The 57,041-nt window shown below is 68.3% G+C and carries 49 protein-coding genes (1 of these 49 running past the window's edge); 25 read left to right on the top strand and 24 right to left on the bottom strand.

Translation table 11 applies throughout. The features are described from left to right. The 8 genes from fdhF to ATO6_RS21255 all read right to left on the bottom strand — a co-directional run. Nucleotides 1-2,077, bottom strand: partial view of a formate dehydrogenase subunit alpha gene (fdhF, locus tag ATO6_RS21290; RefSeq protein WP_088626074.1) — the 5' portion only. The gene continues 821 nt to the left of window position 1, outside the view; only the first 2,077 of its 2,898 coding nucleotides appear in the window; its start codon is at nt 2,075-2,077; its stop codon lies off the left edge, out of view. Between the two features lie 14 nt (nt 2,078-2,091). Continuing rightward, complete coding sequence (locus ATO6_RS21285; RefSeq protein WP_088626073.1) at nt 2,092-2,310, bottom strand: DUF4287 domain-containing protein; 219 nt, start codon at nt 2,308-2,310, stop codon at nt 2,092-2,094. Nucleotides 2,311-2,467: 157 nt separating this feature from the next. Continuing rightward, complete coding sequence (locus tag ATO6_RS21280) at nt 2,468-3,997, bottom strand: NADH-quinone oxidoreductase subunit NuoF (protein WP_088626072.1); 1,530 nt, start codon at nt 3,995-3,997, stop codon at nt 2,468-2,470. Further along, nucleotides 3,994-4,461, bottom strand: a complete 468-nt coding sequence (locus tag ATO6_RS21275) for a formate dehydrogenase subunit gamma (protein ID WP_088626071.1) — start codon at nt 4,459-4,461, stop codon at nt 3,994-3,996. Before ATO6_RS21275 ends, ATO6_RS21280 begins: the two co-directional genes overlap by 4 nt. Nucleotides 4,462-4,555: 94 nt before the next feature. Next, a complete protein-coding gene (locus tag ATO6_RS21270; protein WP_088626070.1) occupies nt 4,556-5,437 on the bottom strand; it encodes a LysR family transcriptional regulator in 882 nt (293 codons plus the stop codon). A gap of 460 nt (nt 5,438-5,897) precedes the next feature. Next, on the bottom strand, nt 5,898-7,385 hold the full coding sequence (gene der / locus ATO6_RS21265; protein ID WP_088626069.1) for a ribosome biogenesis GTPase Der: 1,488 nt from the start codon (nt 7,383-7,385) through the stop codon (nt 5,898-5,900). Nucleotides 7,386-7,505: 120 nt separating this feature from the next. Next, complete coding sequence (locus ATO6_RS21260) at nt 7,506-8,870, bottom strand: PQQ-like beta-propeller repeat protein (RefSeq protein WP_254919233.1); 1,365 nt, start codon at nt 8,868-8,870, stop codon at nt 7,506-7,508. Nucleotides 8,871-8,912: 42 nt separating this feature from the next. After that, nucleotides 8,913-9,593, bottom strand: coding sequence for a tetratricopeptide repeat protein (locus ATO6_RS21255; RefSeq protein WP_088626067.1), 681 nt, complete (start codon nt 9,591-9,593; stop codon nt 8,913-8,915). 243 nt (nt 9,594-9,836) lie between these two features. On the opposite strand from ATO6_RS21255, the gene ATO6_RS21250 reads away from it, so the two are divergent. After that, nucleotides 9,837-11,105 (top strand): efflux RND transporter periplasmic adaptor subunit, encoded by a 1,269-nt coding sequence (locus ATO6_RS21250; protein ID WP_088626066.1) that lies wholly within the window; start codon nt 9,837-9,839, stop codon nt 11,103-11,105. Next, on the top strand, nt 11,102-14,674 hold the full coding sequence (locus tag ATO6_RS21245; protein WP_088626065.1) for an efflux RND transporter permease subunit: 3,573 nt from the start codon (nt 11,102-11,104) through the stop codon (nt 14,672-14,674). The genes ATO6_RS21250 and ATO6_RS21245 overlap by 4 nt, the downstream gene beginning before the upstream one ends. A 188-nt stretch (nt 14,675-14,862) precedes the next feature. Here ATO6_RS21245 and ATO6_RS21240 read toward each other — a convergent pair whose 3' ends face one another. Beyond that, nucleotides 14,863-16,677: an ABC transporter ATP-binding protein/permease gene (locus tag ATO6_RS21240; RefSeq protein ID WP_088626064.1), complete on the bottom strand. Its 1,815-nt coding sequence runs from the start codon at nt 16,675-16,677 to the stop codon at nt 14,863-14,865. 88 nt (nt 16,678-16,765) lie between these two features. On the opposite strand from ATO6_RS21240, the gene ATO6_RS21235 reads away from it, so the two are divergent. Beyond that, nucleotides 16,766-17,140, top strand: a complete 375-nt coding sequence (locus ATO6_RS21235; RefSeq protein WP_088626063.1) for a helix-turn-helix transcriptional regulator — start codon at nt 16,766-16,768, stop codon at nt 17,138-17,140. On the opposite strand, the gene ATO6_RS25515 is transcribed toward ATO6_RS21235, so the two are convergent. Then, nucleotides 17,104-18,957 carry a LysM peptidoglycan-binding domain-containing protein gene (locus tag ATO6_RS25515; protein WP_254919232.1) on the bottom strand — a complete coding sequence of 618 codons (1,854 nt, stop codon included), beginning with the start codon at nt 18,955-18,957 and terminating at the stop codon, nt 17,104-17,106. The two genes, ATO6_RS21235 and ATO6_RS25515, sit on opposite strands and share 37 nt — an antisense overlap. Nucleotides 18,958-19,076: 119 nt before the next feature. Between ATO6_RS25515 and ATO6_RS21225 the strand changes: the two genes are divergently transcribed. Beyond that, nucleotides 19,077-19,631 (top strand): TIGR00730 family Rossman fold protein, encoded by a 555-nt coding sequence (locus tag ATO6_RS21225; protein ID WP_088626062.1) that lies wholly within the window; start codon nt 19,077-19,079, stop codon nt 19,629-19,631. A gap of 4 nt (nt 19,632-19,635) precedes the next feature. On the opposite strand, the gene ATO6_RS21220 is transcribed toward ATO6_RS21225, so the two are convergent. After that, nucleotides 19,636-20,091, bottom strand: a complete 456-nt coding sequence (locus ATO6_RS21220) for a host attachment family protein (RefSeq protein WP_088626061.1) — start codon at nt 20,089-20,091, stop codon at nt 19,636-19,638. A gap of 1 nt (nt 20,092) precedes the next feature. Further along, entirely contained in the window at nt 20,093-20,329 is a 237-nt protein-coding gene (locus ATO6_RS21215; RefSeq protein ID WP_088626060.1) for a hypothetical protein, read from the bottom strand. A gap of 136 nt (nt 20,330-20,465) precedes the next feature. On the opposite strand from ATO6_RS21215, the gene ATO6_RS21210 reads away from it, so the two are divergent. Beyond that, nucleotides 20,466-21,644, top strand: a complete 1,179-nt coding sequence (locus ATO6_RS21210; RefSeq protein ID WP_088626059.1) for an NAD(P)/FAD-dependent oxidoreductase — start codon at nt 20,466-20,468, stop codon at nt 21,642-21,644. Nucleotides 21,645-21,848: 204 nt separating this feature from the next. On the opposite strand, the gene ATO6_RS21205 is transcribed toward ATO6_RS21210, so the two are convergent. From ATO6_RS21205 to ATO6_RS21170, 8 genes are all read right to left on the bottom strand, one after another. Beyond that, on the bottom strand, nt 21,849-22,448 hold the full coding sequence (locus ATO6_RS21205) for a superoxide dismutase (protein ID WP_088626058.1): 600 nt from the start codon (nt 22,446-22,448) through the stop codon (nt 21,849-21,851). 108 nt (nt 22,449-22,556) lie between these two features. Beyond that, nucleotides 22,557-23,768: an iron-containing alcohol dehydrogenase gene (locus ATO6_RS21200; RefSeq protein ID WP_176441048.1), complete on the bottom strand. Its 1,212-nt coding sequence runs from the start codon at nt 23,766-23,768 to the stop codon at nt 22,557-22,559. Nucleotides 23,769-24,013: 245 nt separating this feature from the next. After that, the gene (locus ATO6_RS21195; protein WP_254919231.1) at nt 24,014-24,766 is read right to left on the bottom strand and encodes an ABC transporter ATP-binding protein; all 753 of its coding nucleotides are present in this window, start codon (nt 24,764-24,766) and stop codon (nt 24,014-24,016) included. Beyond that, nucleotides 24,763-25,620, bottom strand: coding sequence for an ABC transporter ATP-binding protein (locus ATO6_RS21190; protein WP_088626056.1), 858 nt, complete (start codon nt 25,618-25,620; stop codon nt 24,763-24,765). Before ATO6_RS21190 ends, ATO6_RS21195 begins: the two co-directional genes overlap by 4 nt. A gap of 103 nt (nt 25,621-25,723) precedes the next feature. Next, the gene (locus ATO6_RS21185; protein ID WP_088626055.1) at nt 25,724-26,641 is read right to left on the bottom strand and encodes an ABC transporter permease; all 918 of its coding nucleotides are present in this window, start codon (nt 26,639-26,641) and stop codon (nt 25,724-25,726) included. Further along, on the bottom strand, nt 26,638-27,570 hold the full coding sequence (locus ATO6_RS21180) for an ABC transporter permease (RefSeq protein WP_088626104.1): 933 nt from the start codon (nt 27,568-27,570) through the stop codon (nt 26,638-26,640). Before ATO6_RS21180 ends, ATO6_RS21185 begins: the two co-directional genes overlap by 4 nt. A gap of 126 nt (nt 27,571-27,696) precedes the next feature. Next, the gene (locus ATO6_RS21175) at nt 27,697-29,295 is read right to left on the bottom strand and encodes an ABC transporter substrate-binding protein (RefSeq protein ID WP_088626054.1); all 1,599 of its coding nucleotides are present in this window, start codon (nt 29,293-29,295) and stop codon (nt 27,697-27,699) included. 46 nt (nt 29,296-29,341) lie between these two features. After that, nucleotides 29,342-30,391 carry a dipeptidase gene (locus ATO6_RS21170; RefSeq protein ID WP_088626103.1) on the bottom strand — a complete coding sequence of 350 codons (1,050 nt, stop codon included), beginning with the start codon at nt 30,389-30,391 and terminating at the stop codon, nt 29,342-29,344. A gap of 242 nt (nt 30,392-30,633) precedes the next feature. On the opposite strand from ATO6_RS21170, the gene ATO6_RS21165 reads away from it, so the two are divergent. The 4 genes from ATO6_RS21165 to ATO6_RS21150 all read left to right on the top strand — a co-directional run bounded on the left by ATO6_RS21165 (nt 30,634) and on the right by ATO6_RS21150 (nt 34,692). Continuing rightward, nucleotides 30,634-30,837 carry a heavy-metal-associated domain-containing protein gene (locus ATO6_RS21165; protein WP_088626053.1) on the top strand — a complete coding sequence of 68 codons (204 nt, stop codon included), beginning with the start codon at nt 30,634-30,636 and terminating at the stop codon, nt 30,835-30,837. Nucleotides 30,838-30,852: 15 nt separating this feature from the next. Next, nucleotides 30,853-33,339, top strand: a complete 2,487-nt coding sequence (locus ATO6_RS21160) for a heavy metal translocating P-type ATPase (protein ID WP_088626052.1) — start codon at nt 30,853-30,855, stop codon at nt 33,337-33,339. A gap of 10 nt (nt 33,340-33,349) precedes the next feature. Further along, nucleotides 33,350-33,745 (top strand): Cu(I)-responsive transcriptional regulator, encoded by a 396-nt coding sequence (gene cueR, locus ATO6_RS21155; RefSeq protein ID WP_088626051.1) that lies wholly within the window; start codon nt 33,350-33,352, stop codon nt 33,743-33,745. Between the two features lie 71 nt (nt 33,746-33,816). Next, a complete protein-coding gene (locus tag ATO6_RS21150; protein ID WP_088626050.1) occupies nt 33,817-34,692 on the top strand; it encodes an NAD(P)-dependent oxidoreductase in 876 nt (291 codons plus the stop codon). Nucleotides 34,693-34,695: 3 nt separating this feature from the next. Here the strand turns inward: ATO6_RS21150 and ATO6_RS21145 are convergent, their stop codons facing one another. Next, on the bottom strand, nt 34,696-35,202 hold the full coding sequence (locus ATO6_RS21145; protein WP_088626049.1) for a MarR family winged helix-turn-helix transcriptional regulator: 507 nt from the start codon (nt 35,200-35,202) through the stop codon (nt 34,696-34,698). A 204-nt stretch (nt 35,203-35,406) separates the two neighbouring features. Here ATO6_RS21145 and ectA point away from each other — a divergent pair, with 204 nt between their 5' ends. The 4 genes from ectA to ATO6_RS21125 are packed head-to-tail and all read left to right on the top strand — an operon-like array spanning nt 35,407 to nt 39,115. Further along, the gene (gene ectA, locus ATO6_RS21140; protein WP_088626048.1) at nt 35,407-35,940 is read left to right on the top strand and encodes a diaminobutyrate acetyltransferase; all 534 of its coding nucleotides are present in this window, start codon (nt 35,407-35,409) and stop codon (nt 35,938-35,940) included. A gap of 59 nt (nt 35,941-35,999) precedes the next feature. Next, nucleotides 36,000-37,286: a diaminobutyrate--2-oxoglutarate transaminase gene (ectB, locus tag ATO6_RS21135; RefSeq protein ID WP_088626047.1), complete on the top strand. Its 1,287-nt coding sequence runs from the start codon at nt 36,000-36,002 to the stop codon at nt 37,284-37,286. 5 nt (nt 37,287-37,291) lie between these two features. Next, nucleotides 37,292-37,684, top strand: coding sequence for an ectoine synthase (locus tag ATO6_RS21130; RefSeq protein ID WP_088626046.1), 393 nt, complete (start codon nt 37,292-37,294; stop codon nt 37,682-37,684). Nucleotides 37,685-37,687: 3 nt separating this feature from the next. Next, nucleotides 37,688-39,115, top strand: a complete 1,428-nt coding sequence (locus tag ATO6_RS21125; RefSeq protein WP_088626045.1) for an aspartate kinase — start codon at nt 37,688-37,690, stop codon at nt 39,113-39,115. A 4-nt stretch (nt 39,116-39,119) separates the two neighbouring features. Here ATO6_RS21125 and ATO6_RS21120 read toward each other — a convergent pair whose 3' ends face one another. Further along, nucleotides 39,120-39,962 (bottom strand): NAD(P)-dependent oxidoreductase, encoded by an 843-nt coding sequence (locus ATO6_RS21120; RefSeq protein WP_088626044.1) that lies wholly within the window; start codon nt 39,960-39,962, stop codon nt 39,120-39,122. Between the two features lie 184 nt (nt 39,963-40,146). Here ATO6_RS21120 and ATO6_RS21115 point away from each other — a divergent pair, with 184 nt between their 5' ends. Further along, nucleotides 40,147-40,665: a hypothetical protein gene (locus tag ATO6_RS21115; RefSeq protein WP_088626043.1), complete on the top strand. Its 519-nt coding sequence runs from the start codon at nt 40,147-40,149 to the stop codon at nt 40,663-40,665. A 43-nt stretch (nt 40,666-40,708) separates the two neighbouring features. On the opposite strand, the gene ATO6_RS21110 is transcribed toward ATO6_RS21115, so the two are convergent. Further along, entirely contained in the window at nt 40,709-42,550 is a 1,842-nt protein-coding gene (locus ATO6_RS21110) for an ABC transporter ATP-binding protein (RefSeq protein WP_088626042.1), read from the bottom strand. Nucleotides 42,551-42,873: 323 nt separating this feature from the next. On the opposite strand from ATO6_RS21110, the gene ATO6_RS21105 reads away from it, so the two are divergent. The 8 genes from ATO6_RS21105 (at nt 42,874) to ATO6_RS21070 (ending at nt 53,203) form a co-directional block, all read left to right on the top strand. Continuing rightward, a complete protein-coding gene (locus ATO6_RS21105) occupies nt 42,874-43,845 on the top strand; it encodes an efflux RND transporter periplasmic adaptor subunit (protein WP_088626041.1) in 972 nt (323 codons plus the stop codon). Further along, entirely contained in the window at nt 43,838-47,056 is a 3,219-nt protein-coding gene (locus ATO6_RS21100; RefSeq protein WP_088626040.1) for an efflux RND transporter permease subunit, read from the top strand. Before ATO6_RS21105 ends, ATO6_RS21100 begins: the two co-directional genes overlap by 8 nt. Before the next feature lie 85 nt (nt 47,057-47,141). After that, nucleotides 47,142-47,846 carry an ABC transporter ATP-binding protein gene (locus tag ATO6_RS21095; RefSeq protein WP_088626039.1) on the top strand — a complete coding sequence of 235 codons (705 nt, stop codon included), beginning with the start codon at nt 47,142-47,144 and terminating at the stop codon, nt 47,844-47,846. Then, nucleotides 47,843-50,206, top strand: coding sequence for an ABC transporter permease (locus ATO6_RS21090; protein WP_254919230.1), 2,364 nt, complete (start codon nt 47,843-47,845; stop codon nt 50,204-50,206). The genes ATO6_RS21095 and ATO6_RS21090 overlap by 4 nt, the downstream gene beginning before the upstream one ends. Before the next feature lie 3 nt (nt 50,207-50,209). Beyond that, nucleotides 50,210-51,442, top strand: a complete 1,233-nt coding sequence (locus tag ATO6_RS21085; RefSeq protein WP_088626037.1) for an efflux RND transporter periplasmic adaptor subunit — start codon at nt 50,210-50,212, stop codon at nt 51,440-51,442. A 78-nt stretch (nt 51,443-51,520) separates the two neighbouring features. Next, entirely contained in the window at nt 51,521-52,150 is a 630-nt protein-coding gene (gene nthA, locus ATO6_RS21080; protein ID WP_088626036.1) for a nitrile hydratase subunit alpha, read from the top strand. Then, entirely contained in the window at nt 52,147-52,824 is a 678-nt protein-coding gene (gene nthB / locus ATO6_RS21075) for a nitrile hydratase subunit beta (protein WP_088626035.1), read from the top strand. The genes nthA and nthB overlap by 4 nt, the downstream gene beginning before the upstream one ends. After that, nucleotides 52,811-53,203: a nitrile hydratase accessory protein gene (locus tag ATO6_RS21070; protein WP_088626034.1), complete on the top strand. Its 393-nt coding sequence runs from the start codon at nt 52,811-52,813 to the stop codon at nt 53,201-53,203. Before nthB ends, ATO6_RS21070 begins: the two co-directional genes overlap by 14 nt. On the opposite strand, the gene ATO6_RS21065 is transcribed toward ATO6_RS21070, so the two are convergent. Next, nucleotides 53,173-53,994: an alpha/beta fold hydrolase gene (locus tag ATO6_RS21065; protein WP_088626033.1), complete on the bottom strand. Its 822-nt coding sequence runs from the start codon at nt 53,992-53,994 to the stop codon at nt 53,173-53,175. The genes ATO6_RS21070 and ATO6_RS21065 overlap by 31 nt on opposite strands. A gap of 274 nt (nt 53,995-54,268) precedes the next feature. Here ATO6_RS21065 and ATO6_RS21060 point away from each other — a divergent pair, with 274 nt between their 5' ends. Genes ATO6_RS21060 through ATO6_RS21050 form a run of 3 tightly spaced genes read left to right on the top strand, consistent with a single transcriptional unit; the run spans nt 54,269 to nt 57,030 of the window. Continuing rightward, on the top strand, nt 54,269-55,312 hold the full coding sequence (locus ATO6_RS21060) for an amidohydrolase (RefSeq protein ID WP_088626032.1): 1,044 nt from the start codon (nt 54,269-54,271) through the stop codon (nt 55,310-55,312). A 9-nt stretch (nt 55,313-55,321) separates the two neighbouring features. Further along, a complete protein-coding gene (locus ATO6_RS21055; protein WP_088626031.1) occupies nt 55,322-56,260 on the top strand; it encodes an SDR family NAD(P)-dependent oxidoreductase in 939 nt (312 codons plus the stop codon). Beyond that, entirely contained in the window at nt 56,245-57,030 is a 786-nt protein-coding gene (locus ATO6_RS21050) for an SDR family NAD(P)-dependent oxidoreductase (RefSeq protein ID WP_088626030.1), read from the top strand. The genes ATO6_RS21055 and ATO6_RS21050 overlap by 16 nt, the downstream gene beginning before the upstream one ends. Nucleotides 57,031-57,041 lie beyond the last annotated feature (11 nt).

Genomic DNA, 57,041 nt, shown 5'->3' with positions numbered 1-57,041 from the left:
CGTTCAGGAACAGGTCGTGCACGATCACGCAGTCCATCGCCGCCAGGCCCGCCGCGACGTGCTTTGTGTCCGGATCGGACTGCAGGATGTCCTCGCCCTGACAGTAGAGCCCGCGGAACGTGCCCTCGACGGCGGCGTCCAGCATGTTGGGGATGCGCAGGCCCGGTTCCGGGTCGATCTCGACGCCCCAGAGGCTTTCGAAGATCTCGCGCACGTCAGCGTTCTTCACGTGCCGGTAGCCCGGCAACTCGTGCGGGAAGGATCCCATGTCGCAGGAGCCCTGCACGTTGTTCTGGCCGCGCAGCGGGTTCACCCCCACGCCGGGCCGACCGATGTTGCCGGTCAGCATGGCGAGGTTGGCGATCCCCATGACGGTGGTCGAGCCCTGGGAGTGTTCCGTCACGCCGAGGCCGTAGTAGATCGCCCCGTTGCCGCCGGTGGCGAAGGTCCGCGCGGCGGCGCGCAGCTCGGCCGACGGCACGCCGGTCAGCATCTCGTTCGCCTCGGGCGAATGACGCGGGTCCTTGACGAACTCCGCATAGGCGAGGAATTCCTCCCAGTCGCAGCGCTCGCGGATGAAGGCCTCGTCGAAGAGCCCCTCGGTCACGATCACATGCGCCAGCGCGGTGACGACCGCCACGTTCGTGCCGGGCCGCAGCGGCAGGTGATGCGCCGCCTCGACATGCGCCGAGCGCACGAGGTCGATCCGGCGCGGGTCGATGACGATCAGTTTCGCGCCCTGCCGCAGCCGTTTCTTGAGGCGGCTGGCAAAGACCGGGTGGCCGTCGGTTGGGTTGGCGCCGATGACGATGACCACGTCGGTCTGCTCGACGCTGTCGAAATCCTGCGTGCCCGCCGAGGTGCCGAAGGTCTGGCCGAGGCCGTAGCCCGTGGGCGAGTGGCAGACGCGGGCGCAGGTGTCGGTGTTGTTGTTGCCGAAGACGGCGCGGGCGAGTTTCTGGACGAGGAAGGTCTCCTCGTTCGTGCAGCGCGACGACGTGATGACGCCGATGGACTTCTTGCCGTGTGCCTCCTGAATGCCGCGCATGCGGGTGGCGGCGAAGCTCAGCGCCTCCTCCCACGACACCTCGCGCCAGGGCTGATCGATGGTGTCGCGGATCATCGGGTTCAGGATCCGGTCCTTGTGGGTGGCGTAGCCATAGGCGAAACGGCCCTTGACGCAGGAATGGCCCCGGTTCGCCTTGCCGTGCTTGTAGGGTGTCATGCGGACCAGCTCGTCACCGTTCAGTTCGGCCTTGAACGAGCAGCCGACGCCGCAATAGGCGCAGGTGGTGACGACCGAGCGGTCGGGCGTGCCCAGTTCAATGACCGACTTTTCCTGCAGCGTGGCGGTCGGGCAGGCCTGCACGCAGGCGCCGCAGGACACGCAGTCCGAGGCCAGCGCGTCGTCAGTTTTCGCGCCGAAGGAGACGCGGCTTTCGAAGCCCCGGCCCTCGATCGTCAGCGCGAAGGTGCCCTGCACCTCTTCGCAGGCGCGGACGCAGCGCGAGCAGACGATGCATTTCGCCGGGTCGTAGGTGAAATACGGGTTGCTGTCGTCCTTGGGGATATAGCGGAAGTTCTCATCGCGCCCTTGCGCGCGCGCCTCGAAATGGTTGGCGAGCGGCGCTTCGGCAGGGGCGGTGTAACGGACGTCGCGCAGGCCGACCATGCCCGCCATGTCCTGCAACTCGCAATCGCCGTTGGCCGCGCAGGTCAGGCAGTCGAGCGGGTGGTCGGAGATGTAGAGCTCCATCACGCCCTTGCGGATCTTCTTGACCTTGGCGGACTGGGTGTGGACGACCATCCCCTCGGCCACCGGCGTGGTGCAGGAGGCGGGGGTGCCGCGGCGGCCCTCGATCTCGACCACGCAGAGCCGGCAGGAGCCCCAGGCCTCGACGCTGTCGGTGGCGCAGAGCTTCGGGATCCGCAGGCCCGCCTCGGCGGCGGCGCGCATGACCGAGGTGCCGTCCGGGACCGTTACGGCGAACCCGTCGATGGTCAGGCTGACCGGCGCGCCGGTCTTGAGCGGCGTGCCCATGTCCCAGTCCTTGGGGGGGATGATGAAATCCTTCATGGCGGGCTCCGGGGTCAGGTTGATTTGCCGGCGGCGGCCTTTTCATGGGCCACCAGCGCGTTGGCATGGCCATGGCCGAGGCCATGGGTGTCTTTCAGGAAGGCGACGATTTCCATGTGGGCCATGGAGCCGAGCCGTTCGCGGACCATGGCGAGCCAGTGCTCGACGGGCTGGCCGTACTTCTTCTCGATCGAGGGGAAGTAGGAGGCGGGGCCTTTGACCTTGTCCGTCATGTTCGGGTCTCCTTGATCGCGATGAGCGTCGCGGGGGGCTCTGCCCCCGCCGCGGCTGCGCCGCGACTCCCCCGAAGTATTTGGAACCAGAAGAAGCAGGGGACTGGCGCGGGATGGCGGGTGGGGCGACGGGCCCGCAGGGCGCGAGCGGCGCGTGTCATTCCGCGGCCTCCCTGGCGGGCGTGAAATCTTGGGGGGCGAGGCGTAGGGCCGAGAGAACCGGGTAGGGCGTGAAGCCGCCGAGGGCGCAGAGGCTGCCGTCCTTCATCGTCTCGCAGAGGTCCTCGAGCAGCGGGATCGCCGCGGCGTCGCCCTGGCGGATGCGGTCGATGGTTTCCACGCCGCGCACCGCGCCGATGCGACAGGGGGTGCACTTGCCGCAGCTTTCGACCGCGCAGAACTCCATCGCGAAGCGGGCCATCGCGCCGAGGTCGGCCGTGTCGTCGAAGACGACGAGGCCCGCATGGCCGATCAGGCCGCCCTGCCCGTCGAACTCCTCGTAGCCGAAGGGCGTATCGAACTGGTTGGGGCCGAAGTAGGCGCCGAGCGGGCCGCCGACCTGCACCGCCTTGACCGGGCGGCCCGAGCGGGTGCCGCCGCCGATGTCATCCACGATCTCGCCGAGGGGCAGGCCGAAGGCCGTCTCGAACAGCCCGCCGTGACGGACGTTGCCGGCGATCTGCAGCGGGATCGTCCCGCGCGACCGGCCGAGGCCGAAGTCGCGGTAGTAGTCCGCGCCCTTCTCGAAGATCACCGGCACCGTCGCCAGCGAGATCACGTTGTTGACCACCGTCGGCCTGCCGAACGCGCCCTCCAGCGCCGGCAGTGGCGGCTTCGCGCGCACCGTCCCGCGCTTGCCTTCCAGCGAGTTCAGCAGCGAGGTTTCCTCGCCGCATACGTAGGCCCCCGCGCCCACGCGGATTTCCATGTCGAAGGCGCGGCCCGAGCCGAGCACGTCCGTGCCGAGCAGCCCCGCGCGTCGGGCGATGTCCACCGCCGCGGTCATCACGCGGATCGCATCCGGGTATTCCGACCGCAGGTAGACGAAGCCCTTCTCGGCGCCGGTGCCGAGGCCCGCGATCGCCATGCCCTCGATCAGGCAGAAGGGATCGCCCTCCATCAGCATCCGGTCGGCGAAGGTCCCGCTGTCGCCCTCGTCGGCATTGCAGACGATGTACTTCCGGTCCGCCTCGGCCTTGCGCACCGTGTCCCACTTGATGCCGGTCGGAAAGCCCGCGCCGCCGCGGCCGCGCAGACCGCTCTGGGTTACCTCGGTCACGATCTCGGCCTGTGACATGCCGAGCGCGCGGCGGAGTCCCGCGAGGCCGCCATGCGCCTCGTAGTCGGCCAGCGACAGCGGGTCGGTCAGGCCGCAGCGGGCGAAGGTCAGACGGGTCTGGCGGGCGAAATAGGGGATCGCCTCGACCGGGCCGAGGGCCAGCGCGTCGTCGCCGAAGTTGCTGGCGAAGAGGCCGGGCACGTCCGAGGCCGCGACCGGGCCGAAGGCGGTGCGGCCGGCGTCCGTTTCCACCTCGACCAGCGGTTCCAGCCAGATCATGCCGCGGGTGCCGTTGCGGACCAGCGTGACCTCGAGTCCGCGCGCCTCCGCCTCGGCGGTGATCGCATCGGCCACGGCATCGGCGCCGAGGGCGCGGGCGGCGGCATCTGCGGGGACGTAGATCCTCATGCGCCCGCCTCCTTCAGCAGCGTCTCCAGCCGGTCGGCATCGACCCGCCCGTGAAGCTGTCCGTCAAGCTCCACCGCTGGCCCGCAGGCGCAGAGACCGAGGCAATAGACCGGCTCCAGCGTCACGCCGCAGGTGCCCGTTCCGTGCCAGCCGGTGGCCAGCCGCCGCTGCGCCGCCGCCTCGAGTGCCGCGCCGCCCTGGGCCTGGCAGGCCTCGGCCCGGCAGATGCGCAGGGTGTGCGTCCCGGCGGGCGTCTCGCGGAAGTCGTGGTAGAAGCTGACGACGCCATGCACCTCGGCCCGGCCGAGGTTCAGGGCATGGGCGATGCGGGCGATCGCGGCCTCGGGGATATGGCCGAAAGCGTGCTGGATCGCGTGCAGGATCGGCAGCATCGGCCCCTCGAGCGTGCGGTGGCCGTCGATGATGCGGTCGATCTCGGTCAGGTCGGCTGAGGCGTCGGACATGGGCGTCACCCTGGCTTTGGCGGTCGGGGCGGTTCTGCGCGGCATTGCGCGGTAAATCAATATCGCATTTCCGTCGATTGATAGGCAATGCCTATCAAGCCGCGAGCCCCCGCGCCGCCTCGATCAGCGCCTCCAGCACCGGTGTATGAGGTTCGCGCCACGGTGCGACGAGGCCGACGGCGTGGCGTGCGCCGCCCTGACGGATCGGGATGCTGCGCACCGCCCGGCCCGCGGAGAGGAAGCCCGCGATCTCGCGCGGCAGGATCGTCGACCAGCCGCCCTGCTCCACATGGCTCATCAGGATGACGGTGGAGTTCGATTCCACCCGTATCTGCGGGGTGACCCCGGCCTCGAAGAGCATCTGGTTCACGATCCGGCGGTTCTGCATGTCCGGCGTCAGCAGGCAGAGCGGCAGGTCGGCGAGGTCCGCCCAGGCCACCGTGTCGCGGGCCGCCAGAGGGGCGTCGGCGGGGCAGACGAGGTGGTAGGCCTCGCGGTAGAGCGGAACGGTGACGACGCGGCCCAGCGGTTCGTTGTCGAGATAGGTGATCCCCGCGTCGGCCTCCAGATCCTCGATCATCTTGAGGATCTCGACAGAGGAGCGGGACAGGACCGTGACCGAGACGCCGGGATTCGCGGTGCAGAAATCCGAGGTCAGCCGGGCGGCCACGGTCAGCGCGGTCGGGATCACGGCGATGCGCAGTGCGCCGGAAAGGCCCCGGTGCACCGCCCGCATCTCCTCGCGCAGGGTGCGGGCGTCGCCGACGATGCGGCGGGCCCAGTCGAGGGCGCGCTGGCCCTCGGGGGTCAGTCCGCCGTAGCGAGAACCGCGCCAGACCAGCTGGACGCCAAGCTGGGCTTCGAGCTGCTTGATCCCGGCGGAGAGCGAGGGCTGGGTGATGCCGAGGCTTTCGGCGGCGCGGCCGAAGTGTTCCTCGCGCGCGAGGGCGATGAGCATTTCGAGGCGGTCGATCATGGGGACACCACGGGACAGCGAAGAGCGCCACCTGCCCCGGCCCGAGCGCTCCTCCGCCCGGAGTCAAGCCGAAGGCGCCGGGCGAGCGCCGGCCCGTCCCCGCGGGCTGACGCTCTGGCGACGCCTGCGCATCGTTTCGAGGTCGGAGGCATGTGGCGAGATGAAAGCGCCCATGACGGTCGTCGGCTGCGCCATCCCACGGGCCGGCGCTCGCCCGGCCCCGGTTCCGATTGCGGGATGACCACGGTCCATGAGCCGCCCATGAAAGGCCCCGATGCCTTACGGCCCGTAAAGGCGATATCGAGGCCCCATCGGCCTGACACGCTGTTCAAGACGGCGCGCGCCCGATGAGCACGTGGCATCTCGCCCCGTGATCCCGCCCGGACCGGCCTGAACCCGCACCATCCCACGGACCGGACCGAGCCCGGCACCGATACGGATGGGACAGCGCCCGCCACCGTTACCCCTTCTTGCCGGGAATCGGTTTGCCCAGGTGCTTGCGCAGCCGCGACGGCGTGGACTTCTTCCGCCCCTTGTAGGGGTTCTTGTCCCCCTGCCCGCGCATGTGCAGCCGGATCGGCGTGCCCGGCATGTCGAAGCTTTCGCGCAGCCCGTTCACCAGATAACGCACGTAGCTGTCCGGCATCTTGTCGGGATGCGAGCACATCACCACGAACCCCGGCGGGCGGGTCTTGGCCTGCGTCATGTAGCGCAGCTTGATCCGGCGGCCCTGCGGCGCGGGCGGCGGGTGCTGCTCCAGCATGCCGGTCAGCCAGCGGTTCAGCTGGCCGGTCGAGACCCGGCGGTTCCAGATCTCGTGCGCCTTGACGATGGCGGCATGCAGCCGGTCGAGGCCACGCCCCGTCCGCGCCGAGACTGTCACCAGCGGCGCGCCGCGCAGCTGCGGCAGCAGACGCTCGAAGGCCTCCTTCAGCTCCGCCAGCTTGCCCTGCCGGTCTTCTTCCAGATCCCACTTGTTCACCGCGACGACCACCGCGCGCCCCTCGCGCTCGGCCAGGTCCGCGATCCGCAGGTCCTGCTGTTCGAACGGAATCGCCGCGTCCAGCAGGACGACGACCACCTCCGCGAACTTCACCGCGCGCAGGCCGTCCGAAACCGAAAGCTTCTCGACCTTGTCCTGCACCTTGGCACGCTTGCGCATACCCGCGGTGTCGAACAGGCGCATCGGCACATCGTCCCACACGATCGGCAGCGAGATGGAATCGCGCGTGATTCCCGCCTCCGGCCCGGTCAGCAGGCGGTCCTCGCCGATGATCCGGTTGATGAGAGTCGATTTCCCGGCATTCGGACGCCCGACGACAGCCACCTGCAACGGACGCCTGTCCGAAGGCCGCCAGTCCTCGCCGGCCTCGCCCTCCTCGGCTTCCGCCTCGGACAGCGTGACATCCGTCACCGGCGCCTCTTCCTCCGCAGCCGCCGCCTTCTTCTCGAAGGCATCGGCGATCGGCATCAACGCGGCATAGAGATCGGCCATCCCCTCGCCATGCTCGCCGGAAATGCGCAGCGGTTCGCCCAGACCCAGACCATAGGCCTCGAGTACACCGGCATCCGCCGCCTGCCCCTCGGCCTTGTTTGCGGCGACGATCACCCGCCCCGACCGGCGGCGCAGGATCTCGGCAAAGACCTCGTCCGTGGGCGTGATCCCGGCGCGGGCGTCGATCACGAACAGGCAGACATCGGCCATGTCCACGGCCCGCTCGGTCAGGCGGCGCATCCGGCCCTGGAGGCTGTCGTCGGTGACCTCTTCCAGCCCCGCCGTGTCGATCACGGTGAACTTCAGGTCGCCCAGCCGGGCCGCGCCCTCGCGCAGGTCGCGGGTGACGCCGGGCTGGTCGTCGACCAGCGCCAGCTTCTTGCCGACGAGACGGTTGAACAGCGTCGACTTGCCCACGTTGGGACGGCCGACGATGGCGAGGGTGAAGGACATGGGCCCGGACTCCGGCGAACTCGAAGCGCCCCGATACACCATTACCGGCGCGGCGCAAAGGCGCGTCGTTTCACGGGACGGCGGGCGGGGCGTCGGCGCGGCCGCGCGGCGCGCGCCGGATCAGCGATAGGCCAGCAGCTTTCCGTCCGAGGACACGACGTAGAGCGTGCCGCCAGCGACCACCGGGTTCACCGTCGCGCCGCCGGGGATCTCGACCGACCGGGTCATCGCGCCCGAGGCCGGATCGAAGAACCGCAGCAGCCCGTCGTTCGACGCGATGATCACCTGACCACCCGCGACCACCGGGCCGTAGTGGACAAAGATTTCATGCTGGCGGCGGAACGATCCGCTGGTGAAGAACGGCAATTCCACGCCCCAGATCCGCTCGCCCGTGGCGGCGTCGAGGCGCAGCAGCTCGTTGCGGTCCGATACCATGAAGACAGACCCGCCGATCACCGTCACCGGGGCTTGCGGCCCCTCGTTCGCGGTCCAGACCGGTTCGCCGTTGCCGACATTCATCGCCACCAGCCGACCGGACTGGCTGCCCACGTAGACCGTATCGCCCACGACAACCGGGTCGCCGGTGATCCCGCCGACGTTCGCGCGCGCATAGCCCGCGCGGCGGCCGCTCACGTAGCCTTCCCACTGACGCAGCCCGCCCTTGCGGAACGCGCCGATGATCTGGCCCGACGAGAACGGGAAGATCGCATAGGTCTCGGTCAGCGCCGGGGCCGGCCCGCCGAGGGTGTCGTTCATCGCCGCGGCGCTGGTGATCTGCCACAGCACCCGGCCGGTCTTGGGGTCGATCGCCCAGCCGGTCGCGTCGCCGGACACCAGATAGACCACGCCCTTGAAATAGGTCGGGCTGCCGTTGCCGACCGCCTCGAGTTTCTGCTGCCATGCGATCCCGCCCGATGCGGGGTCGAGCGCGGTCAGCGTGCCGAAACCGGACGAGACATAGACCAGCCCGCCACCCGCGGCCAGGCCGCCGCCGGTCGCGTCGCTTCCGCGTTCGCGCGGCGGGACGAGGTTGGTCTGCCACAGGGTCTGCCCGGCGGTCGAAGTCGCGGTGACCTGCGCCTCGGCGTCCAGCGTGAACACCCGTCCGCCCATGACGACGGGAGATGCGGTGATCCGGTTGCGGCGGCTGTCGCCCGCGCCGATCGGCGCCGACCATGCCAGCCGCGGCGCGGCGGCCAGCGCGGGGTGCGCGGTGCGGGTCGACGGCGTGCCGGGCCGTTGCAGCCATTCGGCGTTCATCGTGGCGCGCGGCAGGGCGATACGGACCGAGCGGTTGGCGGCCACGTCGTTCGGACCCGGTCCCGGCGCCTCGGTTGCCAGCACGTCGCGGACGTTCTCGCGCTTGCCGGGCAGGTAGACCTCGCGTTCGTCGCAGGCGGCCAGCAGCGCCACGGCACCGATCAGCGCCACCCGCACCAGTCGCGTCCCGAACGCCGCGCCCATGATCCCAGCTGCCTCAGCCATGTTCCGCGTGCCCCTGTCCAATTCGTCTGATCAATATGGCGTTCACTGGTCGCCGGTCGCAGCGCCTTCGGCCCCGGCCGGATCTTCTCCGAGCGCCACCATCAACTGAGAAATCCGCTGACGCAAGCCCGCGGTCAGTTCCGCATCGCTCAGGACACCACGCAGGGTCGCAACCGCCGCGTCGCGGTCGCCTTCCTCGATCTGGGTCAGGGCGATCTGTTCCAGTGCCATCAGCCGCAGCGGCGCGCCCGGCGCGGCCAGCTGTTCATAGCCCGCGCGGCGATCCGCCGGCGACGTGCCCGGCCCGCTGAGGCCAAGCGCCTTGAACCGGGCCAGATCGCGATAGATCCGCGACAGCCCCTCGGTCTCGGCCACCGCCATCAGCCGGTCGACCGCCGCGGCGGTGTCGCCCGCCTCCACGGCCTCGCCCGCCTGCAGCATGTTGCGCACGGCCGACTGGCCGGGGCCCGTCACCTCGACAGCGGCCAGCGCGGTGACACGTTCGGCCGGATCCGCCTGCTGCAGCGCCGACAGCAGGTCGTCGCCGAGCGCCTCGGCCTCGGCGCGGGCCGTCGCCTTCTGGTATTCGTTCCAGGCGGCCGCGCCGACGACCACGACCACGACCAGCAGCGCGATCCAGCCATACCGCTTGAGCAGCGCGAAATTGCGATCGCGGCGGACCTCCTCGGTCACCTCGTCGATGAAACTGTCGCTCTGGCTCACGTCGGACTACCCCCTGAATTCCGGCCCGTCTTACAGCCTTGACCGCGTGCTGCCAATACCCGGCCAGACCTGTCAGCAGTGCCGCACCGTCACAAGGGCGCCAGCTTGCGCGGCGTTGCAGAAAAGCCTATTCTGAACCGGATAGTTCAGAAAGCCGCAACGCCCCTCTTGTAAGGGCCGAGCGATACTATACCTGCACCCCATCCGCCCCCAGGGCCCGCGAAAAGCCTTTCGGAAAGACACATGCGACTGCTCCCCGTACTGACCGCCATTCTCGTGGCCGCAACGCTCTATGTCGTCATCATGCACCGCGATGCGCTGACCGCCTTCGCCAACGGTGCCAGCGCCGCCGAGGCGGTCGAGATGGCAAAGGCCGAAAACGACGCACCCGCCGAACGGGCCGCGGCGCCCGCCCGGACGATCAAGGTCGAACACAAGCCGGTCGGCGTCATCGCCGTGCACTCCGAGGCGCGCGAAATCGACGGCGCGGTCCTGCTGCGCGGCGCGACCGAAGCGGCGCGTCAGGTCGAACTCCGGGCCGAGACCTCGGGCCGCGTGATTTCCGAACCGATCCGCCGCGGCGCCAATGTCGAGGAGGACCAGATCGTCTGCGAACTGGACCCCGGCACGCGCGACGCCTCGCTGGCCGAAGCGCAGGCGCGTCTGGCCGAAGCCCGCGCCTCCGTGCCGTCCTCCGAAGCCCGTGTCGAGGAAGCCAAGGCACAGCTTGAGGAGGCGCGCATCAACGAGAACGCCGCCGTCAAGCTCTCCGCCGACGGCTACGCCTCCGACACCCGTGTCGCCTCGGCCCGCGCCGGGGTGCGCTCGGCCGAAGCTGCCGTGGCCACCGCCGAGTCGGGCCTTGCCACCGTCAACGCCGCGATCCAGAGCGCCGAGGCCGCCGTTGCCGCCGCCACGCGCGAGATCGACCGCCTGACCATCAAGGCCCCGTTCGGCGGGCTGCTGGAAACCGACACCGCCGAACTGGGCACGCTGCTGCAGCCCGGCGGGCTCTGCGCGACGATCATCCAGCTCGATCCGATCAAGATCGTCGGCTACATCCCGGAAACCGAGGTCGCCCGCGTCGAACGCGGCGCCCGCGCCGGTGCGCGGCTGGCCGCCGGCGGCGGCGAGGTGATCGGACAAGTCACGTTCCTGTCGCGCTCCGCCGATCCCCAGACCCGCACCTTCCGGGTCGAGATCGAGGTCCCGAACCCCGACCTCAGGATCCGCGACGGCCAGACCGCCGAGATCGGGATCGAGGCGGCGGGCGCCAAGGCGCACCTGCTGCCGCAGTCCGCGCTGACCCTGAATGACGAGGGCACGCTGGGTGTCAGCATCGTCACCGCCGACAACATGGCCGATTTCGTTCCGGTCCAGATGATGCGCGACACCGTACAAGGTGTGTGGCTGACCGGACTGCCGGACAAGGCCGACGTCATCATCATCGGACAGGAATACGTGGTGCCCGGCGTGGCCGTCGCACCCACATACCGGGAACAGACCGAATGACCGGAATAGTCGACTGGGCCGCGTCGCGCGCGCGGATGATCCTGGCCTTCATCGCCGTCTCGCTTCTGGCGGGCGGCTATACCTATGTGAACCTGCCGAAAGAGGGCGAGCCGGACATCGAGATCCCGGCGCTCTTCATCTCGGTCCCCTTCCCCGGCATCTCGGCCTCCGACTCGGAAACGCTGCTGATCAAGCCGATGGAATCCGAGCTGTCGGACCTCGACGGGCTGGACCGGATGACCTCCACCGCCTCCGAAGGCTACGCGGGCATCGCGCTGGAATTCGAATTCGGCTGGGACAAGACCAAGACCATGGCGGACGTGCGCGACGCCATGTCGACGGCGGAATCCAAGTTCCCGGACGGCTTCGACAGCTATTCGGTGAACGAGATCAACTTCTCGGAATTCCCGATCATCATCGTCAACCTGACCGGCCGGGTGCCGGAACGGACCATGACGCAGGTGGCCAAGGACCTGCAGGAAAAGGTCGAAGGCATCGACGCCGTGCTCGAGGCCGGGATCGCGGGCAACCGCGACGAGATGGTCGAGGTCATCATCGACCCGCTGCGGCTCGAAAGCTACAACGTCACCGCCGACGAGCTGATCTCGGTCGTGACCAACAACAACCAGCTGATCGCGGCGGGCGAGATCGAGAACCCCGGCGGCACCTTCTCGGTCAAGATCCCCGGCAGCTTCGACGAACCGCGCGACATCTACTCGCTTCCCGTCAAGCGCAACGGCGACCGGACGGTCACGCTGGGTGAGCTGGCGGAAATCCGGCTGACATTCGAGGACCGCAAGGGCACCGCGCGCTTCAACGGCGAACCGACCGTCGCGCTGCAGGTGGTCAAGCGCAAGGGCTTCAACCTGATCGACACGGTCGAAGAGGTGAAGCGCGTCGTTGAACAGGCGCAGACCGAATGGCCCGAGGAACTGCAGGCCGCCGTCACCGTCGGCACCTCGAACGACCAGAGCCGCGTCGTCGGCTCCATGGTTCAGCAGCTCGAAGGCTCGGTCCTGACCGCCATCGCGCTGGTGATGATGGTCGTCCTCGCCGCGCTCGGGCCGCGCCCCGCGCTGCTGGTCGGCTTCTCGATCCCGACCTCGTTCCTGCTGTGCTTCGTCCTGCTGGGCGTGATGGGGATCACCATCTCGAACATCGTGATGTTCGGCCTGATCCTCGCCGTCGGGATGCTGGTCGACGGCGCCATCGTGGTCGTCGAATACGCCGACAAGCGGATCTCCGAAGGCTCGGGCCCGATGCACGCCTATGTCGAGGCGGCGCAGCGGATGTTCTGGCCGGTGATCTCGTCCACCGCGACGACGCTCTGCGCCTTCCTGCCGATGCTGTTCTGGCCGGGCGTGCCGGGGCAGTTCATGGGCATGCTGCCGGTCACGCTGATCTTCGTGCTCGCCGCCTCGCTGGTCGTGGCGCTGATCTACCTGCCGGTCATGGGTGGCGTCTCGGGCCGCCTGTCGCGCAACTTCGGCCGCGCCTCGGACTTCCTGCGGGCAAAGCTGCCCTGGGTCGTGCGGGCGGCGCTGGTGCCGGTTGCGCTCTACCTGATGTTCCTCGGCGCGATGCTGACGATCAACCCCGGCTACCTCAGCGGCACGCCGCGTGGCGAACTGGGGGCTATGGCCACCCTGCCGGGCATCCTGCTGTTCCTCTTCGCGGCGTCCTTCGCCTCGGTCACGCTGGGCGCGGCCAAAGTGCACTGGCGGCGCAACAAGGTCCGCGCGGGTTATCGCCGGACGCCCTTCGGCTATTTCATCAAGTTCCTGACCGCCAACCCGATCATGCCGCTGGTCACCATCGGCCTCGTCGTGGCCTTCGTGATCTCGGTCTTCAGCTACTACGGCGCCAACAACAAGGGCGTTGAGTTCTTCACCGAAAGCGAACCGGAACAGGCCATCGTCTATGTCCGCGCGCGGGGCAACCTGTCGCTGGCGCAGAAGGACGACCTCGTGGAGGCCGCCGAGGCGATCGTGCTGGAACATCCCGGCGTCAAGAACGCCTTCGCCTTCTCGGGCGACGGCGGTCTGAACACCAACACCGGCGGCGCGCAGCCGCCGCTGGACACCATCGGCCAGATCCAGCTGGAAATCGTCCCGTGGGAAGACCGCCGGAACCAGCCCGAACTGGACGGCGACATCGTCATCGCCGAACTGACCGAACAGCTGGAAACGCTGCCCGGCATCAAGGTCGAAATCCTGAACGCCGCCATGGGCCCGGCCTCGGCCAAGCCCGTGCACCTGCGGCTGAAGGGCGACGACTGGGACGCGCTGATCGAGGCGACCGCCAAGGCGCGCGCGCAGTTCGACGAGACAGAAGGGCTGATCCAGATCGAGGACACGCTGCCCCTGCCCGGCATCGACTGGCAGATCGACGTGGATGTCGAGAAGGCGGGCCGCTACGGCGCCAACGTGACCGTCGTCGGCGCAATGGTGCAGTTCGTGACCCGCGGCCTGCTGCTGTCGACCATGAGCGTCGACAGCTCGGACGAGGAGATCGAGATCCGCGTCCGCCTGCCGGAGGATTACCGCGTCCTGTCCACGCTCGACACGCTCAAGGTCCGGACGCAGGACGGGCTGGTCCCGCTGTCGAACTTCATCACCCGCACCCCGGTCGAGAAGCTGGCCCAGATCAAGCGCGTCGACCAGAAGCGCTACTTCGACGTCAAGGCCGGGGTCGCTTCGGGGCTGACCGTCACCGGGCCCGAGGGCAACCAGGTGCCGATGACCGCCGCCGAACGGATCGAGACCATCACCACCTGGCTGAACGAAGAGGCCGACCTGCCCGCGGGCGTCGAATGGGAATGGACCGGCGACCAGGAGGACCAGGCGGAAAGCCAGGCCTTCCTGACCTCGGCCTTCTCGGCGGCACTGGCGCTGATGTTCATCATCCTGCTGGCGCAGTTCAACTCGTTCTACAACTCGGTGCTGGTGCTGCTGGCCGTGGTGCTGTCGACCGTCGGGGTGCTGATCGGGATGCTGGTGATGGATCAGGCGTTCTCGATCATCATGACCGGGACCGGGATCGTCGCACTGGCCGGGATCGTGGTGAACAACAACATCGTGCTGATCGACACCTACCAGGAATATTCGGCCTACATGCCGCGGATCGAGGCAATCATCCGCACGGCGGAACAGCGCATCCGTCCGGTGCTGCTGACCACGATCACCACCATGGCGGGCCTCGCGCCGATGATGCTGGGCCTGTCGCTCGACTTCTTCGCGGGCGGTTACTCGATCGACAGCCCGACGGCGCTGTGGTGGAAGCAGCTGGCGACGGCGGTGGTCTTTGGCCTCGGCATCGCGACGGTGCTGACGCTGGTGGTGACGCCGTCGCTGCTGGCGCTGCGGGTCTGGGCCGTGACCTATGTGCGCTGGATCGCGCGGGCCCTGGCCAGCCTGTCGATGGGCCGCTCGAGCAAGGCCGCGCAGGACTTCGCCCTGCGCCGCGCCGCGCGGCGGGTGAAAGCGCCGGAGATCCTGTGGGACGATGGCGCGGGACCGGCTGCGGCACGGGTCGTGCCCGCGGGCGGAACGCTGAAGGCGGCGGAGTGATCCGGGTGGTCTGAAAGGTTTGCCGCGCCGCTTGCGGCGCGGCCGGAGCGAGGGGGCGTTGCCCCCTCGCGCTCCCCAAGGTATTTTTGACCAGAAGAAGTAGGGGACCGGTGCAATGTACCGGACGCCGCGCCAGACGGGACGGCGGGCGGGGCGTCGGCGCAGCCGCGCGCCGTCCGTCGGTGGGGTCAGGCCGCCTCGGCCTCGGCCTGCTGGTGCGACCAGAGTTGCGCGTAGCGGCCCTGCCTTGCGAGGAGCTCGGCGTGGGTGCCGGATTCCACGATCCTGCCCGCCTCCAGCACAACGATCCGGTCCGCGTCGGCGATCGTCGATAGCCGGTGCGCGATCATCAGCACCGTCCGCCCCTGCCCGGCCCGGTTCAGCGCCGACTGGATGCCGCGTTCCGTGTCGGTGTCGAGCGCCGAGGTCGCCTCGTCCAGCAGCAGGATCGGCGGGTCCTTGAGCAGCGTCCGGGCGATGCCGACCCGCTGCTTTTCGCCGCCTGAAAGCTTCAGGCCCCGCTCGCCCACCGTGGTGTCGTAACCGTCCGGCAGGGACATGATGAAATCGTGGATCTGGGCGGATTTCGCGACCGCCTCGATCTCCTCCTGCGTGGCCCCTGCACGGCCATAGGCGATGTTGTAGCGGATGGAGTCGTTGAACAGCACCGTGTCCTGCGGGACCACCCCGATCGCGGCATGCAGGCTGTCCTGCGTCACGTCGCGCAGATCCTGCCCGTCGATCCGGATCGCCCCGCCGGTCACGTCGTAGAACCGGAACAGCAGCCGCCCGATGGTCGACTTGCCCGATCCCGACGGCCCGACGATCGCCACCTTCTGCCCCGCGCCGATCCGCACCGTCACGCCCTGCAGGATCTCGCGTTCCGCCTCGTAGCCGAAGCGGACATCGTCCAGCTCCACTGCGCCGCCCGTCACCTTCAGCGCGGGCGCGCCGGGCGCGTCGCGGATCTCGGCCGGGCGGTCGAGCAGGCCGAACATCTCGCCCATGTCCACCAGCGCCTGACGGATCTCGCGATAGACCGTCCCGAGGAAGCCGAGCGGCATGGTGATCTGCAGCATGTAGGCGTTGACCATCACGAAATCGCCCACCGTCAGGTCGCCCGACTGCACCCCGAGTGCCGCCATCGCCATCACCGCCACCAGCCCCACCGTGATCAGCAGCGCCTGCCCGGCGTTCAGGAAGGCCAGCGAATAGGCCGTCTTGAGCGCCGCGCTTTCGTAGCGCGCCATCGCGACGTCATATCGCCCGGCCTCGCGCTGTTCGGCGCCGAAGTATTTCACCGTCTCGAAGTTCAGCAGGCTGTCGATCGCCTTCTGGTTGGCATCGGTGTCCTGATCGTTCATCTCCTTGCGGAGCTTCACCCGCCATTCGGTGACCTTGAAGGTGAAGGCGACATAGGCCGCGATCACCCCTGCGACGACCAGCAGGTAGCGGATGTCGAAGACCAGCCACAGCACGATGGCCACCAGCACAAGCTCCAGCAGCAGCGGACCCATGGACAGCAGCATGAAGCGGAGCAGGAAATCGACGCCCTTCACGCCGCGCTCGATGATCCGGCTCAGCCCGCCCGTGCGGCGGGTGATGTGGTAGCGCATCGACAGCTGGTGGATGTGCTCGAACGTTTCCAGCGCCAGCTTGCGCAGCGCGCGCTGGCCGACGCGGGCAAAGATCACGTCGCGCAGCTGCTGGAACCCCACGTTCAGCGCCCGTGCCGCGCCATAGGCCGCCGTCAGGCCGATGGCGCCAATGGCGACCACCCAGCCTTCGCCGGCGGCCTCGCCCGAAAGGGCGTCGACCGCGCCCTTGAAGAAGAACGGCGTCGCGATCGCAATCAGCTTGGCCGCCAGCAGCGCGACCAGCGACCAGATCACCCGGCGCTTCACCCACGGTTCATCCGCCGGCCACAGGTAGGGGATCACCCGCGCGATGATCTGGCGCCCGTTCTGGGGCGTGTCCGAAGTGGTGAGGGTGGATTTGCGCATGGCTGGCTTTCACGCTGGCCGGGACTTGCCGGAACGTGTCATCCGGGGTATCACGGTATCAATTCAACGTTTCATGAGTAGTTGAACGATGGATCAGAGTCCAGCCCTCGCCGCGCTTTCCGCGCTGGCCCATGAGACCCGGCTCGAGATCGTGCGCCTGCTGGTCCGCGCGGGCTGTCGGGGCCGGGCGGCGGGCGATATCGCCGAGGCCGTCGGCGCCTCGGCCTCCGGCCTGTCGTTCCATCTGCGCCACCTCGAACAGGCCGGGCTGATCCGCGCCCGGCGCGAGGGCCGGCAGGTGATCTATGCGCTGGACCGGCCCCGGATGGGCGCGCTGATCGGCTACCTGCTCAGCGACTGCTGCGCCGACGACGCCGAGGTGCGGGCCTGCTGTCTGGCCGTCCGCACGGATCCGCAGGAAGACTTTCAGTTGGACGAGGCGTCCGGCACCGCGAAGATCTGACCGGGATAGATCAGGTCAGGGTCCCGGATACGGTCGGCATTGGCCTTGAAGACCTTCACGTATTGCACGCCTTCGCCGTAGTTCTCGCGCGCGATGGCCCAGAGCGTGAAGCCCGGTTGCACCGTCACCTGCATCACCCCGTTGTGCATCTGCGCCTTGAGCGCCCGACGGACGGCATCCTCGTCCTCGCGTTCGAACGGCGTTTCGGCGCGGGAGCGGACCTTGCCGTCATCGCTGACCTCGTCGACGCGCAGGTCATAGACGCCCCGGTCGACATCCGGCAGGTCGGTGCGCCACGTTCCGTCCGGGCCGATCCGGCTGTCAGTGACGGGGCGGTTGTCCAGGTAGATGCGGACAAAGCCCCCGGCCTTGCCGCGGCCACTGACCTCGACCTCGCCGGTTTCGGTGTAGGAGATCGTGTCGATCGACACTTCGTCCATCACGTCGGGTGCATCGCCGGCATCCTGCAGCACGCGGGTCCCGTCCTCGCGCGCGAGGATCACGGTCGGAGGCTGCGGGAGGTCCGACGGGGCCCCGGCCTGCGCCGGAGGGGTCGCATTCGCGGGCGCGTTGTCACCTGAGGGGGCACTGGCCGAGGCATCGGCGGTCGCCGGCTGCGGTTCGGACGGGGCGGCGGCCGCGCCGGGCACAGGCGCGCTGGCGGTGTCGGCCGCGGCGCTGCTGTCGGCATCCGCCGGACGGTCGGGATTGGCCGCGACCGTCACCGGGTCGCTGCCCGGCAGAGCGGGCGTGGTGCCCGGCTCGGACGGGGCGGGCAGCGCATCGGCCGGGGCTCCGACCGTGGCGGGCGGCGTGTCGGCGGGCGGCGTCTCGGCGGCGGCGGTGGCCACCGGCTCGCGCGGGGCGAGGATCACCCGATCGGTGCTGGTGACGGGGCCTTCGCCTGCGGGGCCGGACATCACCAGCGTCATGACCTGCGGCTGCGCTGACAGCGGCACCGACAGGAAGGCCGCGAACTTGCCGTCACCGCCGATCTCTTCGCGGGTCAGCTCGTCACCGTCCAGCAGAACGGCCACGGCCCATTGCGGCACACCGCGCCCGGCGACCAGCGTGGTGCCGTCCGCCTCGACGCGCACGATGTCGAAGCTCGGCGGTGCGGGCGGTGTGACGGGTGCGTTATCGCCTGAGGTATTGGGGTCGCCTGCAGCGGTTGTTTCGCTCGAAGTGGCGGTATCGCCCGAGGCGGCGGCATCGCCTGCAGCGACGGCGTCTCCGGCAGCGGTCGTGTCGCCCGCGGTGGTGGCGTCGCCCGCGGCAGTTGGTTCGCTCGAGGCGGTGGTATCACCCGACGCAGGGGCGTCGCCTGCTGCAGCGGTATCTCCGGCAGCAGCGGTATCGCCTGCCGCAGCTGTGTCGCCCGCAGCGGCGGTATCGCCAGAAGCGGCAGTGTCACCGGATGCCGTCTCCGTCGTCGGCTCGGTGGCCCCTGCTGCCGGAGCCTCGGTGGCGGCGGTTTCGGGCGCGCCGCCATCGGACTGGGCCGGGGCCTCGGACTGTGCGGGCGGCTCGGCGGTCGCGACCTCGGCGGGCGGCGGCGTGTCCGCAGGCGCTTCGGGCGCCGCGGCCTGTTCCGCCGGAGCTACGGGCTCGGCGGCAGTCGCGGGTGCCCCGGTCGCGGCGCTTTCACCGGAGGTTGAAGGACGTTCGGCCGATGCGCTGACCGGCGGGGCCTCCTCGGCCGCGCGGCGCAATATCAGTTCGGGATAGAAGTAAGCCGTGATGGCCGCCAGCACGACGGTTGCGGCCACGCCGGCCGAGACAGGCCAAACCCAGGCTCCTGCCTTTGACGTCATCATATATCCCTTCGCAGACAGAGCCCCCCAGCTCCGCGATTGAGACCCTATATCAACAAGGGTATCACGGGTCAAAAGCCAAGGTGATCCCTTCCCGGCACCGTGAACTGGAGGCCACAGCCATGAGCATCCCGTCCGTCTGCGTTTTCTGCGGATCCCGCGCCGGCGCGCGCCCCGAATATGCCCGCGACGCCGAAGCGCTCGGCATCGCGCTGGCCGGTGCTGGCTGGCGGCTGGTCTACGGCGCGGGCGATGTCGGCCTGATGGGGCTGGTGGCGCGGGCCGCGCAGAAGGCGGGCGGCGACACCTTCGGCGTGATCCCGGTGCACCTGATGAACCGCGAGGTCGGCAAGCGCGACCTGACCAGCTTCGTCGTGACCGAGACGATGCACGAGCGCAAGAAGGTCATGTTCATGAACTGCGAGGCCATCGTCATGCTGCCCGGCGGCGCCGGATCGCTGGACGAGTTCTTCGAGGTGCTGACGTGGCGCCAGCTCGGCCTGCATGACAAGCCGATCATCCTGCTGGACACCGCGGGCTACTGGCAGCCCCTGGCCGCGATGTTGCAGCACGTGGTGGACGAGGGCTTTGCAGATGCCAGCATCCTGCCGATGGTCGGAACGGCGGCGGACGTGCCCGCGCTGATGGACCAGCTGCGCGTCCGCCTCGCCGCCTGAGGCGTCACGCCTCGGCCAGATCCTCGGCGAGAATCTTCTCGATCTTGTCGAGCGGATGGTTGGTCAGGGTCTTGGGCACCTCCGCGATGACCTTGGACGCCACTTCCTTGTGCAGCGCCGGGCGCAGGTCGCCCAGCACCGAGGGCGCACAGGCCAAGACGATCCGGTCGAACTCGCCCCGGTGCGCGCGCTTGTAGAGCAGGTCGGCCAGATCCGCCGCGAACCGCTCCTTGGCCAGTTCGTGCCAGTCGGTGTCATCCAGCGCCGAACGCTGGCCGACGCCGGTGTCATTCATCCGGCCCGGCCGGTTGGCCGACTGTTCCCGGTCCGACGGGTTCTCCTGTTCTTCCTTGCCGGTCACGACGAGGTGCAGATCCTCCGCATCCGCGATGTTTTCCAGAAACAGCGCCTTTTCGCTGTCCGCGACCAGCACCCATGTGCCGTTGTCGATCCGGGCCATGTCAGTCCTCCCCCGTGCCGTGGTGACCGCCGAGGTTCCCCTCGCCCCGCTCGTCCGACTTGGTGACGCGGGTCTTGCCGGGGTTCGATTTCTCGACACGTTTCTTTTCGTCCCGCGTGCCGACGTCGCGCTCCAGATTGCCCTGCGCGCGGCCCCCTTGGGACGGGGTTTCGGGCGAATTGCCGATGATCTCTTCGGTCTCGCTGCGTCCATCCTGCGATCTGTGACGGTCTGCCATGTCGAATGCTCCTCTCTTTCGGCCGGCGGGTGGCCGGCGCGTCACAGGGAAAACGGGGGATTGGGGGTGCAGGTTCCGAAAGGCTTTGCGGAAACGCCCGCCCCCCCGCTAGACTCGGAACAGGAGGTAAGCGCAGATGTCGGATGCCGAAGTGATCGTTGTCGGCGCCGGGCCGGCCGGACTGGCCTGCGCCGCGATGCTGAAAGCCCGCGGGCTGGACCCGCTGGTGCTGGAGCGGTCGAACCGCGTCGCCAATTCGTGGCGTTACCATTACGACAGGCTGCACCTGCACACGCACCGCAACCGTTCTGGCCTGCCCGGCCTGCCGATGCCGCAGAGCTATCCGAAATACCCCTCGCGCGATCAGGTGATCGAGTATCTGGAAACCTACGCCGCCCACCATGGCATCGCCCCCCGCTTCGACGCCCCGGTGACCGCGATCCGGCGCGAGGATGACGGCTGGCTCGTCTCGGGTCCGTCCGAACCCTGGCGGGCGCCCCACGTGATCATCGCCACAGGCCCGACCACCCAGCCCTTCCGCGCATCATGGCCCGGCATGGAGAGCTTTCCTGGCCGGATCATCCACAGTTCGCAATACCGCAACTACGAACCGTTCCGGAATCTCAGGGTCCTCGTGGTGGGCTTCGGCAATTCCGGCGGCGAGATCGCGGTCGACCTGTCGAACGGGCGCATTCACACCGCGCTGTCGGTGCGCGGCCCGGTGAACGTCGTGCCCAAGGAAATCTGGGGCATTCCGACGACCTCGCTCACCTTCCTGCAACGGATCCTGCCGCCGGGCCTCGCCGATGCGCTGACCGGGCCCGTCGTCCGATGGCACACCGGCGACATCCGCAAGCTGGGGCTGACGCCGAAGTCCAAGGGACCCATCCGGCAGGTGAACGAGGACGGCAAGGTGCCGCTGATCGACCTCGGAACACTCGAGCGCCTGCGCGAGAAGCGGCTGAGCCTGCGGCCCGGGATCCAGAAGTTCGACGGCTGGACCATCTCCTTCGCCGATGGCCGGGCCGAGGATTATGATGCCGTCATTCTGGCCACCGGCTACCGCCCCGACCTGCGCAGTCTGCTACCGGATGCGCAGGACCTGCTGGACGCGGGCGGCGCGCCGCTGGCCAGCGGTGCCGACAGCGGACGCGACGGGCTGTATTTCTGCAGCTTCCGACAATCGCCCTACGGGCAGCTCTACAACATGGGCCGCGAGGCCGAGGCGATCGCCGACCGTATCGCCGATGCGCCGCCGCCCCCGCCGCCGGTGGCGCCCGAAGCGGGCAGCCGGGCCCCGACGCCGCAGGTTTGATCGCGGCGCCCCGCTTGCGAAGCGGACCGCGAAGTGAGCGCCCGGACATCAGCCAAGGGCGGCGGCCCACGGGATGGCGGGCGGGGCGTCGCGCGTCAGCGCGCGCGTCGCACGGCGTCATACAGCCCGCCGCCTCGGCCTACGCCCAAAGAAAAACGCCCGCCGGAAATCCGGCGGGCGTTCTGTCTCGGATCGTCGCGACGCTCACATGCGCGAGGCGACGTTTTCCCAGTTCACCAGCTTGTCGAGGAAGTTCGACAGGTAGGCCGGACGCTTGTTGCGGAAGTCGATGTAGTAGGAATGCTCCCACACGTCGCAGCCGAGCAGCGCGGTCTGGCCGAAACAGAGCGGGTTCACCCCGTTCTCGGTCTTCGTCACCTTCAGCGAACCGTCCTTGTCCTTGACGAGCCACGCCCAGCCCGAACCGAACTGGCCGGCACCGGCGGCGCTGAACTCTTCCTTGAACTTGTCGACGGAACCGAAGGACTCGGTGATCGCCTTTTCAAGCTCGCCGGGCATGGATTTCGCGCCGGGGCCCATCATCTCCCAGAACTGGGCGTGGTTCCAGTGCTGGCTGGCGTTGTTGAAGATACCCGACTGGGCCACTGCGCCCGAATTGTAGGTGCCCTTGACGATCTCCTCGACCGACTTGCCTTCCCACTCGGTGCCCTTGATCAGGTTGTTGCCGTTGTCGACATACGCCTTGTGGTGGATGTCGTGGTGGTACTCCAGCGTCTCCTTCGACATGCCCAGATCGGCAAGCGCATCGTGGGCGTAGGGAAGGGCGGGAAGTTCGAAAGCCATGTCGTCGTCCTTTCGGATTGCTCAAAGATAACCTGCCCCTAGATGTTACCCCTGTGACCGGAAGGTCAAGGGGCGAACCGTGTGCACATGGGCACCGGGACCTGTGCGTCACCACATCTGGTCAAGCAGCGCCGCCGCCTCGGCCTCGTCCGCGGGACGCCGGGGCGAGCCCGGAATATGCGGCAATCTCAGCACATTGGGCGCCAGTGCGACCAGCGCCTCGAGCGACGGCACGCCCGCGTCGCGCGCCCGGACCGGCAGACCCAGACCGGCAACCAGCCGCCCGATCGCGGGCCCGGCCTGCGCCGCCGCCACCGCATCCGCATCGCCCCCGGACGCCGCCCCGAGCGCCCGCGCCGCCTCGGCCAACGCATGTTCCGCGCCGGGGACCATCCAAGCGGCCACGTGCTGCAGCGTGATGCAGGAACAATGCCCGTGCGGCACCCCGAACTTCGCGCCCAGCAGGTAGCCGATCCCGTGGCTGATCCCGGTCGAAGCAAGGCTCCCGCAGGTGATCCCCAGCCAGGTCGCCGCCTGTATGTCCGCGATGGCGTCCGTGTCCTTCGGGTCCGCATGAAACGCCGGCAGCCCCCGCGCCAGCAGGCGCAGCGCCTCCTTCCCGAGCGCATCCGTGTAGGGCGTCGCCCGGTGGCCGTAGAGCCCCTCGACCGCGTGATCCACCGTGCGGATCGCAGAGGACAGCCACAGCTCGGGCGGGGTGTAGAGCACCGCGTCGGGGTCCTGGATGATCACGTCCGGCACGGTCTGCGTGTGATCCAGCCGCCGTTTCGACTGCGTTTCGGAATCGAGCACGCCCGCGAACTGCGTGAATTCCGCCGCCGAGGCCGTCGTCGGGATCAGGATCTGCGGCAGCATGTCGGGAATCGGTGCCGGGTCAGGGAGTTGCGCGCTGAGGTAGGCGCGGATCTCGTCCGCTGTCCTGAGGTCGAGCGTCAGGTAGGTGATCATGTGCTTGCAGGCATCCATCACCGCTCCGCCGCCGATCCCCACGATCGCATCCGCCCCCGCCTCGCGCGCCGCCTCCAGCGCGGCGACGAGGTCGGCCAGCGGGGTATGGGCCGACATGCCGCTGTAGACCCCCGAGATCCGGTCGGGTGCGGCGGCACGCAGCTGGTCGATCAGCGGCGTCTTCTCGGCCACGCTGCGCCCGGTGAGGATGAAGGCGCGGCCCGAGCCGAGGCGGCCGAGGTGATCGCCGAGAGTCGCGATAGCTCCGGGGCCGGAGACGACACGGTGGCTCTTGGGCGCGATGAAGGTGCGGACGGCGGGAAGCGGGGGGCGCAGGGTTGGCTGGGTCATCGGGTCAGGCTGGCGGATTGGTACGGAAACGCAAGGGGCGTGGCGCGGATTGCAGGTGGAAAGCGTGCTGGGCATTCACGCATCCGCAAGGGCGAAAACAGAACTTTACCGGACATGCGTCCGCGTCGAAATTGGACCCTGCAGTCGATACTTGTGGAGAGGCCGGGGGGCTGTCTGCCCCCCGGACCCCCCGAAGGTATTTGGAACCAGAAGAAGCAGGGGACCGTCAGCGCGGCACGGAATGGTCAGCGCACGGACCGCAGGGCACTTTCAAGCAGATGTTTCGTGTAGGGATGGCGCGTGCGCATCTCGCGCATGTCGGTGACGCCCAGTTCCTCGACGATCTCGCCGTGCTGCATCACCGCGACCCGGCCGCACATGTGACCGACGACGCCGAGGTCGTGGCTGACCATGATGTAGGTCAGCTTGTGCTCCGCGCGCAGGTCGGTGAGCAGGTTCAGGATCTCCGCCTGCACCGAGACATCGAGCGCCGAGGTCGGCTCGTCCAGCAACAGGATGCGCGGTTCCGGCGCGAGCGCGCGGGCGATGGCGACCCGCTGGCGCTGGCCGCCGGACAGCTGGTGCGGATAGCGGAAGCGGAAGCCGGGCCCGAGGCCCACGTCGCGGAGCAGCTTGTCGATCCGCGCGTCCACGTCGCGGAAGCCGTGCAGGCCCAGAACTTCGGACAACACCGCATCCACCGTCATCCGGGGATGGAGAGAGGCGTAGGGGTCCTGGAACACCATCTGGACGGTCTTGTAGAAGGTCCGGTCCCGCCTGCGCCCCAGGGGCTGGCCCATCACGCGGATCGTGCCCTCCCACGTGGGCACGAGGCCGGTGATCGCCCGCAGGACCGTCGACTTGCCGGAGCCGGATTCGCCCACGAGACCGAAGCTCTCACCCTCTTCCACCACCATCGTTGCGGATTTGACGGCGTCTGTGCGCTCGTCGCCGTCACCGAACCAGACGGTGAGGTCGCGTATCTCGACCGCGCTCACAGCAGGGCACTCACGGACGGGGCCTCGCGCCAGGCCGGGTCGCGCTTGAGGACCTCGAGGCGGTCGCGGGGGCTTTCGAGATTGGGCACGGAGTTGAGTAGTCCGATCGTGTAGGGATGTCGCGCCTCGTGCAGCTTGCCGGCCTCGCAGACCTCGACGATGCGGCCCGCGTACATGATCAGGATCCGGTCGCAGAAGTTCGACACGAGGTTCAGGTCGTGGGAGATGAAGATCAGCCCCATCCCGCGCTCGGCCACCAGCCTGTCCATGATCTCCAGCACCTGTAGCTGGACGGAGACGTCGAGGGCCGAGGTCGGTTCGTCCGCGATCAGGATCTCGGGGTCCGGGATCAGCATCATGGCAATCATGATCCGCTGGCCCATCCCGCCCGAGACCTCGTGCGGGTAGAGGTTGAACACCCGCGTGGGTTCGCGGATCGCCACCGCGTCCAGCATTTCCAGAGCGCGGTTGCGGGCCTCCTTCATCGAGACCTTCTCGTGGGTGCGCAGGGCTTCGGTGATCTGCTGGCCGACCGTCATCACCGGGTTCAGCGAGAACTTGGGGTCCTGCATGATCATCGAGGCATGGTGCCCGCGCAGGGCGCGCATCTGCTTTTCGGACGCCTTGAGCACATCGGTGCCCGTCATGGTCAGGCGGTCGGCCTCGATCCGCCCCGGCGGGCGGATCAGTCGGAGGATGGCGCGGCCGGTCATCGACTTGCCGGAGCCGGACTCGCCCACGATGCCGAGACGCTCCTTGCCGAGCGAGAAGGAAATGCCGCGCACGGCGTCGAAGATGCCGGAGCGGGTCGGGAACTTGACCCAGAGGTTCTCCACGTCGAGGAGGTTGCTCATCGGGTGACCTCCGGCGTGGTGCGGGCGGTCAGGCCGGGGGCTCTGCCCCCGGACCCCCGGCATATTTTTGGCAAGATGAAGCAGGGGACCGTCGCGCGGGTCATCATTCGCCGCCTTTCGGGTCGAGGACGTCGCGGAGGCCGTCGCCGAGCAGGTTGAAGGCGAGCGAGATCGCGAAGATGGCGAGGCCGGGGATGGTGGCGACCCACCAGTAGTCGAGGATGTATTTCCGGCCCTCGGAGATCATCGCGCCCCATTCCGGGCTGGGCGGCTGTGCGCCGAGGCCGAGGAAGCCGAGGCCGGCCGCCGTCAGGATGATGCCCGCCATGTCGAGCGTGACGCGGACGATCAGCGAGGAGATGCAGAGCGGCCAGATGTGGCGGGTGACGATGCGGACCGGGCCCGCGCCCTGCAGGCGGATCGCGGCGATGTAGTCGGAGGACCGGATGGTCAGGGTCTCCGCACGGGCGATCCGCGCGTAGGGGGGCCATGCGGTGAGCGATATGGCGAGGACCGCGTTCTCGATCCCCGCGCCGAGAGCGGCGACGAAGGCCAGTGCGAGGACGAGGCGCGGGAAGGCGAGGAAGATGTCGGTGATCCGCATCAGGATCGTGTCGGTCCAGCCGCCCACGTAACCCGCGATCGTGCCGATGATCAGACCGACCAGCGGCGCGACCATTGCCACCAGCAGCACGATATAGAGCGAGATGCGCGCGCCGTAGAGCAGGCGCGAGTAGATGTCGCGCCCGAGGCTGTCGGTGCCGAAGATGTGCCCCTCCCACCCCGGCGGCTTGAGCCGGTTGGCAAGGTCCTGCGCGAAGGGATTGTCCGTCGCCAGCAGCGGCGCGAAGATCGCGCAGAGCACGAGGAAGGCGAGGATGGCGAGACCGATCATGCTCAGCCAGTTGCCGCGCAGGGTCAGCCAGCCCTGGTAGAGCGAAGCGGCGCGGGCCTGACGGCGCGAGGTCGGTTCCTCGGCCAGCAGCCAGGCGCGGAGCGTGGATGGTTCGGTCATGCTCATTTCGACCTCGGATCGAAGAAGCGGTAGAGGAGGTCCGAGAAGATGTTCAGCGCCACGAAGATCGTCCCGATCACGATGGTGCCCCCGAGGACCGAATTCATGTCGTTCGCCAGCAGCGAGGTGGTGATGTACTGCCCGATGCCGGGCCAGGCGAAGATGATCTCGGTCAGGACCGAGCCTTCGAGCAGGTTGGCATAGGCCAGCGCGATCACGGTGATCAGCTGGATCCGGATGTTGCGGAAAGCGTGGCGCCAGACGACCTTCCACTCGGAGAGGCCCTTCACGCGGGCGGTGGTCACGTATTCCGAGGAAAGCTGTTCCAGCATGAAGCTGCGGGTCATCCGGCTGATGTAGGCCAGCGAGAAATAGCCCAGCAGGCTGGCGGGCAGGATGATGTGGCTGAAGGCGTTCTGGAACACGTCGAACTGGCCGCGGATGAGGCTGTCGATCAGCAGCATCCCGGTCACCGGTTCAACGATGCCGTCATAGAAGATATCGACACGTCCAGGGCCAGCGACGACCCCGAGGATGCCGTAGAAGATCAGCAGACCCATCAGGCCCAGCCAGAAGATCGGCATGGAATACCCGATCAGCCCGACGAAACGGGCCAGCTGGTCGATCCAGCTGCCGCGCCGGACGGCCGAGATCACGCCGAGCGGCACGCCGAGGAAGACGCCGATCAGGGTGCCGAGCGTGGCGAGTTCCAGCGTTGCGGGAAACACGCGGGCGATGTCTTCGGCCACGCGCTGGCCGGTGCGGATGGAGCGGCCGAAGTCACCCTGGATCACGTCGCCGACATAGATGCCGAACTGCACGATCAGCGGCTTGTCGAGACCCATCTCAAGATAGACCGCGTCGTATTGCGCCTGCGTCGCCCGTTCGCCGATCACGGCGAGCACGGGGTCGATCGGCATCACGCGTCCGATCATGAAGGTGACGAAGAGAAGCCCCAGAAGCGTGACGGCGACCGTCGCCAGGGTGCCGGCCAGCTTCTTGATGACGGGGGGAATGGCCGGACCGCTCCGGCCATTCCGGGTTGCTGACTGTGTGGCCACTTACTTGGTGACGACCCAGTAGGACACGGCGGTGGTGGCGCCGCCGACGACCCAGTTTTCCACGTTCGAGCGCAGGCCCGACTGTTCGATGCGCTGGAACATGATGCCGAAGGGCGCTTCCTGCTGGAAGTCCGCCTGCAGGTCCAGATACATCTGCTTGCGCGCCTCGGTGTCGTTCTCGACCACTGCGGCGAGGGTGCGGTCATTGAAGCCCGCTGCGTCCCATGCGTTCCGCCATGCGAGGTAGCCGGTGTTGCCCGCTTCCTGCGCGTTGTCGGGGTTGGCCGCGAAGGTGCCCGCGTTGGTGTTGGGGTCGGGATAGTCCGGGCCCCATGCGCCGACATAGATGTCGTGTTCGCGCGCACGGTAGCGGTCGAGGGTCTGCGCGCCGGTGCCGACGATCAGCTCGACCTCACAGCCAAGCTGGCCCCAGGTGTTCTGCAGCGACTGCGCGATGTCCATCCGCTCCTGCGCCTCGCGGACCGAGATCTTGATCGGGCCGCAGTCCGGGAAGCCGCTTTCGGCCATCGCCGCCTTGGCCTTGTCCATGTCGAAGGTGAAGGCCTTCTCCTCGAGCGCGCCGAGGAAGGTCAGCGGCAGGAACGCCTGGTGGTTGATCCACTGGCCCTTGAGGAACGAGCCCTCCATCCCGGAATAGTCGGTCGCATACTTCAGTGCCTCGAGCACCTTGGCATCGGCCAGCATCTCGACCTTCTGGTTGGCCGCCCAGTACATGATCTGGCCGCGCTGTTCGTCCTGCACCTTGATGCCATCCATGCCTTCGACACCGGTGACATCCTCGGGCGACAGGTTGCGCGCCACGTCGATATCGCCGCGCTCGAGCTGCAGACGCTGCGTCGCGCTTTCCTGGATGTGCTGGACGACGACACGTTCCATGGCGGGCTTGTCGCCGTGGTAGTGTTCGTTCAGCGTCAGCATGACGCTTTCGTTGGGCCGGTAGGCCTGCACCTTGTAGGGGCCGGAGCCGACGGTGTTCGTCCGCAGCCACTCGTTGCCCATGTCGCCGTCGACTTCGTTTTCCATCACCGTCTTCATGTCGACGATGCCGCCGATGGTGGCGGTGAGGCAGTTCAGCACGAAGGACAGCGCGTACTGCTTGTCGAGCGTGATCGAGACGGTGTTGCCGTCGGCCTTGATCATCTCGTCCACGTTGTCGGCGGTGAAACCGAACTGGGTCAGGATGAAGGACGGCGTCTTGTCCAGCTTCACCGCGCGGCGGAGCGAGAATTCCACGTCGGCGGCCGTCACCGGGTTACCGGTGGAGAACATGTGGCCCTCGGCGATCGTGAAGGTGATCGTCTTGCCGTCCTCGCTGATCTCCCAGCTTTCCGCGATCTGAGGCTGGTAGCCGGCGTCGAGGTCCATCGGGTCGAAGTTGACCAGCTTTTCATAGACGTTGCGCGACACGTCGGCGCCCGCGAACTCGAAGCTCTCCTGCGGGTCGAAGGTCTTGATGTCGTCGATGCGGTTCGCGATCACCAGCATGTTCGGCGGAGTTTCCGCGAAGGCCAGCGGCGCGGTCGAGCCGAGCAGCGCGGCGGTAAGCGCGGCTGTGGTCAAGCGGCTGATTTGTTTCATTTGTTCGACACTCCCAGTTGGTTGTTATACCGGCGGCTTTTGCCGCTCACTCTCCCCACGTCTTGCGCAGCACGCGCAACCAGTTTCCGTGGGTAAACTTCGTCATCAGCGCATCACCGACCCCGTGGTCGGCGAGGGCTGCACGCAAATTGGGCAGACCGGCGCAGTCCTTGATGTCCTTCGGCACCAGCGCGCCGTCGAAATCGGTGCCAAGTCCCACCCGGTCCTCACCCAGAATCTTGACCAGATGGTCAAGATGACGGAGCAGGACGTCAAGCGGGAAATCCGACTTCATCTTGCCATCGGGGCGCAGGAAGCCCGAGGCGAGGTTGATGCCGACCATCCCGTCGCTGTCCGCGATCTGCTGAAGCTGCCGGTCGGTCAGGTTCCGCGCATGCGGACAGATGGCGTAGGCGTTCGAATGGGTGGCGACCAGCGGCGCGTCCGACAGCGCTGCGACGTCGTCCATGCCCTTTTCGTTCAGGTGGCTGAGGTCGATCATGATGCCCAGCCGGTTGCATTCCCGGACCAGCCGCTTGCCCGCGTCGGTCAGACCGCCGCCGATGTCGCCGGTCGAGGGATAGCGGAACGGCACGCCCTCGCCAAAGATCGTCGGACGCGACCAGACCGGACCGAGCGAGCGCAGGCCGAGGGTGTAGAACTCCTCGAGCTCGTCCAGATCGGGGCCGATCGCCTCCGCGCCTTCGATATGGATGATCGCCGCCATCCGCTCGCCCTTGAGCGCCAGCGCGATCTCGCCCACGCTGCGGCAGATGGTGATGGCGCCCGCGCTTTCCAGATCGTTGAACGTCTCGAACCCGCGTTTCACGAAGGCCAGCGCGTCGGCATGGTCCAGCATCGGGGGCAGCGGCAGGTCGTATTCGTCCTGGTTCAGTTGCTCCATCCGGTCCGACGGATTGGACGGGCTGGGCGTGAAGATCGCGAAGAACCCGCCGCCAAAACCGCCCGCACGGGCACGCGGCAGGTCGATGTGACCTGCGCCGTAGCCCTGCACGATGTCGGCGACGCTCGCCTTGCCCATGAGAATTTTGAGGACGGTGTCGTTGTGACCGTCGAAGAAGGGGGGGCTTGTCATCGCCACCATGCGGACCTCGATATTGCTGTGTCTTGCGGGCCGCGCCCCTCCCCAAGGTCGCCCCGCGAAAGCCTGCGCCAAAAAGGATGACGATTGCAAGCGTCTGCGCATTGGCCAGCGGGGCTTTGCGGACGGGTTCAAAAATATTGGATAAGCCTCTTGACCTTCCAGTGACTGGAAGCCCTATCTCCCCTCCTGCAAGCGGCGGACTCAGTGTCCGCGCATCACAGACGGAGGCCGACATGACCGGCAAAACCAGTTTCCACGTTCCCGATATGAGCTGCGGCCATTGCGAAAAGGCGCTGCGCAGCGCCTTTGCCACGGCGATGCCGGGGGCTGACGTGACCATCGACCTCGCCAGCCACGACCTGACGGTCGCGGGCGACGCGGCGCTGGCCGAAGCGACGATCCGCGACGCGGGCTACACGCCCGAACGCCGCGCCTGAACCGGAGGTGACGAGATGACCGATGTGACGATCCCTGTGGAAGGCATGTCCTGCGCCGCCTGCGCGGGCCGTGTCGAACGTAGCCTGGCCGCGGTGCCGGGCGTGAAGGCCGCATCGGTCAACCTCGCCGGGGAAACCGCGCGCGTGTCCTTCGACGCGCCCGCGGCCCTCACCGACCTGACCGGCGCACTCGACCGTGCGGGCTATCCCGCGCGGCTGACCGAGACCAAGCTGGATATCGGGGAAATGACCTGTGCCTCCTGCGTGGCACGGGTGGAAAAGGCGCTGAAGGCGGTGCCGGGCGTCAGCGAGGCGCGGGTGAACCTCGCCTCCGAATCCGCGGTGGTGCAGCATGTCGAGGGGGCGGTGACCGCCGCCGACCTCGCCCGCGCCAGCGCCGCCGCCGGATATCCCGCGCATGTGCACGAGGATGCCGAGGCGGGCGATCCCGCCGAGGATCGCAAGGCGGTCGAGGCGGAGGGGCTGAAGCGGCGGATGATCCTTGCCGCCGTCCTGACCCTGCCGGTGTTCGTCGTCGAGATGGGCGGCCACCTCTATCCGCCGCTGCACCACTGGATCATGGCGACCGTCGGGACGCAGACCTCGCATATCGCGCAGTTCATCCTGACCACCATCGTCCTCGCCTTCCCCGGCCGTGTGTTCTACGCCAAGGGCCTGCCCGCCCTGTTCCGTGGTGCGCCCGAGATGAATTCGCTCGTCGCGCTCGGCACATTGGCGGCGTGGGGCTATTCGGTCGTTGCGACCTTTGCCCCGGCCCTGCTGCCCGAAGGTGCGCGCAACGTCTATTACGAAGCGGCGGCGGTGATCGTCGTGCTGATCCTGCTGGGCCGCTGGCTGGAGGCGCGGGCCAAGGGGCGCACCGGCGCCGCGATCCGTCAGCTTGTCGCCCTGCGCCCCCGCACCGCGCGGGTGGAACGGGACGGCGTGGCGGCTGACGTCTCCATCGACGACGTCCAGCCCGGCGACATCCTGATCCTGCGTCCGGGCGAAACCGTTGCCGTGGACGGCACCGTTCTGAGCGGTGCGTCGCATCTGGACGAGGCGATGCTGACCGGCGAACCCCTGCCCGTCGCCAAGGCCGAAGGCGACACGGTGACGGCGGGCACGGTGAACGGTGCCGGCGCCCTGCGCTTCCGGGCCGAGCGGGTCGGGCGCGATACGGTGCTGGCCCGGATCATCGCCATGGTCGAAGAGGCGCAGGCGACCAAGCTGCCGATCCAGTCGATGGTCGACCGGATCACCGCGGTGTTCGTGCCCGTGGTCATCGCCGTCGCGGTGGTGACGACGCTGGTCTGGCTGGTCTTCGGCCCCTCACTGACCCATGCATTGGTCGCGGGTGTCTCGGTCCTCATCATCGCCTGCCCCTGTGCCATGGGGCTGGCCACGCCGACCTCGATCGTCGTGGGATCGGGCCGGGCCGCCTCGATGGGCGTACTGTTCCGGCGCGGCGACGCGCTGCAGTCGCTGCAGGCCACGCGGGTCGTCGCCTTCGACAAGACCGGCACGCTGACCGAGGGCAAACCGGCGCTGACCGACATCCATGCCGCACCGGGTGCGGACCGCGATGCGGCCCTGCGCCTTGCCGCCGCCGCCGAAACGCAGTCCGAACACCCGATCGCCCGCGCCATCGTGGCCGCCACGCCGGGCGACCTGCCGCCGGTGGAAAGCTTCCGCGCCGAGGCCGGGTTCGGTCTGTCTGCGACGGTCGAGGGCCATTCGGTCGTCATCGGCACCGACCGGCTTATGACGCGCGAGGGGATCGAAACCGCCGCCTTCGCCACGCAGGCCGCGAAACTGGCCGACCGTGGCCGCAGTCCGCTCTTCGTCGCCATCGACGGCGAGATCGCCCTGCTGCTCGCCGTCTCCGACCCGATCAAGGACAGCGCGCGGGACGCCATCGACGCCCTGCACGCACGTGGCGTGAAGGTCGCGATGCTGACCGGCGACACGCAGGCGACGGCGCAGGCCATCGCCCGCGAGGTGGGAATAGACGAGGTCCACGCGGGCCTGCTGCCCGAGGACAAGCTGGCCCGCATCGACGCCCTCCGCGATGCGCACGGCCCGATAGCCTTCGTCGGCGACGGCATCAACGACGCCCCCGCTCTGGCGCGGGCGGACGTGGGGATCGCCATCGGCACCGGCACCGACGTCGCCATCGAAAGCGCCGACGTGGTGCTGATGTCCGGCGACCCGGCGGGCGTGGCCAACGCGGTCGAGGTCTCGGCGCGGGTGATGCGGAACATCCGGCAGAACCTGTTCTGGGCCTTCGGCTACAACGTGGTGCTGATCCCGGTGGCCGCCGGCGTGCTCTACCCGCTCTGGGGCGTGATGCTGTCCCCGATGCTGGGCGCGGGCGCGATGGCACTGTCGTCGGTCTTTGTCCTTGGCAACGCGCTGCGCCTGCGCGGCATCCGCGCGGTACGCGACACGGGCGAGGCCGCGTCGCGGCCCGCCGCGCACCGCACCGCTCCGGCAGAATGAGGAGAGAGAGATGAACATTTCCCAAGTTGCCGACCGCACCGGCCTGCCACCCAAGACGATCCGCTATTACGAGGAGATCGGCCTTGTGTCACCCGCCCGCCGCGACAACGGCTACCGGGACTACGCGGAAAACGACCTGCACAACCTCGCCTTCCTCGGCCGCGCCCGCTCGCTCGGGTTCTCGATCGAGGACTGCCGCGCGCTGCTGGCGCTCTACACCGACCGCGAACGCACCAGCGCCGAGGTCCGGGCCATCGCACAGGAGCACCTGAAGCAGATCGAGGCGAAGATCGCGGAGCTTCAGGCGATGCAGGACACGCTGTCCGGCCTCGTCGCATCCTGCCACGGCGACAGCCGCCACGACTGCCCGATCCTCGCCGATCTTGCCGCCGAGAAAGCTGACTGACCGGCTGGCAGGTATTGCTTCCCCCCGGTCAACGGGCCTAGTGTCTGCGCGGAAGTCACGGGAGGACGGAAATGGAGAATGTCGGCTTTGCCGGTCTCGGGGTGATGGGCGAACCCATCTGCCGCAACATGGTGGTGAAATCCGGCGCCAAGGCGCAGGTGTTCGACCTGAACCAGGCGCCCGTGGCGCGGCTGAAGGAGTTCGGCGCGGTGCCCGCAGGGTCCATCGCCGAGATGGCCGAGACGGTCGACATCCTGTTCCTCTCCCTGCCCGGCGGCCCGCAACTCGAGGCCGTGACGCGCGGACCGGGCGGCATTCTGGAAACCGGGCGCAAGGGGCTGATCGTGGTCGACATGACCACCGCGCCTGTCGGCCTGACCCGCGAACTGGCTGACGCCGTGGCGGAAAAGGGCATCGAATGGATCGACGCCCCCGTCGCCCGCACCCGCGCGGCGGCCGAGGCCGGGACGCTGTCGATCATGGTCGGCGGTACCGAGGATCAGTTCCACAAGGTGCGCCCGTGGCTGGCCCACGCGGCCAGCGAGGTCACGCATTGCGGCCCCGTCGGCTGCGGCCAGGTCGCGAAGATCATGAACAATATGGTCCTGTTCCAGACCGTCGTGGCCCTGTCCGAGGCACTGGCGCTCGGCAAGGGCGCGGGGATGGACCCTGCGCTGCTGTTCGACGTGCTGTCCAAGGGATCGGCGGACAGCTTCGCCCTGCGCAACCACGGCATGAAGGCGATGCTCCCGGGCGAGTTCCCGACCGGCGCCTTCCCGACCGACTACGCGCTCAAGGACGTGAGCTATGCGCTGGACCTTTCGCGCGAACTGGGCATCGCCGCGCCGGGTGCGGAACTGGCCGAGGCACGGATGCAGGTGTCGCAGGCCGCGGGCTACGGCGCGGAATACTTCCCCGCGCTCGCCAAGGTCACCGGCAAGGACTGACGGCTAAGGCGCAGGATCGGCGTCCCGGATCTCGCCGAAGGTGAGAACCGGGCTCGCATCCATGTCCTCTGCGTCCAGCATCGCCGCGACCCGCTCCAGCGAGGCGACCAGCTGCGCCTGCTCCCAGTCCTTCATCGCCTCGAAGGACCGCACGAACCGCTGCTGCAGCGCGTCGGGGGCCTTGTGGACCGCCGCCTGCCCCTCGTGCGTGATGACGACGTTCATCTGGCGCCGGTCCGTCTCTGACCGCGACCGGGTCACGAGGTCCAGCGCCACCAGCTTGTCCACCAGCGCCGTCACGGTCGCCTGGCTGACCCCCATCTGGGTCGCCAGCGCCTTCGGCGTGGCCGAGCGGTCCGGCTTGCTGGCCACGATCTGAAGCACACGCAGCTTGGCGGGCGTAAGGCCCGCCCCCTGCGCGAGGCTGCGCTCATAAAGCTCCGTCGCCCGCAGGATGCGGCGCAGGGCGATCAGGCTCTCATCTACACGTTCTTTGGCGGGTCCGGACATCGGCAGAGTTTTGCACGCGGACCGGAAACCATCAATTCTTTCCACTGACATGAAACTTTACTTAGTCAAATGAAGAGAAAACTCAAGAAAATCGAGGAAAATGGCCCGATACGCGCTTATAGCGGGATAAAAGTGCTTAGCCTGTTGAAACAACTACCCGTGCGCTCTATCTTCTGAACCTGAACGAAATGAGGGAAACGAGCCATGCCGACCGAAACCGAGACCACCCGATCGCGAATGCCCCGCCTGCGCAAACCCCAGGCGACGGACGGGGCCGAAATCTGGAAACTCGTGAAAGAGTGCAAGCCACTCGACGAGAACTCCATGTACTGCAACCTCGTGCAGGCGGAGCACTTCCGCGACACCTGCGTGGTGGCAGAGCGTGACGGAGAGATCCTCGGCTGGATTTCCGGCCACATGATTCCCGAAAAGGACGAGCTTTTCGTCTGGCAGGTGGCGGTCAGCCCGCGCGCCCGCGGACTCGGGCTGGGCAAGAAGATGCTCAAGCACCTGATCGACCGCAACGAATGCGCCGACGCCAATCACCTCAAGACCACGATCACCGAGGACAATGATGCCTCGTGGGGTCTCTTCCGCAGCTTCGCCCGCGACATCGGCGGCGACCTGACGGACGAGCCGCACTTCCACGAGGAGCATCACTTCGACGGGCACCACGACACCGAGCATATGGTGACGATTTCGCTGCCCGAGGTGATTTCGCTGAACCGCGCCGCCTGATCTGCGTTACCCCTACAGACCATCCGATTGACACGCACGGACGTGCGAAAGGAGAACTCATGCCCAAAGACATGACACACACCAATATTTTCGAGCGCCGCGAGAGCGAAGCGCGGTCCTATTGCCGAGGCATGCCCGCGGTCTTCACCAGCGCCAGCGGGTCCGAGCTGACGGCCGAAGACGGGACGACCTACATCGACTTCCTCGCCGGTTGTTCCTCGCTGAACTACGGCCACAACGACCCGGACATGAAGTCCGCGCTGGTCGAGCACATCACCTCGGACGGGCTGGCCCACGGGCTGGACCTGCACACCGACACCAAGGCCGATTTCCTGTCCGCCTTCGAAACGCACATCCTGTCGCCCCGCGGCATGGATCACCGCGTGATGTTCACCGGCCCGACCGGCGCGAACGCCGTCGAGGCGGCGATGAAGATCGCCCGCAAGGTCACCGGCCGCACGAACATCATCACCTTCACCAACGGCTTCCATGGCGTGACCATGGGCGCGCTGGCCGCGACCGGTAACGGGTATCACCGTGGCGGCGCCGGCATGGACACGCACGGCGTGACCCGCATGCCCTTCGACAACTACGCCGAGGGCGTGGACGGTGCCGCGCTGCTGGACCAGATGCTGTCCGACTCGTCGGGCGGTGTGGACGCGCCTGCCGCGATCATGCTGGAAACCGTGCAGGGCGAAGGCGGCCTGAACGCCGCGAGCGGCGCGTTCGTCAAGAAGATCGCCGAGATCGCCAAAAAGCACGGCGCGCTGTTCATCATCGACGACATCCAGGCGGGCTGCGGCCGGACCGGGACGTTCTTCTCGTTCGAGGAGATGGGCGTGATGCCGGACATCGTGACGCAAGCCAAGTCCATCTCGGGCTTCGGCCTGCCGCTGGCGCTGGTCCTCGTCCGTCCGGAATACGACATCTTCGGCCCGGCCGAACACAACGGCACCTTCCGCGGCAACACCCATGCCTTCGTGACCGCCCGCGTGGCAATCGAGAAGTTCTGGGCCGGCGACGCCTTCCAGAAGGTTCTGGGCGAAAAGGCCGAGCTGATCGAAGACCGCCTGACCGAGATCCGGGACATGGTTCCCGGCGCCAAGCTGAAGGGCCGCGGCCTTATGCGCGGTGTCGACGTCGGCACCGGCGAACTGGCGGGCGCGATCTGCAAACGCGCCTACGAAAAGGGCCTCGTGATCGAGACCTCGGGCAACGAAGACCAGGTCGTCAAGGTACTCGCGCCCCTGACCACGCCGGTCGAGACCTTCAACAAGGGCTTCGACATCCTGCGCGAGGCGGCGACCGAAGTCCTGAACGAAACCAAGAGCATCGCAGCGGAGTAACAGACATGATCGTACGTGATTTCAACAAGCTGCAAGGCACCGACCGTGCCGTGTCCGACGCACAGTGGACCTCGACCCGCCTGCTTCTGGCGGATGACGGGATGGGGTTCTCGTTCCACATCACCGTGCTCGAAGCCGGTTCGGAACATACGTTCCACTACAAGAACCACTTCGAAAGCGTCTATTGCATGAAGGGCAAGGGCTCGATCACCGACATCGCCACCGGCGAGACGCACGAGATCAAGCCGGGCGTGATGTATGCGCTGAACCTGCACGACAAGCACATCCTTCGGGCCGAGGAAGAACTGCACATGGCGTGCTGCTTCAACCCGCCGGTCACCGGCAAGGAAGTGCACGAGGCCGACGGGTCCTATGCCGCCGCCGAGGAGGTGGCGTAAGCCATGGCCCATACTGTCGAAAAGATCGGCGGCACGAGCATGTCCCGCGTCGATGAACTGCGCGACACGCTGTTCATCGGCGGGAACGAGGGCGCGGACCTGTACAACCGGGTCTTCGTCGTCTCGGCCTTCGGGGGCATCACCGACCTGCTGCTGGAGCACAAGAAGACGGGCGAGGCCGGCGTCTATGCCGCCTTTGCCTCGGACGAGGGCGAACACGGCTGGTTCGTGGCGCTCGACAAGGTCGCACACGCGATGCGCGAGGCGCATGGCAAGGTGCTGACCCATGCGGGCGACATCGAACGGGCCGATGCCTTCGTGCAGGAACGCCTGCACGGCGCGCGGAACTGCCTGAACGACCTCAAGCGTCTCTGCGCCTACGGTCACTTCCGCCTGTCGGAGCACATGGGCCAGACCCGCGAACTGCTGTCCGGTCTGGGCGAAGCACATTCGGCTTTCGTCACCTCGCTGCTGCTGCAACGGGCCGGCGTCAACGCGCGCTTCGTGGACCTGACCGGCTGGCATGACGACGGCGACGTGACCCTCGACGACCGGATCACCGGCGCGATGGACGGCGTTGACGTGACCGAGGAAATGCCGATCGTCACGGGCTATGCGCAATGCGCCAAGGGCCTGATGGACGAATACGACCGCGGCTATTCCGAGGTGACGTTCTCGCGCCTGGCCGCCCTGACCGGCGCGCGCGAGGCGATCATCCACAAGGAGTTCCATCTCTCGTCAGCCGACCCCAAGCTGGTCGGTGAAGACGCGACGCGCAAGCTGGGCCGGACCAACTACGACGTGGCCGACCAGCTGTCTAACATGGGCATGGAGGCGATCCATCCGAAAGCCGCCAAGACCCTGCGACAGGCGGACATCCCGCTGCGCGTGACCAACGCGTTCGAGCCGGAGGATCCGGGCACACTGATCGACGATCAGCCCGCCGAGACACCGGCGGTGGAGATCGTGACGGGCCTCGACCTCTACTCCATCGAACTGTTCGAACAGGACATGGTGGGGGTGAAGGGTTATGACGCGACGTTCCTCGATGTGCTGACGCGCCACAAGGTGCGGATCGTGTCCAAGCTGTCGAACGCGAACACGATCACCCATTTCGTCGACGCCTCAATGAAGCAGGTGCGCCGGGTCGAGAAGGAACTGGCCGACCGCTACCCTTCGGCCGAAGTGCGGACACGTGCCGTGTCCATCGCATCGGTCATCGGGCGCGACCTGAACGGGCTGAGCGTGCTGACACGCGGCCTGCAGGCCATCGGCGAGGCGGACTGCCCCTGCATCGGGGCGGCCCAGGGGCCGCGCAACGTGGATGTGCAATTCATCCTGCCGCGCGACAACCTCAAGCCCGCCATCGCGGCGCTGCACCGCGCCCTGATCGAAGAGGCCGGCGAAGAGCCTCTGAAACGCGTCGCCTGACGCGCTACTTGCTGACGAGGTCGCGCAGCAGCGTGGCCTCGTCCCCATCCGCGCGGTGACTGTCGAAGATGTTTTCGTAAAGCTCCGCGACCGCACGGTAGATCCCGTGCTCCGGCCGGTCCGTGCCGATGAACTCCGCGATCTCGTGCATCTCGCTGACCCAGCGACCCGACTTGGGGAGCATCGCCGGGATCGACCCTTTGAACATCTTGGCAAGCTGCGGCTGGCTGTCCTCCAGCTCGGCCATCAGCTGCTCCTCGACCCCAGCCCGTGACGCCGCCAGCATCATCGTCGCCCCAAGCGCGGCGAGGCCCTTGGTGATCCCCGCATAGGACAGCTTCAGCGCCGACGCCTCGCCCGCCGGGCCGTGCAGCAGTTCCGTCTTCAGACCGTAGACCTTCAGCCCCGCCGCCTCGGCCGCCGCAGGTCCGGAGAGGTAGATCACCGGTTCCTTGCCCTCGTCACGCGGCGGCGGCGGGCCGACGATGCCACCATCCGTGAACCGCATCCCCGCCTTCTCCACGATCCCGCCGATCCGCACCGCGCGTCCGGGTGTGATCGCGTTCAGATCGGCATAGAGCGCCTTGGACCCCGCGCAGAGCGACGCGATCTTCTCGGCGGTGGATTCCGCGAATTCCGGCGACACCACCGACAGGATCATGTCCGCCTGCCCCAGTTCCTCCCATTCCGCCACCTGCATCCCGGCCTTTTCGGCGCGGTCGCGGCTGGCATGGGACCGCTCTGCCAGCGGGACGATGACGCGGCAGCCGTGCTTGACGAGACGGGCGCCGATCCCGGCCCCCATCATGCCGGGGGCGGTCAGGGCGATGGTCAGGGCGTTTGGCATGGTTGGCTCCTCCTGCCCGGCATCGGGACCGAGCGCGGGTCGGCTGTCAAGGCACGGCGCGGCAAGTCTCCGCTTGTGGCAGAGCCGGGACCGGCAGCGACTGGTCGGATTCACCCCCGACGGTTGAAGTGACGCCCGGAAACCAACACCTGACACCTGTGAGACACCGCAAGGAGGCTCCGCAATGAACGACACCCCATCACCGCAAGATGCACCTGCCCGTCTGGCCCGGCTCGAAAACCGGCTGACGAGGCGCAACAGGGTCGAGACCGCTGTCGGTGCGATCGTCATCATGCTGCTCGTCTGGACCGGCGTCCGCGCCCTGTCCCATGCCGAAGCGGGCGCGGCCCTGCTGGCCGGGGTCGGGCACCTCGCCGCGGCCGCCGGTGTCGCCTTCGCCGTGATCTGGCTGCTGCTGCGCGAGGCACGGAACCGCCGCCGCTCGGACGAGGCGCCGGATGCGCAGGCCGCCCTGCGGCAACGGCTGATCGACGAAAGCCGCCTGCTCGGCTCGGCCGGGGGCTGGTATGTCCTGCCGCTTGTGCCCGGCTTCGGGCTGATCCTCGCCGGGGCCGTGGTGAACGGCGCGTCGATCCCCGCCGCGCTGATCGGCGCGGGCACGGGCGCCGCGATCCTCGCCTTCATCTGGTGGCTGAACGACCGGGCCGCGACGGAGTTCGACCGCCGCGCCCGACAGGCGTGACCGCGCACATCGCCCGCGCCGCAGCGCGGGCGATACAGGGGCGTCAGGCCACGTCGTCCTCGGCCCCGAGGAACCCGCCGGACTGTCGCGACCAGAGCCCGGCATAGATCCCGCCCCGCGCCAGCAGCGCGTCGTGGGTGCCGTCCTCGGCCACGCGACCCCGGTCAAGCACCACGATCCGGTCCATCCGCGCGATAGTCGACAGCCGGTGCGCGATGGCGATCACCGTCTTGCCCTCCATCACGCCGTAGAGCGACGACTGGATCGCCTCCTCGACCTCGGAATCGAGCGCCGAGGTCGCTTCGTCGAGGATCAGGATCGGCGCGTCCTTCAGGATCACCCGCGCCAGCGCGATCCGCTGCCGCTGGCCCCCGGACAGCTTCACCCCCCGCTCGCCGACCTGCGCATCGTAGCCGCGCCGCCCCTCGGGGTCGGTCAGCGTGTCGATGAAGTGATGCGCCTCGGCCCGTTCGGCGGCGCGCATCATCTCGGCCTCGGTGGCGCCGGGGCGACCGTAGAGGATATTGGCCCGGACCGAGCGGTGCAGCAGCGAGCTGTCCTGCGTGACCATGCCGATCATCCCGCGCAGGCTGTCCTGCGTCACCGCGCCGACCGGCTGGCCGTCGATCAGGATGCGCCCGTGCTCCACGTCGCGGAACCGCAGCAGCAGGTTCACGAGGCTGGACTTGCCCGCGCCGGACCGCCCGACAAGGCCGACCTTCTGCCCCGCCGGGATCGTCAGGCTGACGTTGTCCAGCCCGCCCGCGCCCTTGCCGTAATGGTGGCTGACGCCCTCGAATCGCACCTCGCCCCGCTTCAGCGCCAGCGCGGGCGCGGCGGGCCTGTCGATCACAGAATGCGCAATTGCGATGGACCGCAGCCCCTCGCGGATCACGCCCGCATGTTCGAAGAGGCGGATGGCGACCCACATGATCCAGCCGGACATGCCGTTCAGCCGGATCGTCAGCGCGATCGCCGCCGTCACCTGCCCCACCGTCGCCGCGCCGTTCGCCCAGAGCCAGACGGCGGGCGCGATGACACCGACGATCAGCAGGCCGTTCAGCACGTTCAGGCCAAATGTCATCAGCGTCATCAGCCGCAGGAAGCGCTGGAACCGCAGCCGGACCCGCTTCATCGCGGACAGCGCATAGTCCTCTTCCCGCGCGCCATGGGCGAACAACTTGACCGTCTCGATATTGGCATAGGCGTCGACCACCCGCCCCGTCGCCAGCGACCGGGCGTCGGAATGCCGTTCGGAGGCGTCGGCGGTGCGCACGGCGATCCAGCGGGTGTAGGCGAGGTAGGCCACCAGCCACAGCGCCAGCGGGATCAGCAGCGCGGGATGCACGTCACCGAGGATCAGCGCCGCGCCCAGCATGTAGCTGGCGGCGAACCACAGCGCCTCGAACATCATGAAGATGCTGTCCTCGACCGCCGGCCCCATCTGCATCACGCGGTTCGCCAGCCGTCCGGCAAAGTCGTTCTGGAAGAAGGACGCCGACTGACCCAGCATGTGCTTGTGCGCCCGCCACCGCGCCTGTTCGGACAGGTTCGACGACAGCGTCTGCCCCAACAGCAGCGAGTTCAGCCCGATGAAGGCAGGCCGCAGGAACAGGATCCCCGCCGCGACCAGCAGCGCCTCGGTTCCGTGGGCGGCCCAGAACCCCGCAGGCCCCGCGCCGTTCATCATGTCGATGAGCCGTCCGCCGTACCAGATCAGCCCGCCTTCGACGAGCGCGACCAGCAGGCCCGACAGCGCGATCCACGGCACGAGGTGCCGGAACGGCGCGATCTGGGTCTTCATGTAGGCCAGCAGCGTCGCGGGCGGCGTGCCCGTGGGGACGTTGGTGAACGGATCGACGAGATTTTCAAAGAAGCGGTACATGCTGCCCTCCGGCGGGCGAAAAATGGGACTGCGAATGAGACGGGGCGCGGCGTCTGGCCGGCCCATGCCAAGGACCGGCGTTAAGCCCGGTATGAAATCCTTGGCGTTGTCATTCGCATGCCTCCTGCATGTATTGCGCGGACCGGATAGCCCGGTTCGGCCCTCTTGTGAACCCCAGAATTGACAGAATGTCGCAGGTCCGGGGCGCCACATATGCAGATTCCGCCGCGGTTCGGGGGAAATCGGCAAGAACACACTTGCGTTATCGGCGCGGATGCCCAATTACACATTCAACATCACGAATGTGAAGCGGAGTGAGTCCGATGAAAGCAATTCTCGTATCCGTCGCCTTGACGCTGACCGCCCAGACCGCCCTTGCGGGCAGTCTCCAGATCGCGCCGCAGACGGTCACCGAATGGAAATCCGTCTACGGCACGGTGGAAACCCGCGACCGCATCCCGGCCCGCGCGCGGATCGGCGGCGTGGCGGTCATGCTGGACGTCAGCGAGGGCGACCGGGTCGAGGCCGGACAGACCATCGCCCGGATCGAGGATGACAAGCTGGCCTTCCAGATCGACGCGCTCGACGCCCGGCTGGAGGCGCTGAGGTCGCGGCTGACCACCGCGCAGGCCGATCTGGAACGCGGCCAGCAGCTGATGGAACGCGGCGTGATCTCGGGCCAGCGGCTCGAGGCGCTGCAGACGGCCGTCGACGTCATCACCGGCGAGATCACCGGGACCGAGGCCGAACGCCAGGTCGTTCAGCGCCAGATCGCCGAGGGCGCGGTGCTGGCCCCCGAAAGCGGCATCGTGCTGGACGTGCCGGTGTCGCGCGGCTCCGTCATGAACCCCGGCGAGGCCGTGGCGGTGATCGGTGGCGGCGGCGTCTTCCTGCGCCTTGCCGTTCCGGAGCGCCACGCGACCGCGCTGGCCGAAGGCGATCGGATCGAGATCGAGGGGAACGACGGCACCGCCACGGGCACGCTGGCCAAGATCTATCCCGCCATCGAAGGCGGCCGGGTCGCGGCGGATGTCGAGGTCGAGGGCCTCGATCCCCGCTTCGTCGGGCTGCGGATGCCGGTCCGGCTGCCGGTTGGCGAACGCGCCGCGATCCTCGTGCCCGCCGGGGCCCTGCACCGCCACGGCGGGCTGGACTTCGTGACGGTCGAAACCGCCGGGGGCCCCCTGTCCCGCGCCGTGGTGCCGGGCGAGGCGGTGACGGTGGATGGCCAAGACATGCGTGAAATCCTGACCGGCCTTGCCGCCGGCGACACGGTGGTGACGGATCATGACTGACGGACACAAGCCCGACGGGGCACTGGGGATCGCGGGCCGGCTGACGCGCGCTTTCCTCGTTTCACCGCTGACGCCGCTGATCCTGATGGCCTCGCTCGCCGTCGGCCTGATCGCGCTGATCAGCCTCCCGCGCGAGGAAGAGCCGCAGATCTCGGTCCCGCTGGTCGACATTCACGTCCAGGCCGACGGCCTGCGCGCCGAGGATGCCGTCAAGCTGGTGACCGAGCCGCTGGAAAACATCGTCAAGGGCATCGACAACGTCGAACACGTCTATTCCGACACCCGCGACGACCGCGTCATGGTCACCGCCCGGTTCGAGGTCGGCATCCCCGCCGACACCGCGATCCTGCGGGTGCGCGACCGGATCCTCGCCAATCTCGACCGCATCCCCGTGGGTATCCCGCAGCCGCTGGTCGTCGGGCGCGGGATCAACGACGTCGCCATCGTCTCGCTCACCTTCTCGCCCCGGCCCGGACAGGATGCGATCACCGCCGCCGACCTGACCCGCGTCGCGCGCGAGGTCGAGGTGCGGCTGGCCGCGATCGAGAACGTGGGCCTGACCTACCTGATCGGCGCCACCGGCGAGGCGCTGCGCGTCGCACCGGATCCGGAGAAACTGGCGCTCTACGGCGTGACGCTGCAACAGCTCGCCGGCAAGGTGCAGGGCGCGAACAGCGCGGCCCCGGCGGGCACGCTGCGCGATCAGGGCGAACAGGTCGGGCTGGTGATCGGCAAGACGCTGACCACGCCCGAGGAGATCGGCAACTTGGAACTGACCACCCGCGACGGGCGGACCATCTATGTCCGTGACGTCGCCGACGTCTCTCTGGTCAGCGATCTGGACGAGTTGCACGTCGCCACCCTGACCCGCGCCGAAGACGGCACGGTCACCCGCGCCCCGGCAGTGACGCTGGCCATCGCCAAGCGCGCCGGCGCGAACGCCGTGACCGTGGCCGAAGAGGTGCTGCACCGCGTCCACGCGATGGCGGGCAAGGAGATCCCCGGCACCATCGCCGTCGAGATCACCCGCGACTACGGCGAGACGGCGGATGAGAAGGCGAACGAACTGCTGTTCCACCTCGCGCTCGCCACCATCTCGATTGTCGCGCTGGTGTTCTTCGCCATCGGCTGGCGCGAGGCGATCGTCGTGGCCATCGTCATCCCGGTGACGATCCTGCTGACGCTCTTCGCGGCGCATATCATGGGCTACACCCTGAACCGCGTCTCGCTCTTCGCGCTGATCTTTTCCATCGGGATCCTCGTCGACGACGCCATCGTGGTGATCGAGAACATCGCCCGCCACTGGGGCATGAAGTCGGAAGGCCAGAGCCGCTTCGGCGCGACCGTCGCCGCCGTGGCCGAGGTCGGCAACCCGACCATCGTCGCCACGCTGACCGTGGTCGTAGCACTGCTGCCGATGCTCTTCGTCTCGGGGCTGATGGGGCCTTACATGAGCCCGATCCCCGCGAACGCCTCGGCCGCGATGATCTTCTCGTTCTTCGTGGCGGTCATCATCACGCCCTGGCTGATGCTCAAGATCGCGGGCCGCGCGTCGCTGCACCACGAGGACCACGGCGACGGCATCCCCGGCGGGCGGCTCGGGCGGCTCTATGCCCGCTTCGCCCGGCCGATCCTGCGGACGAAGTCCGGCAGCCTGCTGTTCCTCGTCATCGTCGCGGTGCTGTCCTTCGGCTCGCTCGGGCTGCTCTACACCAAGGACGTGACGGTCAAGCTGCTGCCCTTCGACAACAAGTCGGAGCTGTCCATCGTCATCGACCTGCCCGAGGGATCGAGCGTCGAGGCGACGGATGCCGTCGCGCAGGAAGCCGCACGGGTGGCGATGCAGCTGCCCGAGGTCGTCTCGGCCCAGACCCATGCGGGCACTGCGTCGGCCTTCAACTTCAACGGGCTGGTGCGCCACTACTACCTGCGCCAGAACCCCGAGATGGGCGACGTGCAGCTGAACCTGCTGCCCAAGACCGACCGCGACCGGACGAGCCATGACATCGCGCTCGACCTGCGGGAGAGACTGGCCGGGATCGCGATGCCGGAAGGGACGGTCGTCAAGACGGTCGAACCCCCGCCGGGCCCGCCGGTCATCGCAACGCTGCTGGCCGAGATCTACGGCCCCGACGCCGAGACGCGGCGCGAGGTGGCGGGCAAGGTGCGCGCGGCGTTCGAGGACGTGGCCTATGTGGTCGACACCGACGACAGCTTCGGCACGCAGCCCCGGCGGCTAAGGGCGGAACTGAACGCCTCGGACCTCGACTTCTACAAGGTGCAGGAGGCGGACGTTCTGGAAACGCTTCGGCTGCTCAACGGTTCGGTCACGGTGGGCTATTCCCACCGGGGCGACGGCCGCCGCCCGATCCCCATCGTGGTCGCCCGCGACCGCGCGGATCAGGTGATGAACGCCGCGGCCCTGTCGACGCCGGTCCCGGCCAACGCCCTGCCCGGCGGGCGCGGCGTGGTCGAACTGGGCGACGTCGTCTCGATCAGCGAGGAACGCGCGTCCTTCCCGATCTTCCGGCATAACGGGCTGGACACCGTCATGGTCACCGGCGAACTGGCCGGCGATTACGAGGCGCCGCTCTACGGCATGCTGGCCGTGGCCGAAAAGCTCGACCAGATGGACTGGGCCGAGGGCACCAAGCCCCTCATCAGCCTGCACGGCCAGCCGGTCGAGACCGACCAGCCGGTCCTCCTGTGGGACGGCGAGTGGGAGGTGACGTGGGTCACGTTCCGCGACATGGGGGCGGCCTTCGGCGTGGCGCTTCTGGGGATCTACATCCTCGTCGTCGCGCAGTTCGGCAGCTTCCGCCTGCCGCTGGTGATCCTGACCCCGGTGCCGCTGACGTTCCTCGGGATCATGATCGGCCACTGGCTGTTCGGCGCGCCGTTCTCGGCCACCTCGATGATCGGCTTCATCGCGCTGGCGGGGATCATCGTGCGGAACTCCATCCTGCTGGTGGACTTCATCCGCCACGCGGATCCGGACGGCAAGGTGACGATCGACATCCTGATCGAGGCGGGCGCGACGCGGTTCAAGCCGATCCTGCTGACCGCGCTGGCGGCGATGATCGGGGCGGCGGTGATCCTTGTCGATCCGATCTTCCAGGGGCTCGCCATCTCGCTGCTGTTCGGGCTGCTGTCCTCAACCGCGCTGACCGTGCTGGTGATCCCCGCAATCTACCGGCTGGCCAAGACCTGAACCTGACACCGATCAAACACGGCCCTGCGGGGCCGTGTTAACTTTCCGGCGAATCCGAACCCCTTTCGTCGGAGCGCATGCGGCCATGACCGCCGATTTCACCACCCGCGGCCTGACCCGCACCTACGGCGAAGGCCATTCCGCCGTCCACGCCCTGCGCGGCGTGGATGTCGAGATCCCGGCCGGCGAGATCGTGGTGATGCTGGGCGCGTCCGGCTCCGGCAAGTCGACCCTGCTCAACATCCTCGGCGGGCTGGACCGCGCCACCTCGGGCACCGCGCATTTTCGCGACATGGACCTGACGGCGATGACGGATGCGCGGCTGACGCGCTACCGGCGCGACCACATCGGCTTCGTCTTCCAGTTCTACAACCTGATGCCCTCGCTCACCGCCCGCGAGAACGTGGAGCTGGTGACCGAGATCGCCCGCAACCCGATGCGCGCCGAAGAGGCGCTGGAGCTGGTCGGCCTCGGCGCGCGGGTGGATCACTTCCCCGCCCAGCTTTCGGGCGGCGAGCAGCAGCGCGTCGCCATCGCCCGCGCCGTGGCCAAGCAGCCCGAGGTGATGTTCTGCGACGAACCGACCGGCGCGCTCGACAGCGCGACGGGGCGGACGGTGCTCGAGGTGCTGAACGAGGTGAACGCCCGGCTCGGCACCACGATCCTGATGGTGACCCATGCCGCCAATATCGCCGACATGGCGCACCGGGTGATCCGGCTGGCAGACGGCGCGATCCGAGAGGTGGTCGAGAACGGCCAGCGCAAGCCCCCGGCGGAGATCGTGTGGTGAGCCCGCTCGACCGGAAACTCCTGCGCGACCTGCGCCGGATGAAGGCGCAGGTCATCGCCATCGGTGCGGTGATCGCGACGGGCGTTCTGCTGCAGGTCATGATGAGCGGCCTCGTCGCCTCGCTCACCGAAACCCGCCGCGCCTATTACGAGCGCAACCGGCTGGCCGAGGTCTTTGCCCCGCTCACCCGCGCGCCCGAAGCGGAACTGGCGCGGATCGCCGCGATCCCCGGTGTCGCCCGCGCCGAAGGCCGGATCGCGGGCGCGGCGCTGATCGACATGCCGGACGAAGCGGTGCCCCTGCAGGCCCGCGCCCTGTCCCTGCCCGACCGGTCCGAACGCGGGCTGAACGCGGTCTACATGATTTCGGGCGCGCTGCCCGATCCGGCCGCGCGGGACGAGGCGCTGCTGATCGAGGGCTTTGCCAAGGCGCACGGCCTCGGCCCCGGCGACAGGCTGACGGTCACGCTGAACGGGGCCCGCCGTGTGTTGAGGATCGCGGGCACCGCGCAGGCGCCGGACATGCTCTATACCGCCGTGCCGGGCGAGATGATGCCGGACGCCGCGCGCTTCGCCGTGCTGTGGATGCCCCGCGCCGCGCTGGCCGCCGCTTACGATATGGACGGCGCGTTCAACGAGACGCTGGTCACGCTGGCTCGCGGCGCCTCGGAACAGGCGGTGATCGACCGTATCGACGCCATCCTGCGGCCCTGGGGCGGAACCGGGGCCTACGGGCGCGATCAGCTGGTGTCCGACCGTTTCGTCACCGAGGAGATCAACGGCCTGAGAACCATGAGCCGGGTGATGCCGCCCATCTTCCTCGCCGTGGCGGCCTTCATCCTCTACATCGTCGTCAGCCGCATGGTGCAGTCCGAGCGCGAGGAGATCGGCCTGCTCAAGGCCTTCGGCTACACCGGGGCCGAGGTCGGGGCGCATTACTTCAAGCTGGTGATGATCATCGCCATCGGCGGCGCGCTGGCAGGGTGCCTTGGCGGGATCGCCTCGGGCCGGGCGATGATCGGGGTCTACACGACCTTCTACAACTTCCCCTTCCTCGTCTTTCGCCCGGACCCGGCGGCCTTTGCAACCGGCGTCGCGGCCTCCGTCCTTGCCGCCTCGGCGGGCGGGCTGTTCGTGCTGCGCCGGGTGTTCCGGCTGGCCCCTGCCGAGGCGATGCGCCCGCCCGCGCCGGGCGATTTCAGCCGCTCGATCCGGCTCGACGGCCCCGTGGGGCGCAGGCTGGACCAGCCGACGCGCATGGTCCTGCGCGGTCTCAGCCGCCAGCCGCTGCGCGCGGCGGCCCTCGCAGCGGGGATCGCGGCGGGGATGGCTCTGTCGGCGGGAATGACGACGATCTACACCTCGTTCGACCGGGTGATGGAGATGAACTTCTCGGTCGTCGACCGCAGTGACGCCACCGTCCTCTTCACCCATCCGCTGAGCGAGCGGGCGGCGTTTTCGCTGGCCCGCATCCCCGGTGTCCTTCAGGTGGAGCCGATGCGCGACGTCCCCGCCATCCTGCGCAACGGGCGGCTGAGCCATCGCGGCGCGATCACCGGCATGCCCGCCGCGCCCGAGATGACCCGCGCCATCGACGCCGACCAGCGCCCGATCCCCCTGCCCGCCGAGGGCGTGGTGCTGGGCGAGGCGCTGGCGGACGTGCTGCAGGTCCGCGCGGGCGACATGCTGAGGATCGAGGTGACGAACGGCCGCCAGCCGGTGCTGGAAGTCCCTGTGACGCAGGTCGCCCGGACACTGCTGGGCGCACCGGCCTACATGCGGATCGACAGCCTGAACCGCGCGATGCGCGAACCCGGCCTGATCTCGGGCCTGCATGTCCGGGTGGATGCCGCGCAGGCCGACGCGATCTGGCTCAGCCTCAAGGACATGCCGGCCGTCGCGGGGGTCAGCGTAGCCGAAGACATGCAGGCCTCGCTGCAGAAGCTGATGGATCAGGGCGCCGGATCGGCCCGCTACATCATGGGCGCCATCGCCTTCATCATCACCTTCGGCATCGTCTTCAACGCCGCGCGGATCGCCTATGACGAACGCGCCCACGACCTCGCCTCGCTCCGCGTGATGGGCTTCACCCGCGCCGAGGCGGCCTTTGTCCTGCTGGGCGAACTGGGCCTCATCACGCTGGCCTCCCTGCCCGTCGGATCGTTGGCGGGCTACGGACTGGCGCAGGCCATCGCCGAGGGATTTTCGACCGAACTCTACCAGATCCCCGCGGGCTACGACCCGTTCAGCCACGGCTTTGCCGCGCTCTTCATCGTGGGCGCGGCGCTGGTGTCCGGCTGGCTGATCAAGCGGGACCTCGACCGCGCCGACCTCGTTCTGGCGCTGAAGACAAGGGAGTGATCCATGCCGCGCAAGACATTGTCCCGCCCCGTCCTCGTCACTGCCGCCGCCCTTGCGGTTGTGGGTGCGCTGGCCTTCGCCTTCTGGCCCCGCCCGGTGATGGTCGACATGGGCGAGGTGCGGCGCGGGACGCTGACCGTGACGATTGACGAGGAAGGCCGCACGCGGGTGGCCGAGGCCTATGTCGTCTCGACCCCCGTCGCCGGGCTGTTGCTGCGGATCGAGGCGCATCCGGGCGACCCGGTGACCGGCGGTGCAACGGTGGTGGCGCGGATGCGCCCGGCCAACCCGGCGGCGCTGGACGTGCGCACGCGCGAACAGGCGATGGCGGCGGTCGAGGCGGCGCAGGCGGCGCTGAAGGTGGCCGAGGCCGCCTTGGCCGAGGCCGTGGCAGCAGTGGAACTGGCGCAGTCGGATCTGGAGCGGACCCGCAGGCTGGCGGAAAGTGGCACGGTCAGCCGCGCCGCGCTGGACCGCGCCGAAAGCGCCGCGAAATCCGCCGAGGCGCGCCGCCGCACAGCCGAGGCCGCGATCGCGCAGCGCCGGGCGGAACTGCAGAGTGCGCAGGCGCAGCTTATCGGCTTTGACGACCGCGGGCTGATCGACGCGCTGGAGGGCAAGATGGGCGATGAGATGCCGATCTACGCGCCCGCGAACGGTGTGATCCTGCGGGTTATGCAGGCGGACGAGACTGTGCTGGCCGCAGGGGCTCCGGTGCTGGAGATCGGCAATATCGACGACGGGCTCGAGGTCGAGGTCGACCTGATCTCTCCCGACGCGGTGCAGGTGGCGCAGGACATGCCCGTGCTGATCGAGAACTGGGGCGGCCCCGAAGCTCTGGCTGGGACCGTCACCCGGATCGAACCCTATGCGCAGACCAAGGTCTCAGCTCTGGGCGTCGAGGAACAGCGGGTGCACGTGATCGTCCGCCTCGACAGCCCGCCCGAGACGCGGCCGGGGCTTGGCCACGGCTACCGCGTCGCGGCGCGGATCGTGGTGTGGGAGGCGGAGGATGCGCTGGTGGTGCCCTCGTCGGCTCTGTTCCGGGATGGCACAGGCTGGGCCGTCTTCGCCGCCGAGGACGGCCACGCACGGCAGCGCACGGTGGAGATCGGGCGCGACAACGGGATCGGGGCCGAGGTGTTGGACGGTCTGGCCGAGGGCGCTCAGGTCGTGCTCTATCCGCCGCCCGCGCTGGCGGATGGCGACCGCATCGCGACGCGCGAGGTGGAGTGAGCCCGGTGGACGCCGCCGCGCCCGCTTGCTACGCATTTGCCTGACAGCCCGAAGGGCGCATCGCAGCGAGGCCCGGCCATGCCGCACGATCACCACGACCACGATCACGACCACGGCAGCGAACTGGACGACATGACCGCCCGCGTCATGGCGCTGGAAACGCTGCTGACCGAGAAGGGCATCGTCCAGCCCGCCGCGCTGGACGCGATCATCGAAACCTACGAGACGCAGGTCGGCCCCCGCCGGGGGGCCGAAGTCGTGGCACGGGCCTGGACCGATCCCGATTTCCGCGATTGGCTGGAAAAGGACGCGACGGCGGCCATCGCCTCGATGGACTACACCGGACGTCAGGGCGAGCACATGATGGCCGTCTTCAACACGCCCGAGCGGCACAACATGGTCGTCTGCACCCTGTGCTCCTGTTACCCGTGGGCGGTGCTCGGCCTGCCGCCGGTCTGGTACAAGTCCACCCCCTACCGCGCCCGCGCCGTCCGCGAACCGCGCGCGGTGCTGGCCGAGTTCGGCGTCACCCTGCCCGAAGGCCAGTCGGTCCGGGTCTGGGACTCGACCGCCGAGATGCGCTACCTCGTCGTGCCGATGCGCCCCGAGGGCACCGAGGCGATGACCAGGGAACAGCTGATCGACCTAGTGACGCGCGACAGCATGATCGGCACCGGTCTGCCCCTCAGCCCCGGTGCGTCGGCATGAACGGACCGCACGACATCGGCGGCATGCACGGGTTCGGGCCGGTCGATCCCGGCGCGAACGCGGCCCCCTATCACTCAGGCGCGGAAGGCTGGGAGGAACGCGCGATGGCGATCACCATCGCGGCGGGCGCGGGCGGACACTGGACCATCGACGAAAGCCGCTTCGCCCGCGAGAACCGTTCGCCGTCCGAATACCACAGCCTCAGCTACTTCCAGATCTGGCTGGCCGGGCTCCGGTCGCTGCTGCAGACCAAGGGCCTCGTAACGTCCGAAGAATTCGCGACCGGCCACGCGGGGAATACGGCCACGACCCCGGCGGGCCGCTGCCTGACCGCCGAAGACGTCCCCGCGACGCTGAAGCGCGGCGGGCCGGTCGACCGGCCGCCGGGCGACGTGCGCCCCGCGCTCGCGCCGGGTGACAGGGTGCGGACCCGGAACCTGCAGCCGCGCGGCCATATCCGCCTGCCCGCCTACGCGCGGGACAAGGAAGGCTGGATCGTCGCGGTGCAGGGCTATCACGTCTTCGCCGACACCTCGGCCAAGGGTGACAGGGACACGGCGCACTGGCTCTATACCGTGGGGTTCCGGGCAGGCACGCTCTGGGGCGATGCGGCGGAGCATCCGGCGGACGAAGTGACGATCGACGTGTGGGAGCCCTACCTTGACCGCCTGTGACATCCCCGCCCTGCCGCGTATCCCCGGCATCACCGGCAGCGACACCGAACCCCGCTTTCACGCGCCGTGGCAGGCCCGCGCCTTTGCGCTGGTCGTGTCACTGCACGAGGCGGGCGCGTTCAGCTGGACCGACTGGGCGGCGGCCTTCGGCGCACGGCTGGGCCGTGACACCGCCCTGCCCTCGGCCGCGACGACCGAGGATCATGCGGCGCAGTACTTCACCGCATGGCTCGCCACGCTGGAGGACTTTCTGAACCGCGACGGCAGCGCGCCCGCACCGGCAGTCGACGCCGCGGCGGCACAATGGCAGCGCGCGGCCCGTGCGACCCCGCACGGCACGCCGGTCCTCTACGAAAGAGGCGCGGCCGAGACGGGCTGACGCGGCTCGGCCAGCCATTTCGTCGCGATGTCGAGGAACAGGTCCGGCGTCTGCACGGCCATGAAATGCCCGCTGTTCACCTCGCGATAGGACGCGCCGGGGATCAGGTCGCGCAGCGGCTCGACCAGTGCCGGGGGCCGCAGGGCATCGTGGGTCGCGCCGATCAGCTGCACCGGCCGGGTGATCCGCCGCAGGTCGTCCCGCAGATCGAGTCGCGACAGCATCCGATAGGTTTCCGCGAAACTGCGCGGATCGTTCGCCAGCCAGCGCGCGCGGAAGGCGGCGAAGGCGGCCGGATCGGTGCGCAGGATTTCCGGATACGAGGTATCGAGCGACCCGACCAGCGGCATCATCCCGTCCCGCTCCATCCGGTCGGCAAGGTCAGCGATGGCCGGCCGCCGCTCGGGCAGCACCTCGGTCACGGGCGAAGTGGCCAGCACCGCGCTGGTGCGCTCGGGATGCGCGGCGGCGAAGGCCAGAGCAGCGCCACCGGCCAGCGCCGTGCCGACCAGTTCGCAGGGCCTGCGGATCCACAGCGCATCCAGCAACGCGGCAAGATCGGCCACCCAGTCATCCATCGTCAGCGGCCCGGTCAGCTTGACCGAATTGCCGAAACCCCGCGCGTCGTAGCGCAGGATCCGGTGCGTCACGGCAAGGCGCGGCATGACCATATTCCAGCTGTCCAGACTGCCGCCCATCTCGTGCATCAACACGATGACAGGGCGGTCGCCCTGACCCGTCAGCTCGAACCTGAACGCGCCGCGCGGGGTCTCTATCCATTCGATCGCCACGGAAACCTCCTGTCACACACCCTGTCTGTCCCAGCTCACTTTACCGGCACGTCATGTCGATTCAATCCGCCAAGCGGATAGCACCGGGACGGGGGCGCAACGATGGGGCCGGCCTGCATGAGGTGCCGGATTTCATGGCACCAGTCCAGAACCGGCGGGGCGCATCCGGGGTCCGGACCACGGGTTACCAAGGTTGTGTTAAGTGCCCCGCGCCGGGCTGACAGCCCGAGGGGCCGCGCGCAGTCTCGCCCCGAAACGCATTCAGGAACGGCACATGCAAGATTTCGATCCGACCGCGAAGGACTTCCCGCCCCCCGCCCTCCCCGTCCGCGAAGACTGGCTGGCCAGGACCGACGAGGCGGCGCTGGAACCGGACCTGCCCATCGTCGATCCGCACCACCACCTGTGGAACCGCCCCCACGAACGCTACCTGACCGACGAGATCCTCGCCGACGTCACCGCCGGGCACAACGTGGTCGCCACCGTCTTCGTCCAGTGCCGCTCGCATTACCGCCAGTCCGGGCCCGAGCATCTGAAGTTCGTCGGCGAGACCGAGTTCGTCCGCGACTTCGTCGCCGCCCTGCCCGCCGACAGCCCCAAGGTCTGCGCGGGCATGGTGGCGCATGCGAACATGATGCAGGGCGCGGCGGTGGCCGAGGTGCTGGACGCGCATCTCGAGGCCGGGCCGGGACTGGTCAAGGGCATCCGCGACATGACCACCTACGATCCCGAGATCAGCGCCAGCTTCGGCTCCATCCCGCCGGGCCGCCTGCTGGACGCGACGTGGCGCGAGGGTTTCGCGCAACTGGCCCCGCGCGGGCTGAGCTATGACCTTTATGCCTTCCACACGCAGCTGACCGAGGCGCTGGACCTCGCCCGCGCCTTCCCGGACCAGCCGATCGTCCTGAACCACATCGGCGGGCCGCTTGGGATCAAGGGCTATGCCAGCCGCCGCGATCAGGTCTTTGCCGAATGGTCCGCCGCGATGCGCGAGATCGGCAAGTGCCCGAACGTGTCGATCAAGGTCGGCGGCGTCGGGATGCACAACCTCGGCTTCGGCTTCGAACACCTGCCCGCCGGTCCGACCGGCGAACAGATCGCCAATGCCATCGGCCCCTATGTCGAAACCTGCATCGAGGCCTTCGGCCCCGACCGCGCGATGTTCGAAAGCAACTTCCCCGTCGACAAGGGCGCGGTCGGCTACGTGCCGCTGTGGAACGCGTTCAAGCGCCTGACGGCGAACCATACGGCGGCGGAGCGTGCGGCGCTCTTTGCCGGAACGGCCGACCGGGTCTACCGGCTGGGCCTCGATCTCTGAGGAGGAGAGATGAGCTATCTCGAAGGCAAGACCGTCGTCATCACCGGCGGCGGCAGCGGCATCGGCCGGGCGACCGGCCTGTTCGCCGGGGCCCACGGGGCCAGGGTCGTGGTCAACGACATCGGCACCTCGCCCGACGGCAAGGGCACCGACAGCGGGCCGGCGGAAACCGTCGCGGCCGAGATCCGCGCGGCGGGCGGCGAGGCGGTGGCGAACACCGACAGCGTCGCGGACTGGGACAGCGCGCAGAAGATCATCCAGAGCGCGCTGGACAGCTTTGGCAAGATCGACGCGCTGATCAACTGCGCGGGCGTGATGCGCCACGCGGCCTTTGAGAAGATGACGCCCGAGGAATTCGACCTCGTCGTCAACACGCACCTATACGGCACTTGGAACACCAGCCGCGCCGCCGCGCCGCATTTCGTCAAACAAGGGACGGGCGCGTTCCTGCACATGACCTCGACCACCGGGCTGATCGGGTCGATGGGCGTGGCGAACTACGGCACCGCCAAGGGCGGGATCATGTCGCTGTCCAAGATCATCGCCTTCGACATGTCCCGGCACGGCAACATCCGGTCGAACTGCATGGCGCCCTCGGCCACCTCGCGCCAGTGGGAACTGATCAACGCCTTCCGCAAATCCGAATACGACGCGCCCGGATCGAACACCGATTTCCGCAAGTATCGGTCCACGCAGGGCACCAACGAACAGATCGCCCCGGTCGCGGCATTCCTCGTCTCGGACGCGGCCGCCGACATCAACGGCCAGATCATCGGGGTGCGCGGCAACGAGGTCTACCTCTACTCCCAGCCCCGCCCGATCCGGTCGATCCACAATTCCGAAGGCTGGTCGCTGGAAAGCCTCAACGAAACGATGGCGAACGCCTTCCGGCCTTCGCTCACCCCCCTCGAAACCTACGGACAGGTGTTCTCATGGCCGACTATGTAAACGAAGGCGACGGCAAGGTCGCGGTTGTCACCGGCGCCTGCCGGGGCATGGGGCTGGCGATTTCCGACAAGCTGGCTTCGATGGGCTACCGGATCGTGATGACCGATATCCTCGAGGACGAGGTCAAGGCGGCGTCGGACGGGCTGAATGCCAAGGGCTACGACACCGTGGGCCTGAAGCTGGACGTGGGCGACGAGGAAAGCCGCTCGTCCTTCCGGCAGCGGGTCGGGGCCACGGACTTCGACCGGATCGCGGTGCTGGTGAACAACGCGGGCATCTCGCCCAAGCAGCCGGACACGCGCAAGTCGGCCAAGCCCTCCGAGATGGCACTGGACGAATGGAACTGGGTGATGGACGTGAACATCACCGGCCCGTTCCGCATGTCGCAGATCTGCCTGCCACCGATGCGCAAGGCCGGCTGGGGCCGGATCGTCAACATCTCGTCGCGCGGCGGGCGATCACCCGCGAACGTCGCCGGGGTTCACTATGTCGTCACCAAGACCGGCATCCTCGGCCTGACCCGCAGCTTCGCCAAGGAAGTCGCACCCGAGGGGATCACCGTCAATTCCGTCTGCCCCGGTCGCATCACCGGCGCGATGTCGGACGGCAGCCCGCCGGAACTGATCGAGAGCCTGAAGTCCACGATTCCGGTCAATCGCTACGGCGAGCCCGAGGACATCGCGAACCTCGTCGGCTTCCTGGCCAGCCGTGGCGCGGGCTTCATCACCGGCGCGATCCACGACATCAACGGCGGCTCGCTTATGATCTGAGCCGGACACCC

Source organism: Oceanicola sp. 22II-s10i (genome assembly GCF_002210105.1).
Taxonomy (GTDB): domain Bacteria; phylum Pseudomonadota; class Alphaproteobacteria; order Rhodobacterales; family Rhodobacteraceae; genus Pseudooceanicola.
Note: the sequence above shows the minus strand (reverse complement) of the source record. Positions and strands in the feature narration are given on the sequence as shown.

What these genes read in the sequence shown, in the direction of transcription:
- ATO6_RS21060 (WP_088626032.1), top strand. Translation starts at nt 54,269, where the DNA reads ATGCAAGATTTCGATCCGACCGCGAAGGACTTCCCGCCCCCCGCCCTC.
- ectA (WP_088626048.1), top strand. Translation starts at nt 35,407, where the DNA reads ATGCCGACCGAAACCGAGACCACCCGATCGCGAATGCCCCGCCTGCGC.
- ATO6_RS21245 (WP_088626065.1), top strand. Translation starts at nt 11,102, where the DNA reads ATGACCGGAATAGTCGACTGGGCCGCGTCGCGCGCGCGGATGATCCTG.
- ATO6_RS21205 (WP_088626058.1), bottom strand. Translation starts at nt 22,448, where the DNA reads ATGGCTTTCGAACTTCCCGCCCTTCCCTACGCCCACGATGCGCTTGCC.
- ATO6_RS25515 (WP_254919232.1), bottom strand. Translation starts at nt 18,957, where the DNA reads ATGATGACGTCAAAGGCAGGAGCCTGGGTTTGGCCTGTCTCGGCCGGC.
- ATO6_RS21125 (WP_088626045.1), top strand. Translation starts at nt 37,688, where the DNA reads ATGGCCCATACTGTCGAAAAGATCGGCGGCACGAGCATGTCCCGCGTC.
- ATO6_RS21100 (WP_088626040.1), top strand. Translation starts at nt 43,838, where the DNA reads ATGACTGACGGACACAAGCCCGACGGGGCACTGGGGATCGCGGGCCGG.
- ATO6_RS21055 (WP_088626031.1), top strand. Translation starts at nt 55,322, where the DNA reads ATGAGCTATCTCGAAGGCAAGACCGTCGTCATCACCGGCGGCGGCAGC.
- der (WP_088626069.1), bottom strand. Translation starts at nt 7,385, where the DNA reads ATGTCCTTCACCCTCGCCATCGTCGGCCGTCCCAACGTGGGCAAGTCG.
- ATO6_RS21190 (WP_088626056.1), bottom strand. Translation starts at nt 25,620, where the DNA reads ATGAGCAACCTCCTCGACGTGGAGAACCTCTGGGTCAAGTTCCCGACC.
- ATO6_RS21275 (WP_088626071.1), bottom strand. Translation starts at nt 4,461, where the DNA reads ATGTCCGACGCCTCAGCCGACCTGACCGAGATCGACCGCATCATCGAC.
- ATO6_RS21050 (WP_088626030.1), top strand. Translation starts at nt 56,245, where the DNA reads ATGGCCGACTATGTAAACGAAGGCGACGGCAAGGTCGCGGTTGTCACC.
- ATO6_RS21160 (WP_088626052.1), top strand. Translation starts at nt 30,853, where the DNA reads ATGACCGATGTGACGATCCCTGTGGAAGGCATGTCCTGCGCCGCCTGC.
- ATO6_RS21200 (WP_176441048.1), bottom strand. Translation starts at nt 23,768, where the DNA reads ATGACCCAGCCAACCCTGCGCCCCCCGCTTCCCGCCGTCCGCACCTTC.
- ectB (WP_088626047.1), top strand. Translation starts at nt 36,000, where the DNA reads ATGCCCAAAGACATGACACACACCAATATTTTCGAGCGCCGCGAGAGC.
- ATO6_RS21170 (WP_088626103.1), bottom strand. Translation starts at nt 30,391, where the DNA reads ATGACAAGCCCCCCCTTCTTCGACGGTCACAACGACACCGTCCTCAAA.
- ATO6_RS21180 (WP_088626104.1), bottom strand. Translation starts at nt 27,570, where the DNA reads ATGATCGGACGCGTGATGCCGATCGACCCCGTGCTCGCCGTGATCGGC.
- ATO6_RS21215 (WP_088626060.1), bottom strand. Translation starts at nt 20,329, where the DNA reads ATGGCAGACCGTCACAGATCGCAGGATGGACGCAGCGAGACCGAAGAG.
- ATO6_RS21270 (WP_088626070.1), bottom strand. Translation starts at nt 5,437, where the DNA reads ATGATCGACCGCCTCGAAATGCTCATCGCCCTCGCGCGCGAGGAACAC.
- ATO6_RS21085 (WP_088626037.1), top strand. Translation starts at nt 50,210, where the DNA reads ATGCCGCGCAAGACATTGTCCCGCCCCGTCCTCGTCACTGCCGCCGCC.
- ATO6_RS21115 (WP_088626043.1), top strand. Translation starts at nt 40,147, where the DNA reads ATGAACGACACCCCATCACCGCAAGATGCACCTGCCCGTCTGGCCCGG.
- ATO6_RS21175 (WP_088626054.1), bottom strand. Translation starts at nt 29,295, where the DNA reads ATGAAACAAATCAGCCGCTTGACCACAGCCGCGCTTACCGCCGCGCTG.
- ATO6_RS21210 (WP_088626059.1), top strand. Translation starts at nt 20,466, where the DNA reads ATGTCGGATGCCGAAGTGATCGTTGTCGGCGCCGGGCCGGCCGGACTG.
- ATO6_RS21285 (WP_088626073.1), bottom strand. Translation starts at nt 2,310, where the DNA reads ATGACGGACAAGGTCAAAGGCCCCGCCTCCTACTTCCCCTCGATCGAG.
- ATO6_RS21095 (WP_088626039.1), top strand. Translation starts at nt 47,142, where the DNA reads ATGACCGCCGATTTCACCACCCGCGGCCTGACCCGCACCTACGGCGAA.
- ATO6_RS21110 (WP_088626042.1), bottom strand. Translation starts at nt 42,550, where the DNA reads ATGTACCGCTTCTTTGAAAATCTCGTCGATCCGTTCACCAACGTCCCC.
- ATO6_RS21240 (WP_088626064.1), bottom strand. Translation starts at nt 16,677, where the DNA reads ATGCGCAAATCCACCCTCACCACTTCGGACACGCCCCAGAACGGGCGC.
- ATO6_RS21250 (WP_088626066.1), top strand. Translation starts at nt 9,837, where the DNA reads ATGCGACTGCTCCCCGTACTGACCGCCATTCTCGTGGCCGCAACGCTC.
- ATO6_RS21235 (WP_088626063.1), top strand. Translation starts at nt 16,766, where the DNA reads ATGGATCAGAGTCCAGCCCTCGCCGCGCTTTCCGCGCTGGCCCATGAG.
- ATO6_RS21120 (WP_088626044.1), bottom strand. Translation starts at nt 39,962, where the DNA reads ATGCCAAACGCCCTGACCATCGCCCTGACCGCCCCCGGCATGATGGGG.
- nthB (WP_088626035.1), top strand. Translation starts at nt 52,147, where the DNA reads ATGAACGGACCGCACGACATCGGCGGCATGCACGGGTTCGGGCCGGTC.
- ATO6_RS21105 (WP_088626041.1), top strand. Translation starts at nt 42,874, where the DNA reads ATGAAAGCAATTCTCGTATCCGTCGCCTTGACGCTGACCGCCCAGACC.
- ATO6_RS21165 (WP_088626053.1), top strand. Translation starts at nt 30,634, where the DNA reads ATGACCGGCAAAACCAGTTTCCACGTTCCCGATATGAGCTGCGGCCAT.
- ATO6_RS21225 (WP_088626062.1), top strand. Translation starts at nt 19,077, where the DNA reads ATGAGCATCCCGTCCGTCTGCGTTTTCTGCGGATCCCGCGCCGGCGCG.
- ATO6_RS21280 (WP_088626072.1), bottom strand. Translation starts at nt 3,997, where the DNA reads ATGAGGATCTACGTCCCCGCAGATGCCGCCGCCCGCGCCCTCGGCGCC.
- ATO6_RS21145 (WP_088626049.1), bottom strand. Translation starts at nt 35,202, where the DNA reads ATGTCCGGACCCGCCAAAGAACGTGTAGATGAGAGCCTGATCGCCCTG.
- ATO6_RS21150 (WP_088626050.1), top strand. Translation starts at nt 33,817, where the DNA reads ATGGAGAATGTCGGCTTTGCCGGTCTCGGGGTGATGGGCGAACCCATC.
- ATO6_RS21130 (WP_088626046.1), top strand. Translation starts at nt 37,292, where the DNA reads ATGATCGTACGTGATTTCAACAAGCTGCAAGGCACCGACCGTGCCGTG.
- ATO6_RS21260 (WP_254919233.1), bottom strand. Translation starts at nt 8,870, where the DNA reads ATGGCTGAGGCAGCTGGGATCATGGGCGCGGCGTTCGGGACGCGACTG.
- ATO6_RS21185 (WP_088626055.1), bottom strand. Translation starts at nt 26,641, where the DNA reads ATGAGCATGACCGAACCATCCACGCTCCGCGCCTGGCTGCTGGCCGAG.
- cueR (WP_088626051.1), top strand. Translation starts at nt 33,350, where the DNA reads ATGAACATTTCCCAAGTTGCCGACCGCACCGGCCTGCCACCCAAGACG.
- nthA (WP_088626036.1), top strand. Translation starts at nt 51,521, where the DNA reads ATGCCGCACGATCACCACGACCACGATCACGACCACGGCAGCGAACTG.
- ATO6_RS21220 (WP_088626061.1), bottom strand. Translation starts at nt 20,091, where the DNA reads ATGGCCCGGATCGACAACGGCACATGGGTGCTGGTCGCGGACAGCGAA.